The 57271-nt window shown below is 68.8% G+C and carries 57 protein-coding genes and 1 pseudogene (1 of these 58 only partly in view); 40 read left to right on the forward strand and 18 right to left on the reverse strand.

Annotated elements, in window-relative coordinates:
* The first annotated feature begins 69 nt into the window (after positions 1 to 69).
* On the forward strand, positions 70 to 720 hold the full coding sequence (locus QSK35_RS34240) for a DUF899 domain-containing protein (RefSeq protein ID WP_285751821.1): 651 nt from the start codon (positions 70 to 72) through the stop codon (positions 718 to 720).
* Here QSK35_RS34240 and QSK35_RS34245 read toward each other — a convergent pair.
* Positions 704 to 1123, reverse strand: a complete 420-nt coding sequence (locus QSK35_RS34245; RefSeq protein WP_285751823.1) for a winged helix-turn-helix transcriptional regulator — start codon at positions 1121 to 1123, stop codon at positions 704 to 706. The genes QSK35_RS34240 and QSK35_RS34245 overlap by 17 nt on opposite strands.
* Positions 1124 to 1204: 81 nt before the next feature.
* Between QSK35_RS34245 and QSK35_RS34250 the strand changes: the two genes are divergently transcribed.
* On the forward strand, positions 1205 to 1927 hold the full coding sequence (locus tag QSK35_RS34250; RefSeq protein WP_285751824.1) for an acyl-CoA thioesterase: 723 nt from the start codon (positions 1205 to 1207) through the stop codon (positions 1925 to 1927).
* Positions 1927 to 2568 carry an SDR family oxidoreductase gene (locus QSK35_RS34255; RefSeq protein ID WP_285751825.1) on the forward strand — a complete coding sequence of 214 codons (642 nt, stop codon included), beginning with the start codon at positions 1927 to 1929 and terminating at the stop codon, positions 2566 to 2568. Before QSK35_RS34250 ends, QSK35_RS34255 begins: the two co-directional genes overlap by 1 nt.
* A 325-nt stretch (positions 2569 to 2893) precedes the next feature.
* Here the strand turns inward: QSK35_RS34255 and QSK35_RS34260 are convergent, their stop codons facing one another.
* The 5 genes from QSK35_RS34260 to QSK35_RS34280 form a co-directional block, all read right to left on the reverse strand.
* The gene (locus tag QSK35_RS34260; RefSeq protein WP_285751826.1) at positions 2894 to 3682 is read right to left on the reverse strand and encodes an alpha/beta fold hydrolase; all 789 of its coding nucleotides are present in this window, start codon (positions 3680 to 3682) and stop codon (positions 2894 to 2896) included.
* Positions 3683 to 3686: 4 nt separating this feature from the next.
* Positions 3687 to 4256, reverse strand: a complete 570-nt coding sequence (locus QSK35_RS34265; protein ID WP_285751827.1) for a dihydrofolate reductase family protein — start codon at positions 4254 to 4256, stop codon at positions 3687 to 3689.
* A gap of 66 nt (positions 4257 to 4322) precedes the next feature.
* Positions 4323 to 5357: a hemolysin family protein gene (locus tag QSK35_RS34270; RefSeq protein WP_285751828.1), complete on the reverse strand. Its 1035-nt coding sequence runs from the start codon at positions 5355 to 5357 to the stop codon at positions 4323 to 4325.
* Positions 5354 to 6679 (reverse strand): hemolysin family protein, encoded by a 1326-nt coding sequence (locus QSK35_RS34275; protein ID WP_285751829.1) that lies wholly within the window; start codon positions 6677 to 6679, stop codon positions 5354 to 5356. The genes QSK35_RS34270 and QSK35_RS34275 overlap by 4 nt, the downstream gene beginning before the upstream one ends.
* 109 nt (positions 6680 to 6788) lie before the next feature.
* Positions 6789 to 7805: a LacI family DNA-binding transcriptional regulator gene (locus QSK35_RS34280; RefSeq protein WP_285751830.1), complete on the reverse strand. Its 1017-nt coding sequence runs from the start codon at positions 7803 to 7805 to the stop codon at positions 6789 to 6791.
* A 113-nt stretch (positions 7806 to 7918) separates the two neighbouring features.
* Between QSK35_RS34280 and QSK35_RS34285 the strand changes: the two genes are divergently transcribed.
* The 6 genes from QSK35_RS34285 (at position 7919) to QSK35_RS34310 (ending at position 13855) form a co-directional block, all read left to right on the forward strand.
* Positions 7919 to 9061: a Gfo/Idh/MocA family protein gene (locus tag QSK35_RS34285; RefSeq protein ID WP_285751831.1), complete on the forward strand. Its 1143-nt coding sequence runs from the start codon at positions 7919 to 7921 to the stop codon at positions 9059 to 9061.
* Complete coding sequence (locus QSK35_RS34290) at positions 9054 to 10070, forward strand: dihydrodipicolinate synthase family protein (protein ID WP_285751832.1); 1017 nt, start codon at positions 9054 to 9056, stop codon at positions 10068 to 10070. Before QSK35_RS34285 ends, QSK35_RS34290 begins: the two co-directional genes overlap by 8 nt.
* Entirely contained in the window at positions 10049 to 10852 is an 804-nt protein-coding gene (locus tag QSK35_RS34295; RefSeq protein WP_285751834.1) for a sugar phosphate isomerase/epimerase family protein, read from the forward strand. The genes QSK35_RS34290 and QSK35_RS34295 overlap by 22 nt, the downstream gene beginning before the upstream one ends.
* Before the next feature lie 231 nt (positions 10853 to 11083).
* Positions 11084 to 11941, forward strand: a complete 858-nt coding sequence (locus tag QSK35_RS34300; RefSeq protein WP_285751835.1) for a tripartite tricarboxylate transporter substrate binding protein — start codon at positions 11084 to 11086, stop codon at positions 11939 to 11941.
* Positions 11938 to 12360: a tripartite tricarboxylate transporter TctB family protein gene (locus QSK35_RS34305; RefSeq protein ID WP_285751836.1), complete on the forward strand. Its 423-nt coding sequence runs from the start codon at positions 11938 to 11940 to the stop codon at positions 12358 to 12360. The genes QSK35_RS34300 and QSK35_RS34305 overlap by 4 nt, the downstream gene beginning before the upstream one ends.
* A 1-nt stretch (position 12361) precedes the next feature.
* Positions 12362 to 13855 (forward strand): tripartite tricarboxylate transporter permease, encoded by a 1494-nt coding sequence (locus QSK35_RS34310; RefSeq protein ID WP_285751837.1) that lies wholly within the window; start codon positions 12362 to 12364, stop codon positions 13853 to 13855.
* Here QSK35_RS34310 and QSK35_RS34315 read toward each other — a convergent pair.
* A complete protein-coding gene (locus QSK35_RS34315; RefSeq protein WP_285751838.1) occupies positions 13842 to 14873 on the reverse strand; it encodes a serine hydrolase in 1032 nt (343 codons plus the stop codon). The two genes, QSK35_RS34310 and QSK35_RS34315, sit on opposite strands and share 14 nt — an antisense overlap.
* Positions 14874 to 14952: 79 nt before the next feature.
* Here QSK35_RS34315 and QSK35_RS34320 point away from each other — a divergent pair, with 79 nt between their 5' ends.
* A complete protein-coding gene (locus tag QSK35_RS34320) occupies positions 14953 to 15630 on the forward strand; it encodes an SDR family oxidoreductase (RefSeq protein ID WP_285751839.1) in 678 nt (225 codons plus the stop codon).
* Here QSK35_RS34320 and QSK35_RS34325 read toward each other — a convergent pair.
* Positions 15611 to 16048, reverse strand: coding sequence for a MarR family winged helix-turn-helix transcriptional regulator (locus tag QSK35_RS34325; RefSeq protein WP_285751840.1), 438 nt, complete (start codon positions 16046 to 16048; stop codon positions 15611 to 15613). The two genes, QSK35_RS34320 and QSK35_RS34325, sit on opposite strands and share 20 nt — an antisense overlap.
* A gap of 174 nt (positions 16049 to 16222) precedes the next feature.
* Here QSK35_RS34325 and QSK35_RS34330 point away from each other — a divergent pair, with 174 nt between their 5' ends.
* Entirely contained in the window at positions 16223 to 17134 is a 912-nt protein-coding gene (locus QSK35_RS34330) for an SMP-30/gluconolactonase/LRE family protein (protein ID WP_285751841.1), read from the forward strand.
* A 52-nt stretch (positions 17135 to 17186) separates the two neighbouring features.
* Positions 17187 to 17957, forward strand: coding sequence for an ABC transporter substrate-binding protein (locus tag QSK35_RS34335; RefSeq protein ID WP_285751842.1), 771 nt, complete (start codon positions 17187 to 17189; stop codon positions 17955 to 17957).
* Here the strand turns inward: QSK35_RS34335 and QSK35_RS34340 are convergent.
* Genes QSK35_RS34340 through QSK35_RS34350 form a run of 3 tightly spaced genes read right to left on the reverse strand, consistent with a single transcriptional unit; the run spans position 17954 to position 20708 of the window.
* Entirely contained in the window at positions 17954 to 18760 is an 807-nt protein-coding gene (locus QSK35_RS34340; protein ID WP_285751843.1) for an alpha/beta fold hydrolase, read from the reverse strand. The genes QSK35_RS34335 and QSK35_RS34340 overlap by 4 nt on opposite strands.
* Positions 18761 to 18774: 14 nt before the next feature.
* Entirely contained in the window at positions 18775 to 19206 is a 432-nt protein-coding gene (locus tag QSK35_RS34345) for a cupin domain-containing protein (RefSeq protein ID WP_285751844.1), read from the reverse strand.
* Positions 19203 to 20708 (reverse strand): GGDEF domain-containing protein, encoded by a 1506-nt coding sequence (locus QSK35_RS34350; RefSeq protein ID WP_285751845.1) that lies wholly within the window; start codon positions 20706 to 20708, stop codon positions 19203 to 19205. Before QSK35_RS34350 ends, QSK35_RS34345 begins: the two co-directional genes overlap by 4 nt.
* 205 nt (positions 20709 to 20913) lie before the next feature.
* Here QSK35_RS34350 and ruvC point away from each other — a divergent pair, with 205 nt between their 5' ends.
* From ruvC to QSK35_RS34385, 7 genes are all read left to right on the forward strand, one after another.
* Positions 20914 to 21486 carry a crossover junction endodeoxyribonuclease RuvC gene (gene ruvC / locus QSK35_RS34355; protein ID WP_285751846.1) on the forward strand — a complete coding sequence of 191 codons (573 nt, stop codon included), beginning with the start codon at positions 20914 to 20916 and terminating at the stop codon, positions 21484 to 21486.
* A 145-nt stretch (positions 21487 to 21631) separates the two neighbouring features.
* Entirely contained in the window at positions 21632 to 22216 is a 585-nt protein-coding gene (ruvA, locus tag QSK35_RS34360; protein ID WP_285751884.1) for a Holliday junction branch migration protein RuvA, read from the forward strand.
* Positions 22213 to 23226, forward strand: a complete 1014-nt coding sequence (gene ruvB / locus QSK35_RS34365; protein WP_285751847.1) for a Holliday junction branch migration DNA helicase RuvB — start codon at positions 22213 to 22215, stop codon at positions 23224 to 23226. The genes ruvA and ruvB overlap by 4 nt, the downstream gene beginning before the upstream one ends.
* A 73-nt stretch (positions 23227 to 23299) precedes the next feature.
* On the forward strand, positions 23300 to 23659 hold the full coding sequence (yajC, locus tag QSK35_RS34370) for a preprotein translocase subunit YajC (protein WP_502881760.1): 360 nt from the start codon (positions 23300 to 23302) through the stop codon (positions 23657 to 23659).
* 131 nt (positions 23660 to 23790) lie between these two features.
* Entirely contained in the window at positions 23791 to 25569 is a 1779-nt protein-coding gene (gene secD / locus QSK35_RS34375; RefSeq protein WP_285751848.1) for a protein translocase subunit SecD, read from the forward strand.
* Position 25570: 1 nt separating this feature from the next.
* Complete coding sequence (gene secF / locus QSK35_RS34380; RefSeq protein ID WP_285751849.1) at positions 25571 to 26719, forward strand: protein translocase subunit SecF; 1149 nt, start codon at positions 25571 to 25573, stop codon at positions 26717 to 26719.
* On the forward strand, positions 26716 to 27234 hold the full coding sequence (locus QSK35_RS34385; RefSeq protein ID WP_285751850.1) for an adenine phosphoribosyltransferase: 519 nt from the start codon (positions 26716 to 26718) through the stop codon (positions 27232 to 27234). Before secF ends, QSK35_RS34385 begins: the two co-directional genes overlap by 4 nt.
* Here QSK35_RS34385 and QSK35_RS34390 read toward each other — a convergent pair whose 3' ends face one another.
* The gene (locus tag QSK35_RS34390; protein ID WP_285751851.1) at positions 27235 to 27684 is read right to left on the reverse strand and encodes a hypothetical protein; all 450 of its coding nucleotides are present in this window, start codon (positions 27682 to 27684) and stop codon (positions 27235 to 27237) included.
* A gap of 217 nt (positions 27685 to 27901) precedes the next feature.
* Between QSK35_RS34390 and QSK35_RS34395 the strand changes: the two genes are divergently transcribed.
* Positions 27902 to 30202 carry a RelA/SpoT family protein gene (locus QSK35_RS34395; RefSeq protein ID WP_285751852.1) on the forward strand — a complete coding sequence of 767 codons (2301 nt, stop codon included), beginning with the start codon at positions 27902 to 27904 and terminating at the stop codon, positions 30200 to 30202.
* 100 nt (positions 30203 to 30302) lie between these two features.
* On the opposite strand, the gene QSK35_RS34400 is transcribed toward QSK35_RS34395, so the two are convergent.
* Entirely contained in the window at positions 30303 to 31163 is an 861-nt protein-coding gene (locus tag QSK35_RS34400; protein WP_285751853.1) for a peptidylprolyl isomerase, read from the reverse strand.
* A gap of 116 nt (positions 31164 to 31279) precedes the next feature.
* Between QSK35_RS34400 and QSK35_RS34405 the strand changes: the two genes are divergently transcribed.
* From QSK35_RS34405 to QSK35_RS34415, 3 genes are read left to right on the forward strand one after another with little or no spacing between them, the layout of a single operon-like run.
* Positions 31280 to 31972, forward strand: coding sequence for an MBL fold metallo-hydrolase (locus QSK35_RS34405; RefSeq protein WP_285751854.1), 693 nt, complete (start codon positions 31280 to 31282; stop codon positions 31970 to 31972).
* 5 nt (positions 31973 to 31977) lie between these two features.
* A complete protein-coding gene (hisS, locus tag QSK35_RS34410; RefSeq protein ID WP_285751855.1) occupies positions 31978 to 33228 on the forward strand; it encodes a histidine--tRNA ligase in 1251 nt (416 codons plus the stop codon).
* The gene (locus QSK35_RS34415) at positions 33225 to 33863 is read left to right on the forward strand and encodes a hypothetical protein (protein ID WP_285751856.1); all 639 of its coding nucleotides are present in this window, start codon (positions 33225 to 33227) and stop codon (positions 33861 to 33863) included. The genes hisS and QSK35_RS34415 overlap by 4 nt, the downstream gene beginning before the upstream one ends.
* A gap of 1136 nt (positions 33864 to 34999) precedes the next feature.
* Here the strand turns inward: QSK35_RS34415 and QSK35_RS34420 are convergent.
* Complete coding sequence (locus QSK35_RS34420) at positions 35000 to 35836, reverse strand: spermidine synthase (protein ID WP_285751857.1); 837 nt, start codon at positions 35834 to 35836, stop codon at positions 35000 to 35002.
* 17 nt (positions 35837 to 35853) lie between these two features.
* Here QSK35_RS34420 and QSK35_RS34425 point away from each other — a divergent pair, with 17 nt between their 5' ends.
* Complete coding sequence (locus QSK35_RS34425; RefSeq protein WP_285751858.1) at positions 35854 to 36207, forward strand: DUF1304 domain-containing protein; 354 nt, start codon at positions 35854 to 35856, stop codon at positions 36205 to 36207.
* On the opposite strand, the gene QSK35_RS34430 is transcribed toward QSK35_RS34425, so the two are convergent.
* Together QSK35_RS34430 and QSK35_RS34435 are read right to left on the reverse strand one after the other, a co-directional pair.
* The gene (locus QSK35_RS34430; protein ID WP_285751859.1) at positions 36128 to 37504 is read right to left on the reverse strand and encodes a YibE/F family protein; all 1377 of its coding nucleotides are present in this window, start codon (positions 37502 to 37504) and stop codon (positions 36128 to 36130) included. The two genes, QSK35_RS34425 and QSK35_RS34430, sit on opposite strands and share 80 nt — an antisense overlap.
* Positions 37505 to 37519: 15 nt before the next feature.
* A complete protein-coding gene (locus tag QSK35_RS34435) occupies positions 37520 to 37795 on the reverse strand; it encodes a hypothetical protein (RefSeq protein ID WP_285751860.1) in 276 nt (91 codons plus the stop codon).
* Between the two features lie 53 nt (positions 37796 to 37848).
* On the opposite strand from QSK35_RS34435, the gene QSK35_RS34440 reads away from it, so the two are divergent.
* A complete protein-coding gene (locus tag QSK35_RS34440; protein WP_285751861.1) occupies positions 37849 to 39816 on the forward strand; it encodes an intein-containing Rv2578c family radical SAM protein in 1968 nt (655 codons plus the stop codon).
* 8 nt (positions 39817 to 39824) lie between these two features.
* A complete protein-coding gene (locus tag QSK35_RS34445; RefSeq protein WP_285751862.1) occupies positions 39825 to 40562 on the forward strand; it encodes an ATP-grasp domain-containing protein in 738 nt (245 codons plus the stop codon).
* Here the strand turns inward: QSK35_RS34445 and QSK35_RS34450 are convergent.
* Positions 40559 to 40894: a nuclear transport factor 2 family protein gene (locus tag QSK35_RS34450; RefSeq protein ID WP_285751863.1), complete on the reverse strand. Its 336-nt coding sequence runs from the start codon at positions 40892 to 40894 to the stop codon at positions 40559 to 40561. The genes QSK35_RS34445 and QSK35_RS34450 overlap by 4 nt on opposite strands.
* 84 nt (positions 40895 to 40978) lie before the next feature.
* Between QSK35_RS34450 and QSK35_RS34455 the strand changes: the two genes are divergently transcribed.
* The 13 genes and pseudogenes from QSK35_RS34455 (at position 40979) to QSK35_RS34515 (ending at position 55083) form a co-directional block, all read left to right on the forward strand.
* The gene (locus QSK35_RS34455; RefSeq protein ID WP_285751864.1) at positions 40979 to 41383 is read left to right on the forward strand and encodes a WXG100 family type VII secretion target; all 405 of its coding nucleotides are present in this window, start codon (positions 40979 to 40981) and stop codon (positions 41381 to 41383) included.
* Positions 41383 to 42771 carry a putative T7SS-secreted protein gene (locus tag QSK35_RS34460; protein WP_285751865.1) on the forward strand — a complete coding sequence of 463 codons (1389 nt, stop codon included), beginning with the start codon at positions 41383 to 41385 and terminating at the stop codon, positions 42769 to 42771. The genes QSK35_RS34455 and QSK35_RS34460 overlap by 1 nt, the downstream gene beginning before the upstream one ends.
* A gap of 9 nt (positions 42772 to 42780) precedes the next feature.
* The gene (locus QSK35_RS34465; protein WP_285751866.1) at positions 42781 to 43278 is read left to right on the forward strand and encodes a hypothetical protein; all 498 of its coding nucleotides are present in this window, start codon (positions 42781 to 42783) and stop codon (positions 43276 to 43278) included.
* Complete coding sequence (locus QSK35_RS34470; RefSeq protein WP_285751867.1) at positions 43275 to 43757, forward strand: YbaB/EbfC family nucleoid-associated protein; 483 nt, start codon at positions 43275 to 43277, stop codon at positions 43755 to 43757. Before QSK35_RS34465 ends, QSK35_RS34470 begins: the two co-directional genes overlap by 4 nt.
* Positions 43754 to 44485 (forward strand): hypothetical protein, encoded by a 732-nt coding sequence (locus QSK35_RS34475; protein WP_285751868.1) that lies wholly within the window; start codon positions 43754 to 43756, stop codon positions 44483 to 44485. The genes QSK35_RS34470 and QSK35_RS34475 overlap by 4 nt, the downstream gene beginning before the upstream one ends.
* Positions 44486 to 45452: 967 nt before the next feature.
* A complete protein-coding gene (locus tag QSK35_RS34480; protein ID WP_285751886.1) occupies positions 45453 to 45980 on the forward strand; it encodes a TetR/AcrR family transcriptional regulator in 528 nt (175 codons plus the stop codon).
* Positions 45977 to 46711 (forward strand): TIGR03084 family metal-binding protein, encoded by a 735-nt coding sequence (locus QSK35_RS34485; protein ID WP_285751869.1) that lies wholly within the window; start codon positions 45977 to 45979, stop codon positions 46709 to 46711. Before QSK35_RS34480 ends, QSK35_RS34485 begins: the two co-directional genes overlap by 4 nt.
* Positions 46708 to 48224 (forward strand): annotated as a pseudogene (locus tag QSK35_RS34490) (acyclic terpene utilization AtuA family protein). Before QSK35_RS34485 ends, QSK35_RS34490 begins: the two are co-directional and overlap by 4 nt.
* Complete coding sequence (locus QSK35_RS34495; RefSeq protein WP_285751870.1) at positions 48221 to 49351, forward strand: acyl-CoA dehydrogenase family protein; 1131 nt, start codon at positions 48221 to 48223, stop codon at positions 49349 to 49351. Before QSK35_RS34490 ends, QSK35_RS34495 begins: the two are co-directional and overlap by 4 nt.
* Positions 49348 to 50895 carry an acyl-CoA carboxylase subunit beta gene (locus QSK35_RS34500; protein WP_285751871.1) on the forward strand — a complete coding sequence of 516 codons (1548 nt, stop codon included), beginning with the start codon at positions 49348 to 49350 and terminating at the stop codon, positions 50893 to 50895. The genes QSK35_RS34495 and QSK35_RS34500 overlap by 4 nt, the downstream gene beginning before the upstream one ends.
* A 4-nt stretch (positions 50896 to 50899) precedes the next feature.
* A complete protein-coding gene (locus QSK35_RS34505) occupies positions 50900 to 52726 on the forward strand; it encodes an acetyl/propionyl/methylcrotonyl-CoA carboxylase subunit alpha (RefSeq protein WP_285751872.1) in 1827 nt (608 codons plus the stop codon).
* Positions 52723 to 53865 (forward strand): acyl-CoA dehydrogenase family protein, encoded by a 1143-nt coding sequence (locus tag QSK35_RS34510; protein ID WP_285751873.1) that lies wholly within the window; start codon positions 52723 to 52725, stop codon positions 53863 to 53865. Before QSK35_RS34505 ends, QSK35_RS34510 begins: the two co-directional genes overlap by 4 nt.
* Positions 53866 to 53907: 42 nt before the next feature.
* A complete protein-coding gene (locus tag QSK35_RS34515; RefSeq protein WP_285751874.1) occupies positions 53908 to 55083 on the forward strand; it encodes an NAD(P)-binding domain-containing protein in 1176 nt (391 codons plus the stop codon).
* A 47-nt stretch (positions 55084 to 55130) separates the two neighbouring features.
* Here QSK35_RS34515 and QSK35_RS34520 read toward each other — a convergent pair whose 3' ends face one another.
* The gene (locus QSK35_RS34520; protein WP_285751875.1) at positions 55131 to 55997 is read right to left on the reverse strand and encodes a helix-turn-helix domain-containing protein; all 867 of its coding nucleotides are present in this window, start codon (positions 55995 to 55997) and stop codon (positions 55131 to 55133) included.
* A 178-nt stretch (positions 55998 to 56175) separates the two neighbouring features.
* Here QSK35_RS34520 and QSK35_RS34525 point away from each other — a divergent pair, with 178 nt between their 5' ends.
* Positions 56176 to 57271, forward strand: partial view of a S8 family peptidase gene (locus QSK35_RS34525; protein ID WP_285751876.1) — the 5' portion only. The gene runs 77 nt beyond the window's last position; only the first 1096 of its 1173 coding nucleotides appear in the window; its start codon is at positions 56176 to 56178; its stop codon lies off the right edge, out of view.

The following is a 57271-nucleotide window of genomic DNA, read 5'->3' on the forward strand; positions in this document are numbered from 1 at the left end:
ACTCAGCCTAGAGGGTTCCCTCAGGGAACGGAAGTGAGTACCTTGAGGGAACTTACCGATGGAGGGGTCATGAACCGACCGAGGATCGTCAGCGCGCAGGAGTGGCAGATCGAGCGGGACGCCTTGCTAGTCAAGGAAAAGGAGCTGACGCGGGCGACCGACGCGCTCGCGGCGGCACGGCGCCGGCTGCCGATGGTGCGGCTCGGAAGCTACGAGTTCACCGCGCCCGACGGAACGACGCGGCAGCTGAAGGAACTGTTCGACGGTCAGAAGCAGCTGGTCATCTACCACCACATGCTCGAACCGGGGCAGGACCACGTGTGCGGCGGCTGCGCGGGCTTCACCGACAACCTCGGCGACCCGGTGCACCTCAACGCCCGCGACACGCGGCTGATCCTGATGTCGCGGGCGCCCCAGGACGAGATCGCGAAGGTGCGCGACCGGTTCGGGTGGACGATTCCCTGGTACTCGTCGTACGGCAACGCGTTCAACGACGACATGGGGCTCGGCGGCGGCTTCGGGTTGAGCGTTTTGTTGCGCGACGGAGACGAGGTGTTCCGGACCTACTTCACGAACGGCCGTGGCGTGGACCGATTGCGAATGGACTTCAACCTGCTCGATCTCACGCCATACGGCCGGCAGGAGGTCTGGGAGGACTCGCCCGAAGGTTGGCCGCAGGAGCCGACGTGGTCGCGCGTCCGGCTCAAGGACGAGTACTAGGCCGCAGGTTCTCCGGGCGCACGGGTTCGCCGCAACTTGTGCACACCACGTCCGCGTGCAGCCGCGAGCCGCATGAGTGCTCCCACACGAGCGGCGGCGGGCCCTGTGTGACGTGGCGGTCGCCCCAGTCCAACAGCATCAGCAGCACCTTGTGCAGCTCGCGGCCCGCGTCGGTCAGCACGTACTCGTAGCGCGGCGGGTGCGCCTCGTACTGCTGCTTCTCCAGCACGCCTGCGTCGACGAGCTTGCGCAGACGGACGGCCAGGATGTCGCGGCTCGCGCCGGTGTTCGCGGCGATCTGGTCGAACCGGCGCACGCCGAAGAGCACCTCCCGCAGCGCGAGCAGACTCCAGCGCTCGCCGATCACCTCCAGTGCGTTCGCGATCGAGCAGGTGCGTGCCATGTGACCACGATAGCAGCGGGTTGACTTATCCAACTTAGCTGGTCGATAGTGGGTTGGATTTTCCAACCCACAGGAGCGGCAATGCTGGTCATCGATCGGACGTGGTGGGGCTTCGGGGGCGCGCACGGCGGGCTGCTGGCGGCGTCGGCACTCGCCGCCACGCGGCCACCGGGCAGGCGCGCGCGGGTGCTGACCGTGCACTACCTCGAAGCGGTCGACGATCGGCCGTTGGAGTTCGAGACACGCGTCGAGCGCGAGGGGAGGGGCGCGACCGTCGCGTCGTTCACCGGCGTGCAGGGCGGACGGGCCGCGTTGGTCGGCAGCGCGGTGTTCGGGCCGGAACAGCCGGGGCCGGAGTACGTGGGCACGCCGATGCCGCGCGTACCGCCGCCGCACGAGTGCGACCGGTTCGTGCCGCCGCAGGAGCTCGCCGCGTTCGCGCAACACCTGGAGATCCGTCCTGCGACAAGGGACCTGCCGCTAGCGGGTGGACCGAAGGCCGAACTCGTGGCGTGGATGCGGTTTCTCGACCGCCGGCCGGTGGACGCCGAGGCCGTCGTGGTGCTTGTGGACGCGTTGCCGCCTGCGCTGTACGCGATCTGGACGGCTCCCTTGCCTGTGCCGTCGGCGGAACTGACCGTCCACTTCGGATCCGATGAGCCGGTCGACGGGTGGGTGCTGGTGCGCATCCGCACCGATCACGCGGCCGCGGGCTGGGCCGTCGAGGACGCCGCGGTGTGGGCGGAGAAGGGACGACTACTGGGACTCGCCCGCCAATCCCGGCGCGTGCTGAGAGGAGCATGATGAAGATCGATGGAGCCACGGTCCTGGTCACGGGCGCGAACCGCGGCCTGGGACGCGAGTTCGCCCGGCAATTCGCGCGGCACGGCGCTTCCGTCTGCGCCGGCGCGCGTGATCCGTTGTCCATCACCGATCCGCTGGTGAAGCCGATCCAGCTCGACGTGACCTCTCAGGAGTCCGTGGAAATCGCCGTCCGGGAGGCGGGCGACGTCTCAATTCTGATCAACAACGCGGGTGTGCTCGGGCCGGATCCACGCACGGAAATGGACGTCAACTACTTCGGTCCACTTCGGATGATCGACGCTTTCGCGCCCGTGCTGGCGCGCAACGGCGGGGGAGCGATCGTCAACGTGCTGTCCGTGCTGTCGTTCGTGGGCTGGCCGCGTGCTTCGGGCTACGCGGCCTCCAAAGCCGCGGCGTGGTCGCTTACCAAGTCCACGCGGCAGGCGCTGGCGTCGCAGGGCACGCTGGTCGTGGCCGTTCATGCCGGGTTCATCGACACCGACATGGCGGCCGACGTCGACGCCCCGAAGATCACGCCGGAATCCGTTGTCGCCCAAGTGATCGAGGCACTTGTGCTGGGTCGCGACGAGGTGCTGGCGGACGAGACCAGCCGCGCCGCCAAGGCGGGTCTCGTCGCCTGACTCAACAGCGCTGGTCGGTCCAGCCGCCGACCGCCCCGCGAGCACTTGTCGATGGTGTTCGCGGGCACGCCCCACACTTCCTGCTCGTAGCGCATGTCCTGCCCGTCGCCGTGCGGGATCCCCTCGTGCCCCTTGATCTCCGCGATCAAGTCCGACACGCGGTCCCCTCCCGCCCAGGGGGCCACACCGGCCACTCAGCCACGACGTCTCGACGTTACCGCGGCGGGCGGGTTGTCAAGTGGCTGCGTGAGCCGGCTGTGGACAACTCGCGGCCTGTGGACAGCTCCGGTGCCGAGGCAGTCCGACGGGCGAGTGAGCGCGCAGATCAGCTGTTCAGAAACTCCTCGACGGCCTGTAGCCAGAGCTCCGGCTGGTCGATGTGCGCCATGTGGCCCGCGTCGTCGAGCACCACGCCGTCCGGCGGCGGCGGGAAGATCATGTCGTACCTGCCGTGCAGGAGCAGGATCGGGATGCCGAGCGTCCCCAGCCGGGATGAGGCGTTCTCCGGCCGGGCGGGCGGCAGCCGGCCCTCGAGCCACGGCGCCACCCACTCCGCGGAGAACCGCACTCCGGCCAGAATCCGCAAGTATTCCGGCAGGTTGCGCCACACGTTGGCCGGCGCGCCCGCGAAGGCGGCCGCTCGCGTGAGGGACGGGCCGGTCAGGTACGACGCCCACACCTCGGCCTCGGCCTTGCGCAGCTCGTCGCGCTCGTGCCAGCCCGCGAACGCGTCCGCCGGCACGGGCACGACGCTGCTCGACGCGATGATCAGCTTCCGGACGCGGTGCGGTTCGCGCAGCGTCAGGCGTTGCGCGAGCATGCCACCGTAGGAGAACCCGAGGATGTCGGTCTGCTCGATGCCCAACACGTCCAGCAGCCCGAGCAGGTCGGTGACGGCCAGGTCCGGGGTGTACTCCGCCGCCTTGCCGGACCTGCCGCAGCCGCGGAGATCGGGCATGACGACATGTGCCGGCACCTTGTCCACCGGGGACCGCAGGTAGGTGTGGTCCCAGTCCGGGCCGCCGTGGATCACCAGGAGCGGCCGGTCGCCCACGGACTGTGCGACGAACAGCGACATGTCCGCGGACACCGGGACCGTCGATTCCGTGTACACGGGCTCAGTTGTACTTGACCCGGTACCGCAGGTGGGTGACGTTCTTGCCCTCCACGACGGCCAGCGGGCCTTCGAGCGACACCGGAGACTTCCGCAGCTCCGAGAAGAACGGCGTTCCGCTGCCGAGCAGTACGGGCACCAGGTCGACGTAGATCTCGTCGAGCAGCCCGGCGTCCAGGCACTGCCGGGCGATCGTGCCGCCGTTGACGCCGACGATGCGGTCGCCCGCGTGCGCCTTGGCCTGCGCGACGGCGGACTCGATGCCGTCGGTGACGAACGTGAAGTGCTCGGCGTTCTCCCAGCCGGAGGGCACCGAGTGCGTCACGACGAAGGTGTGCACGCCGAGCGTGTGCTGCCCGCCCCAGCCGGAGGTGAAGTCGAACAGGTGGCGGCCGCAGATCAGCGCGCCGGTCTGGCCGATGTAACCGCTGATCCAGGCGGCCGACTGCGGGGTCACCTTGAACGTCATCTCGGGGTTCGCGGTCGGGACTTCGACCTCGCCGTTCTCGTACCAGTTGAACAGCAGGTCGAAGCCCGACTCGCCGGGACCGGCGATGAACCCGTCCAGGGACATGGAAGCGCTCGTGAAAACTCGTGTCATACCCGTACGTCGATCGGGGACACGAGTTTTCGACAAGCCCTAGTCGAACCTGCGCACGTGCGTGCCGTCGCGGACGGTGCCCACGTACTCCTCGAGCAGGTCCTCCAGGGCGACGACGCCGCGCAGCTCACCGTCGGCGCTCACCGAGCGCGCCAGGTGTGACTGGGCGCGCCGCAGTGCTGCCAGGGCCTCGTCGAGGCGGGCGTCGACCGGAACCTCGGGCAGGCCGCGGATTCGGGTCCGCGGCACCGGGGTTTCCGGAGCCGAGCCGGCCAGGTCCAGCACGTCCTTCACGTGCAGGTAGCCGAGCAGGCTGCCGTTGGAGCGCACCGGGAAACGCGAGAACCCCGTGGACGCAACGACCTGCTCGATCTCGCCCACCGTGGGCGTCGCCGAGACGCAGGTCAGGCGGTCCAGCGGCACCAGCACGTCCGCCACCGTCCGCTCGGCCGACGACAGGGTCTGGGCCAGGCGGCGGTGTTCGGAGTCCTCGAGCAGACCCTCCGAACGGGACTGTCCTATCAGGAGTGCCAGTTCGTCCGGCGTGTACGCGGATTCCAGCTCCTCCACGGGTTCCACGCCGAACCGGCGCAGCACCCACGTGCCCGCATGCGTGAACAGCGACAGGATCGGCGAGATCACGCGGCTGAACGCGTAGTGCACGGGCACCAGCCAGATCGCGGCCCGTTCGGGGCCGGCGATGGCCAGGTTCTTCGGCACCATCTCGCCGAGGATCGTGTGCATCGCGACGACCAGCACCAGGGCCACGGAGAACGCGATGCCGTGGATCAGCGCGGTCGGCAGGCTCAGCGCCTCCAGCGGCGCCTCGATCAGGCCCGCGACGGCGGGTTCGGCGATCGCGCCGAGGCCCAGCGAGCACAGCGTGATGCCCAGCTGGGCGCCCGCGATGAGCAGCGGCAGCTGTTGCGACGCCTTGATCGCCGTGCGGGCGCGGCTGCTGCCTCGCAGGGCCAGAGCTTCCAGGCGGTCGCGGCGCGCGGTGATCACGGCGAACTCGGCGCCGACGAAGAAGGCGTTGCCCGCGAGCAACAACAGGATCGCTAGCAGGCTCATGACGCCACCGCCGTCTCGATGCGAGCGACGCGGAGCTCGGCGACGCGGTGTTTGTCCATCCGCATCACGGTGACGCGCCAGCCGTCCACGCGGATCTCGTCGCCCACGTCCGGGATGCGGCCCAGGCGCGCCAGCACGAGGCCGGCCAGCGTCTCGTAGTCACCGGGCGGCATGGGGAACCCGGTCGCCTCCAGCACCTCATCGTCGCGCAGCAGGCCGGACACCATCCAGCTGTCCTTGCCCAGCGGACGCACGGGTGGCGGCTCGCCGCGGTCGTGCTCGTCGCGCACGTCGCCGACGATCTCCTCGACCACGTCCTCCAGCGTGACCATGCCCGCGGTACCGCCGTACTCGTCGACGACGAGCGCGGTCTGCAGCCCGGACGCGCGCAGCCGGTCGAGCAGCGCGTCGCCCTCCAGCGTCTCCGGCACGGTCTGCACCGGTCGCGTCAGCGCGGACAACGGCGTGGACGCGCGCAACGCGGCGGGCACGCCGAACGCCTGCTTCACGTGCACCATGCCGCGCACCTCGTCGAGGTCGCCGTTGTGCACGGGGAACCGCGAGAAGCCCGTCTGCCGGGCCTTGTCGACCAGGTCGAGCACGGTCGCGTCGGCCCGCAGCGCCTCGACCCGCACGCGCGGCGTCATCAGCTCACCGGCCGTGCGGTCGCCGAACCGCAGTGAGCGGTCCAGCAGCGTCGCCGTGCCGGGGTCGAGGGTGCCGTGCTCGGCGCTGGTGCGGACGAGCGCGCCCAGCTCCTCGGGGGAGCGGGCGGACGCGAGCTCCTCGACCGGTTCGACGCCGAAGCGGCGGACCAGCCAGTTCGCCGAGCCGTTCATCGCGGTGATCAGCCAACGGAAGATCGACGAGAACGCCGCCTGGAACCCGGCGACGGCGCGCGCGGTCTCCAGCGGCTTCGCGATCGCCAGGTTCTTCGGCACCAGCTCGCCGAAGATCATCGACAACGCCGTGGCGATGGCCAGCGCCAACGCCAGGGACAGGCCGCGGGCGAACGACTCGGGCACGCCGATCGCGGTCAGGCCCGGCCGCAGCAGCTCCGCGATCGCGGGCTCGGCGATGTAACCGGTGATCAGGGTGGTCAGCGTGATGGCGAGCTGCGCGCCGGACAGCTGGAACGACAGCGAGCGGTGCGCGCGTTCGATGGTCTTCGCCTTGTTGTCGCCGACCTCGGCGACGTGCTTCTCGACCGTGCTGCGCTCGAGCGCGGTCAGCGAGAACTCGGCGGCGACGGCGACGAAGGTGCCCGCGGTGAGGGCCACCACCGCCAACAGGCCGAGCACGCTCAACAGGACTCCGGTCACCGGCCTGCTCCATCAGCAAGGGGGACCGGATTGGTATGCCAGCCGGGGCCAGTACCCACGGGGACGGCTCAACTCCTCAAGAACTTCAGCTACACGGTCGCCGTGAATTCTAGTTGCTCTGCGTGCTCGCTCTCAGCACTACTTCACCAGCCACTCGTACGGTGCGGGGAACGTCACTCCCGCCGTCCAGCACGAGCCGCGCCGCCTGCTCGCCCATCTCCTCGAGAGGCAGCCGCACGGTGCTCAGCGCGGGCACCGTGTCACGCAGCGTGGGGATGTCGTCGAACCCCGCGATGGAGATGTCCTCGGGTACCCGTACGCCGCGCTCGCGCAACGCGGCCATCGCACCCATCGCCATCACGTCGTTCACGGCGAACACGCAGGTCGCCTTGGTCTTCTTGGCGAGCAGCTCGAGCGCCGCGTCGTAGCCGCCGTCCCTGGTGAACGCGCCGTCGATCACGGTCGGTGCGGCCAGGCCGGCGTCCGCGAGCCCGGCCTTGAACCCGGCCAGCCGGTCGCGCGTCACGACGAGGTCGGCCGGTCCGGCGAGCACCGCGAACCTCTTGTGACCGAGCGCGGCCAGCTCCCTGGCCAGCGCGCGGGCACCCGCCCGGTTGCCCGGAACGACCGTGTCGGTCCCCAGCTTGGCCTGAGACACGCACGCGATGCGGCCGCCGAGCGAGGTGAACGCCTCGATCTCGGAGGCGAGCCGCGCCTGCGCCTTGCGGTCCGTCGTGCGGCTGCCCGCCAGCACGACCGCGCGGGCCCGGTGCGCGCGCAACGTCGACAGCAGCTCGGCCTCGCGGCCCGGCGTGCGGCCGGTCGTGCCGAGCACGACGACGAGGCCCGCGGCCTCGGCCACCTTGGTGACTCCGGCGGCGATCGACGAGAAGTACGGGTCGGTGATGTCGTGCACGACGAGTCCGACCAGTGAGCTCGAGTTACGGGCCAGTGCCTGCGCCGACGCGTTGGCGACGTAGCCGAGCACCTCCGCGGTCATGAGCACGCGGTCACGCAGCTCGTCGCTCACCTGCCGGGTGCTGCCGTTGAGCACGCGGGAGGCCGTCGCCAGCGACACACCCGCCTGCCTGGCCACCTCGGCGAGGGTCACCTGTCGCGCGGACACGACCACCTCCATCTCAGTTGGTGCACGGAGGGTAACTCGCGCAGTGGTTGACGTCCGTGAAGAACCACCCGTAGCGTGGCGGAAAGCGCTTTCCAGCCCAGCGGGAGGATCGCATGGCAGTGCGGACCGTCGGTGTCGCCGTCAACGGGGTCACCGGCCGGATGGGGTACCGCCAGCACCTGGTGCGGTCCCTGCTTCCGTTGCGCGAGCACGGACTCCGGCTCCCGGACGACACCGTGCTGAAGGTCGAGCCGCTGCTCGTCGGCCGCAACGCCGGAAAGCTCAAGGAGATCGCCCAACGGCACGACCTGCCGCGCTGGACCACGGACCTGGACGCCGCCCTGGCCGATCCCGACATCGATGTCTACTTCGACTCGCAAGTCACGTCACGGCACGTGGAAGCGATCTCCGCCGCCATCGCCGCGGGCAAGCACGTCTACACCGAGAAGCCGGTTTCGGAGACCGTCGAGGAGGCTCTGCGGTTGGCTTCGCTGGCGGACGCGGCCGGTGTGCGGCACGGCGTCGTCGCCGACAAGCTGTACCTGCCGGGCATCCGCAAGCTGCGCCGGTTGATCGACGGCGGATTCTTCGGCCGAATCCTGTCGGTGCGCGGCGAGTTCGGCTACTGGGTCTTCGAGGGTGACTGGCAGGCGGCGCAGCGGCCGTCGTGGAACTACCGGGCGGAGGACGGCGGCGGGATCGTCGCCGACATGTTCTGCCACTGGAGTTACTTGCTCGAAGAGCTGTTCGGTTCGGTGGAAGCCGTGACCGCGCGGGCCGTCACGCACATTCCACAGCGGTGGGACGAGAACGGTGTCGCTTACGACGCGACCGCGGACGACGCCGCGTACGCGATCTTCGAACTCGCCGGCGGGGTGATCGCCCAGGTCAACTCCTCGTGGTGCGTGCGGGTGCACCGCGACGAACTGGTCGAGTTCCAGGTGGACGGTACCGAGGGGAGTGCGGTCGCGGGGCTGCGCGAATGCGTCGTGCAGCCCCGCGCCGTCACGCCGCGGCCGGTCTGGAATCCCGATGTTCCCGCCGATGCGGACTTCCGCTCGCAGTGGCAGACCGTGCCGGACAACGACGAGTTCGGGAACGGGTTCAAGGTGCAGTGGGAGGAATTCCTGCGGCACGTTTATGCCGGGGCGCCGTTCCCGCACGACTTCCGCGCGGGTGCCCGAGGGGTGCAGCTGGCGGCGTGCGGGTTGCGGTCTTCGGCGGAGGGGCGGCGGGTCGAGGTGCCTCGTGTCTAGGGAGGTCTTCGCCGCCGCGCACGTCGTCGCCGCCGACGAGAAGACGGTCGACTGGGACGCGACCCTGAGGTTCCGCCACCACCTGTGGGACCTCGGCCTCGGCGTCGCGGAAGCGATGGACACTGCGCAGCGCGGCATGGGCCTCGACTGGCCCACCGCCGCCGAGCTGATCAAGCGCAGCGCCGCCGAGGCGACCGGCCGGATCTGCGCCGGCGTCGGTACCGACCACCTGCGCGGCGAGGTCACGCTCACCGACGTCATCACGGCCTACGAACAGCAGCTCGACGTGGTCCAGGGCGCGGGCGCGCAGCCGGTGCTGATGTGCAGCAGACAACTTGCCGCCACCGCGAAGAGCCCCGAGGACTACGCCAACGTCTACGGCAGGCTGCTCCGAACAACTGACCAGCCCGTGATCTTGCACTGGCTCGGCCCGGCGTTCGACCCGGCGCTCAAGGGCTATTGGGGCGACGAGAACACCGAAGCGGCCACGGACAACTTCCTCGAGATCATCAAGGCCAACTCCGCCAAGATCGACGGCGTCAAGGTCTCGCTGCTCGACGCCGGCCACGAGATCGGGTTGCGCCGAAAGCTCCCGCCAGGAGTCCGCTGCTACACCGGCGACGACTTCAACTACCCGGAACTGATCGAGGGCGACGAGCACGGGTACAGCGACGCGCTGCTCGGCATCTTCGACCCGATCGCGCCGGTCGCGGCCCAGGCGATCAAGGAACTGGACGACAACCCAGCGGAGTTCCGGCGGATCATCGACCCCACGGTTCCGTTGTCGCGGCATCTGTTCAGCGCGCCGACGTACTACTACAAGACGGGCGTCGTCTTCCTCGCCTGGCTGGCCGGGCACCAGGACCACTTCGTCCTGCTCGACGGGCTGCAGACCGCGCGCACCGTCGGCCACCTCGCCGAGGCCAAGCGGCTGGCCGAACTGGCGGGTGTCATCGACCCCGACGAAGCCGACCGGCGGTGGAGCCAGTGGCTGGCCGACTCTCACTGAACCAGGCGACGATCAAGCGCGCGACCGTCAAACAGGCTGTTGATGGGTGCGCGAAGCACGGCGTGCCGTCGATCGGGCTGTGGCGCGAACCGGTCGCCGACGCCGGAATCGAACAGACCAGGAAGCTCGTCCGGCAAGCCGGGCTGCGCGTGTCCTCGTTGTGCCGCGGCGGGTTCCTCACCGACCCGGACAACAAGAACGCGATCGACGACAACAAGAGGGCCATCGACGAGGCGCACACGCTGGGTACCGACACGCTGGTGATGGTGGTCGGCGGCGTGCCCGACCGGGACCTGATCGGCGCACGGCAACGGGTCCAGGACGGCATCGAGGTGCTGACGCCGTACGCCCAGGAAGCCGGCGTCATCCTGGCGCTCGAACCGATGCACCCGATCTTCTGCGCCGACCGCGGCGTGCTCTCGACGTTGAAGCAGGCGCTGGACTGGGCGGAGCGCTTCGACGCGGGCGTGGTCGTCGACGCGGTGCACGTCTGGTGGGACCCGGAGCTCGACGCGCAGATCGAACGGGCGGGCCGGCGGATCGCGAGCTACCAGGTGTGCGACTGGCTGAACCCGTTGCCGCCCGACGTGTTGCTCGGCCGCGCGCTGCCCGGTGACGGGAACATCGACCTCGACCGGCTGACCAGGCACGTCGCGAAAACCGGCTACAGCAAGGACGTGGAGGTCGAGATCTTCAACGCCGACCTGTGGGCGGCGGATCCGGACGAGGTGATCGCAGAGGTGGTCCGCCGGTACCACGCCTTTGTGGAACCGGCTTTGTAGAACCAGCAGCGCCGAAGCCGATCGTCGACGGCGGCGACGATCGACCCCGGCGTTGGTATGTATTAGACGAGATGGAGGGCAGATCGGTTGCAGTCTTCAGCCCACCTTCAGGTACCGGTTCACCCGAACGGCCGAATCCTGTCTGTTCTGATACTTCTTCTGGTCGCGGCCTGTGGTGGTGTAAAAGGCGGTAGCAACGCCGACTATCCGAACCGCGCTGTCCAGTTCACCGTGCCGTTCCCACCGGGCGGCAGCACGGACCTCGTCGGGCGGGCCATCGCGAAGGCGGTGGAGCAGCCGCTGAAGCAGTCCGTGCCGGTCGCCAACAAGCCCGGCGCGAACGGCGCGGTCGGCGGCAAGGAGGTTCTCGCGTCCGCGCCGGACGGCTACAACATCGGGTTGCTCGTGCAGTCGCTGTTCGCGATCACCCCGTTGGCCGTCAAGGACGAGACGGCGATCCAGCTCGACCGGCTGACCATCGTCGCGACGCTGACCACCGAGGACTACGTGCTCGTCGTCAACGCCAACTCGCCGCACAAGACGCTCGAGGACCTGCTGAAGGCGCCCAAGGTCAGCTACGGCACGACCGGCGTCGGTACCGGGGCACAGCTGTCGCAGGCGTTGCTGTTCAAGAGCGCCGGAGCCAACGCGGTCGACGTGCCGTTCGACGGCGGCGCCCCGGCGGTGACCGCAGTGCTCGGCGAGCAGGTCGACGCGATCTCCGCCGCGCCCTCGGAGATCATGCAGCACGTCAAGGCGGGCAAGCTGCGGCCGCTCGCGACGTTCTCCACCAAGCGCAGCGCGTACCTGCCGGACGTGCCGACGGCCCAGGAGAAGGGCCACGACGTCGTGGTCGACCAGCGGCGGTTCGTCGTCGCGCCGCAGGGGCTGCCGGACAACGTGCGGAAGAAGCTCGCCGACGCGTTCGCCGAAGCGCGCAAGGACGCCGGTTACGACAAGTTCCTCAAGGATGCCTACGCCGAACGGTGGGAGGTCTCCGGTGACGAGGCCCGGCAGCACATGAAGGACGCCGGTGCCCGTTATGCGGCGAAGGTCCAGGAGCTCGGCATCAGTCTCGGCAAAAAATGACGCGGCTCGCCGGGGTTCTGCCCGCGCTGCTCGGGCTGCTCGCCGCGTGGGGCGCGATCGCGCTCGGGCTGGGGTCGGTCACCGACCCCGGTCCGGGGCTGTGGCCGTTTGTGACGGCGGTTCTGCTGCTGGGCACCGGCATTGCCATCGCGGTCCGGCCGCCGGACGACACGGAGCCGTTCTGCCGCGGCACGGCCGGCGTGCTGCTCGCGGTGGCCGGTCTCGGGGGATACGCGGCGGTGATCGAGCACGTCGGGTTCGAGATCCCGACCGTGGTGCTGCTGGCGGTGTGGCTGCGGTTCCTCGGTGCCGAGTCGTGGGTCGTGACGGTGGTCGTCGCGCTGCTGGCAACTACCGCGGCGCACCTGTTGTTCATCGCCGGGCTCGGTGTCCCGCTGCCACACCTGTTCGGGGCCTGACGTGTGGTCCGGCTTCGCGGTCGTCTTCGAGCCGCAGAACCTGCTGTACTGCCTGCTCGGCGTCACGCTGGGCATGCTCGTCGGCGTGCTGCCCGGCCTCGGGCCCGCGGCGACGATCGCGATCCTGCTGCCGATCACCTACGACCTGGAACCGGCGCCGGCGATCATCCTGCTGGCCGGGATCTTTTACGGCGCCCAGTACGGCGGCACGATCACGTCCGTCCTGCTGCGGCTGCCCGGCGAGGCCTCGACCGTGGTCACCGTGCTCGACGGGCACGAGCTGGCCAGACAGGGCAGAGCCGGGTCCGCGCTGGGTATCGCCGCGGTCGGGTCGTTCATCGGCGGGACGGCGTCGATCGTGGTGCTGTCGCTCGTGGCGCCGTTCGTCGCGGACTTCGCCCTGAAATTCGGGCCGCCCGAGTACGCGGTGCTCGGCGTGATCGGGATCTTCCTGGTGGCGACGCTCGGAAACGGGTCGCTGGTCAAGGGCATCGCGGCCGCGGCGGCGGGTCTGCTGCTGGCGACGGTCGGGTCCGACCCGATGGTCGGCGCGCCGCGGTTCGTGTTCGGCAGCGACCAGCTCGCGGACGGCATCGACTTCGTGATCGTCGCGATGGGCGTGTTCGGTGTGGGGGAAATCCTCTACAACCTCGAGCACCGGCACCGGGAATCGGCTCGGGTGCCGTCGTTCGGGCGCGCGTGGCCGACCTGGGTGGAGTGGCTGCAGTCGAAGTGGGCGGTGCTGCGCGGGGCGGTCGTCGGGTTCCTGCTCGGCGTGCTGCCCGGTGGTGGCGCGACCATGTCGTCGCTGGTCGCCTACGCCGTGGAGAAGCGGTCGGCTGCCGATCCGTCGCGGTTCGGGCGCGGCGCGATCGAGGGCGTCGCGGGACCGGAGACGGCGAACAACGCGGCTGCAACGTCGTCGTTCATCCCGTTGCTGGTACTGGGTTTGCCGGCCAACGCGACGATGGCCGTGCTGTTCGGGGCGCTGACGCTGCAGGGTGTGCCGCCGGGGCCTTCGCTGATAGACGATCACCCGGACGTGTTCTGGGGCGTGATCGACTCGATGTACATCGGCAACGTGTTCCTGCTGCTGTTCAGCGTGCCGCTGATCGGGATCTTCGTGCGGCTGCTGCGGGTGCGGCCGGGGATCCTGGCGCCACTGACGATGCTGGTCACGATGATCGGCGTCTACAGCATCCGCAACAACGTGTTCGACCTGTTCCTGGTGCTGGGCCTGGGCGTGATCGGCTACGGGATGAAGAAGCTCGGCTTCGAGCCCGGCCCGTTCGTGCTCGCGTTCGTGCTCGGCGACATCCTGGAGTCCGCGTTCCGCCGGTCGATGCGCATGTTCGGCGGCGACCTGACCGGGTTCCTGCACCGCCCGATCGCGGCGAGCCTGCTGGTGTTCCTGGTCGGGTCGGTGGTGGTCGTGAGTGTTTTCCGTCGCTATCGCAACGGAAAACACTCACGACCCTTGCTCAGCCGCCGTTGACCATGCGGTAGACGGTCGGCTTGTGCTTCGGCTTCACGGTCGTGATCTTCAGGACCGCGTCGTACATGGTGCGGCCCAGCTCGGCGCGCGCGGCGACGGCCGGGTGCGAGAACGCGAAGTTCGCGTCGTTGGTCGCCTTGTCGCCGTCGAACTCGCCGGACGCGAAGAGCGAGTAGATCAGGATCGGGCGGCCGTCCGCGCTGAACATCACGCCGGCCTCGTTGCGGCCGTCGTCGAACCAGCCGGCCTTCGTCGCGACGCGGAGCCGCTCGTCGGACGACAGGTTCAGCCGCACGCCGTCGGTGAAGGCGGTCAGCGAGCGCAGCACGTTCAGCAGGTGCTGGGTCGACGCGGGGGACAGCAGCGTGCCGTCCGTCAGCTTCGTCAGCAGCATGTGCATCTCACGCGGCGTCGTGGTGCCGAGGAAGAACCGGTTCGGGTTCGCCACCGGCACGACCTGCGTGTGCACGAAACCCTTGGACTTCAGGATCTCGTTGAGCTCCTTGGCCGGGACGACCAGGCCGCACAGGCGGACCGCGGTGTTGTCCGAGACGGTCAGCAGCGCCGCGAGCGCGTGGCCCACGGTCACCGAGCTCGGGTACGCGCCGTCCAGCGCGAAGATCCCGTCGGTGTCCTGGATGACGATCGACTCGGTGACCTCGACCCGGTCGGTGAGCTTGATCAGGCCACGGTCGACCTTGTCCAGCACCGCGACGGCGACGGCGATCTTGTTGACCGAGTACGCCTCGACGACGCGGTCGGCATCCTCCTCGACGGCGGGCTTCGCGGCGCCGTTCGGGTCGGCGACGGTGATGTACGACGACCAGGTCCCCTTGGCCTTGCGGACCTGTCGCTTGTAGACCTGCGCCACCCGCTTGCGCGAACGCTCTGCGGTGGTGGGGCAACGTTCGATCTCGGGCTCATCCTCGGTCTGGGCCGAGGCGCTACCGGAGCCCAGCACGGCGGTCGCGGCGGCGACGGTTCCCAGGCCGAGCGCGAACCTGCGGTTGATGTTCATGGCGTACATCCAATCAGGTGACGCTGACATCCCTCTGACTAGTTCTGAGATCTTTCGATACGGCCCTAGGCTGGTGATCATGAACGAACGGGTCTTCGTCGTGACCGGGGCTTCGCGCGGAATCGGCGCCGCGACTGCCGCATTGGCTCTGGAGCAGGGCTTTCGCGTGGTACGCGCGTCGCGGTCGGGCGCTGAGGCCCGCGCCGAACGGACCTGGAACGCGCAGTGTGACGTTTCGTCGTGGGAATCGATCTCCGCGCTGGTGTCCCGTGTGGAATCACATTGGGGACGAATCGACGTCATGTTCGCCAATGCGGGCGTCTCGGTGGACACGTCGTTCGTCTCGGACGCCGGCGCGCCGCCTCCGGAGTGGACGGACATGGTCGTCACCAATGTGTGCGGGCCGGCGTTCACCGCGCGCGCCGTGATGCCGGCGTTGCGGCGCAGCGGCGGGCACCTGGTGCTGACCGGCAGCGCGGCCGGGCGCGGCGTGCGGCCGGGGAACCTCTACTCGGCGACGAAGTGGGCGATCACCGGGCTCGCGGAGTCCATTCGGACCGAATGCGTCGGAACCGGTGTGCGCGTCACGTTGCTGCAGCCCGGTCTCGTCGACACCGGCGGCATCCCGGCGTCGCGGGTCAACGATCCGAAGCTCGACGCGTCCGATGTGGCCCGAGCGGTGCTGTACGCGGTGTCGCAGCCGTCCACTGTGGACGTCAACGAGATCCTGATCCGGCCTACGGGTGCTGCTCGGTGAGGACTTTCGAGCACCGGCCCAGCAGTGAGCGCAGCAGCTTGCGCTCCTCGTCGGTGAACTCGGCGGCGAGCCGTCGTTCCACGGCCGCCGCCCGCTCGTCCGCCTGGTCGAAGGCGGCCTGACCCTTCTCCGTCAGCTGCGTCTCCAGCACGTTGCGGTGCCACGGGTGCGGCGTGCGCTCGATCAGGCCCAGCGCGACCAGGTTCTGCAGGATCGTGGTCATCGTCTGCGGCGTGACCAGGCACAGCCGCGCGAGCGCCGCGGCCGAGATGCCGGGGTTCTCACCCAGCATGAGCAGCGCCGCGTACTGCGGCACCGTCAGGCCGGACGGCTTCACCGCGGCGGTCTTGGCCGTCATGAGCTCCTGCTCGACGCGCTTGATGTCGCTGCCGAGCCGTTCGCTCGCGGGCATTCGCATGCGTCTCATCGTACGAACGGCATGAATGCTCGCTCCGACCAAGTGCAATGAGGGGAGCTTTGCAAGCGCTGACCGCCATGAAGGGTCCCCTCATCGCACGCAGAATAAGTGTGTTGATAGTTATCAGAGTTCTGACTACTGTCTGAGTTCGTACCTACCACCTGAGGGGATCACATGCGCAGAAGGACTGTGCTGGTGGCGTTCGCCGCCGCCATCGCGCTGGGGGCCGGCACGGCGTCGGCCATGCCGCGCACGATCGAGGGTTCGGCACCCCAGCTGCACCCGGAGGGCGTGGCGTGGGACGCGACCCGCAACGCGTTCCTCGTCAGCTCCGTCGCCCACGGCACCGTGTCGATCGTCAAGCCGAACGGGCAGGTCAGTCCGCTGGCCAGGATTCCGGTGCAGGCCTCGACCGTCGGGTTGAAGGTCGACCTGCGCCGCAACCGCGTGCTGGTCGCGTACTCGAACAACTTCGACGCGACGGTCCGCTCCGGCCTGGCGATCTTCGACCTGACCACCGGCAGGCAGCTGCACGTGGTGGATCTGGCCGACGACGCGGGGCCGCACCGGGCGAACGACGTCACGGTTGACCCATGGGGCAACGCCTACGTCAGCGACACGGTGTCCGACCGGATCTACCGCGTCGACGTCGCCGGCCACGCCTCAGTGTTCGCGCGCGACCCACGGCTGGGCGGCGAGCTCGGCAACAACGGGCTCGCGTGGCACCCCGGCGGCTACCTGGTCGTCGGGCACTACACCACCGGGAAGCTCTTCAAGGTCACCCGTGACTCGGTGTCCGAAGTGGCGGTTCAGCCGCTGGTCGGCGCGGACGGCATCGCGTTCCGGCCCGACGGCACGCTGCTCGTCGTGACGAACACCCTGGAGTCCAAGGGGCGCAACTCGGTGTTCTCGGTGCGGTCGCGCGACGGCTGGGCGTCGGCTCGGGTAGTCGCCGAGAAGGCGTGGCCGACGACCTCGCCCACGACGATCACCGTGTCGCCGTTCAGTTCGTACGTGGTGACCGGCTACATCGACAAGCTCCTGGCCGGCACTCCGGTCGACGAGTTCCGTCTCGACCGGCTCTGAGATCGGACCGGTGGTCTGGACCACGGTCCAGGCCACCGGTTAGCCTCGGACCGTGTCCCTGCGGTTGCTCTTCGTGATGGCCCTGCTGGTGAGCGCGTGCACTTCGGCGCCACCGCCGGAACCGCCTCCCGTCAGTGAGACGTCGGTGGCGCCGGCCGTCTTCCCGGTGACGGTGAAGCACGAGTTCGGCGAGGTGACCGTGCCGAAGAAACCCGAACGCGTGGTCGCGCTCGGGTGGAACGACGTCGCGCTCGCCAACGTGCTCGACGCGGTCGTCGTCGGAGCGGTGCGCTCGCCCGATCCCGCCTCGCCCAACCTGCCGTACGTCAAGGCGCTGCTCAGCGACGAGGTGCTGACGCTCGATCCGGCGAACCCCGACTTCGGGAAGGTCGCCGCACTGCAGCCCGACCTGATCCTGGCCACCTCCGCCGCCCTCGACGCCGGGAAGTACGCCGAACTGAGCAAGATCGCGCCGACGGTCGCCCGGCCGTCCCCCTCGTCCACAATGGACGAAGACGCCAAGCTCGCCGGTGAGGTTCTCGGGAACCCGGTCGGCGCGCGCAGGCTGGTGGACTCGGCGGACCAGGCCGTGGCGAAGCTCAAGGAGGAGATGCCGCGGGTGGTCGGCAAGACCTACCACTTCGGCGTCGGCGACCCGTCGCCGTTCCTGGAGACACTCGGCCTGCAGCCGGGGGAACCGGGGAGCGCGGCCGTGTGGCTCGACGTGCCGGTCAACGTGGTGCAGTTCCTCAAGGCGCCCAACGTGGTCGGCGTGCAGTGGGCGATCGACGAGGTGAAACCGGCCCTGTCGAAGGTCGCCTAACGGACCTCGTCCAGGAACTCGAGGATCACGCGGTTGACCTCCTCGGGCCGTTCGAGGAACCCGAAGTGCCCGGCGTCGGGGATTTCCGCGTAGCGCGCGCCGGGGATGGCGTCCGCGACCTCGCGCGCCAGATGCGGTGGCAGCACCCGGTCGTCCGCGTATCCGACCACCAGGCACGGAGCGGTGATCTTGCGGTAGTTCGCGAGGTCGCTGGGGATGTCGCCCAGGTCCAGCTGCGCCCGGACGCCGGCGCCGATCTTCGAGCCGCTCAGCTCGAACAGCTCCAGCCAGTCCCGGGACGTGACGGGGTCGGCGAGCGTGCGCGGGGACAGGTTCCGCAGTGCGGTGACCGCCGCGTAGAAGGCGTCCGGCAGCACGACGCCCTGGTCGTACAGCGCGCGCTCGCCGCGGTTCCACATGTCCTGCACCGGATCCCGGCGCGAGTGGGCGGCCAGCATGACCGCGCTGCGCACCAGGTCCGGCCGCGAGTGCGCGAGCTCCTGCGTGATGCGCGAACCGAGGGACGTGCCGATCACGTGGGCCGGTCCGCCGAGGTGCTCGATCAGCGCGGCCGCGTCGGCGACCACGTCGTGGATGGTGAAGCCGTCGGCGCACTCGTCCGTGGGCGGGATGCCGCGGTTGTCGATGGTGGCGACCCGGAAACCGGCCTTGCGCAGGGCGGGCACCTGGTGCATCCGCCAGACCCGGCCGGGACTGCCGGTGCCCATGATCAGCAGGACGAGATCCCCTTCGCCCTCCACCTGGTAGCTCAGCCTGATCCCGTTCAGCTCCACGATTGGCACGCGAGCGAGCGTACCTAGAAGCGGCAGAGCTCCTTGATCCGTTCGGAGTGCTCCGGATACCGCGAACAGAGGTCCCCGGCGTGCCCGAACTCGACGATGTCGTCGGTGTACGGCGGCACGACGACGGTGCCGACGAACGACCACTCACCGCTCGGGCTGCTGCCCTGCCACACGCCCGCGGGGACAATGACCTGCGGGTTCTCCGGGCTCAACACCGGCGTCTCGACGGTGCCGTCCGGGTACAGGAGGATCATCCGCAACGGCGAGCCGGCGTGGAAGTGGTAGATCTCCAGATGCTTCAGGACGTGCATCCCGGAGAAGTCCGGCGTTCGCAACAAGTAGTAAATCGCCGAGACATTTCCGTCTCGATAGGACTGTCCGAAGTACCCGCCCTCGACCGGCAGCTCGGCCAGCCCGAGACTCTCGATGATCCGTTCCGGCGTCACGTCGCCTCCTGCAGACCGTGCACGACCACCATTCCCTTGCCCAGCCTCTTCGCGGTGTACATGGCGGCGTCCGCGCAGCCGAGCATCGAGTCCGCGCTGACCGACGGGTCGTAGCGGTCCTGTTGCGCCGCACCGATGCTGGCGTGCACAACGTGCGTGCGGCCGTAGACCTGGTGCGGCGTCCTGAGTGCGTTCAGCACGCGTTCGCCGAGCTCCTCGGGGTCCGCGCCGTCGACGATGACGCCGAACTCGTCGCCGCCCAGGCGCGCCACGGTGTCCTCGGGGCGCAGGCAGTGCGTCAGCCGCTTGGCGACGTTGCGCAGCACCGCGTCGCCCTCCGCGTGCCCGTAGGAGTCGTTGACCGCCTTGAACCCGTCCACGTCGATGAACAGCAGCACCAACGGCCGGTCTCGGTCGCGTTCCAGCAGCGCGTTGCTCAGGCGTTCGCGGAACAACACCCGGTTCGCGACCCCCGTCAACGGGTCGTGCAGCGCCTCGTGCCGCAGCTGCTCGCGGCTGATCCGCAGCTCGTCGAGCAACCGGACGTTGTCCATCAACGTCAGCAGCTGCCGCACGATCACCAGGAGCACCACGCCCAGGCCGACGTAGATCTCGATCGGGTTCAGCCGCACGCCCGTCGCCGTGCCGACGAGGATGAACAGTCCCGTGACCAGCAACGGCACATACGGCACCAGCAGGTAGAGCATGTCGCCGGTGCGCAGCCGGCCGTCTGCTTTCCGGTGGCCGCGGGCGGTCGGCGCGATCGCGCTGAGGAAGAACATCGGCGGGCACACCATGAACCCGATGTCCGCGACCGGTGGGATCGCGCCCGCGCCCTGGCTGATCAGGAAGGCGAACACCCAGCCGCTGGCCGACTGGCCGATGCCCGCCAGCGCGATGAACAACATCGGCAGGTGCCGGATGCTGCGGTGGGTCCAGCTCGACACCACCAACGACGTGATCGTCACCAGGTAGAGCGCGGGATGCGCGACGACCGTGGCGAAGCCCGGTCCGGACGTGGCCCAGGCGCGGACCATCGACTCCAGCGCGGACACCCAGGTCAGCACGAACAGCGACCCGACCACCACGAGCCCGTCGAGCACGACCACGAACCGGCTGCGCCGGTCGTGCGGCCGGTCGTTGCGGCCGCCGGAGTGCGCCAGCGTGACCACCGCGCACAGGGTGAGGACCGGGACGAGCAGGAAGCCCAGTGGCGCCAGGGTGGACGACGGGAGTTTGACGCCGAGGATCTGCTGGCCCCAGATCCACGCGCTCAGCCCGACCGTGAGGCTGACCATCGCGGCGGTCATCCAGCGGCGCCAGCGGGTTCTTGCCGTCCGGGCGTAGGCGATGAGGGCGGCGACGGCGAAGGCCAGCTGCTCGATCTTGTCGAGCGCGACGCTCGCGTCGTGGGGCAGGACACCGGACGTGACCAGGACGACCGTGGCCACGAGCGCGGCACACACGGCCGCGGCCACTGCGGTGAACCGCCCCAAGGTCACCGCGCCACCTTAGTGACGTCGTCTCGCTACGGCGAACGGTGGTACCCGTTAGTAGCAACCGCCCGGCGGAGTGCCATGAAGGGAGCTTTGCCAGCGCTGACCGCCATGAAGGGTCCCCTCATCGCGTATGTGCGGAGTGTCGGAGGCAGGAGCCGGTGGCCCGCCCAGTAGGGTTCGAACGAGTGTTCGTGAGGAGTGGTTGCGGGTGCGTGTCTTCGGGGTCGACCCCGGTCTGACCCGGTGCGGGTTCGGCGTCGTGGACGGAGGGCCCGGCCGGGCGGTGCGGTGCGTCGCGGTCGACGTGGTGCGCACGCCGGTGGACGCGGACCTCGCCGTGCGGCTGCTGGCGTTGTCGGTGGAGGTCGACCTCTGGCTCGACCGGCACCAGCCCGACGTCGTCGCGATCGAGCGGGTGTTCAGCCAGCACAACGTCCGCACGGCGATGGGCACCGCGCAGGCCAGCGGGGTGGTCGCCCTGGCCGCCGCCAAACGGCGGCTGCCGGTCGTGTTCCACACGCCGAGCGAGGTCAAGGCCGCGGTGACCGGGTCCGGTCGTGCCGACAAGAAGCAGATCACCGCGATGATCACGAAGATCCTCAAGCTGGACGCAGCGCCCAAGCCGGCGGACGCGGCGGACGCGCTGGCCCTGGCGATCTGTCACCACTGGCGGGCGCCCATGCGCACCCGCATGGAAGAGGCCGAACGCAGGGCGCGGGAGATGGCCGAGACGCATCGGGCGAGAATCGCCGCGGCGGCGAAACGAGGAGGTGGCCGGTGATCTCGTCACTGCGCGGGGCCGTACACGCTCAGGTGAGCGGCGACCTGGATGAGCTGTGGAGGTGGCCGGTGATCGGGGTCGTGCGGGCGACGTCGAGCACGTCCGGGCGTCGAGCGGCGGCCTCGGTGGACTGTGGAGGTGGCCGGTGATCTCGTCACTGCGCGGGGCCGTGCAGCACGTCGGGCTGGACCACGTGGTGGTCGAGGTGGGTGGCGTCGGGTTCGCCGTGCAGGCGACGCCGAGCACGCTGGCCACGCTCAGGCGCGGCGAAGAGGCGCATCTGGCGACCGCACTCGTGGTGCGCGAGGACTCGCTGACGCTGTTCGGGTTCGCCGACGTCGAGGCGCGGGAGCTGTTCGGGCTGCTGCAGACGGTCAGCGGCATCGGACCCCGGCTCGCGCTGGCGACGCTGGCGGTGCTCGAACCGGACAAGCTGCGGCAGGCGCTGGCCGAAGGCAACATCACCGTGCTCACGCAGGTGCCCGGCATCGGCAAGAAGGGCGCCGAGCGGCTGATCATCGAGCTGCGCGACAAGGTCGGCGCGCTGCCCACGCCGCACACGCCCGCGGTGAACGGCCAAACGCGGGAGCACGTCGTAGAGGCCTTGCTGGGCCTCGGGTTCCCGGCGAAGTCGGCGGAGTCGACCGTTGACGCGGTGCTCGCGGACAACCCGGACCAGTCGACCAGCGCCGTGCTGCGACGCGCGCTCGCCACGCTGGGGCGCAAGTGAGCGAAGAGGAGCTGTCGCCGTACGCCGTGCCCGCCGAGCGGGACGTCGAGTCGACGCTGCGGCCGCAGGACCTGCACGAGTTCGTCGGGCAGCGCCGGGTGCGCGAGCAGCTGGAGCTCGTGCTGCAGGGCGCGATGCGCCGGGGGACGCCGCCGGACCACGTGTTGCTGAGCGGGCCGCCCGGACTGGGTAAGACCAGCCTCGCGATGATCATTGCCAAGGAGCTCGGCAGCGCCATCAGGATCACCAGTGGCCCGGCGCTGGAACGCGCCGGTGACCTCGCGGCGATGCTGTCGAACCTGGTCGAGGGCGACGTGCTGTTCATCGACGAGATCCACCGGATGGCCCGGCCCGCCGAGGAGATGCTGTACCTCGCGATGGAGGACTTCCGGGTCGACGTCGTCGTCGGCAAGGGGCCGGGTGCGACGAGCATTCCGCTGGACATCGCGCCGTTCACGCTGGTCGGCGCCACGACCAGGTCGGGTGCGCTGACCGGGCCGTTGCGCGACCGGTTCGGGTTCACCGGGCACATGGAGTTCTACGAGGCCGCGGACCTCGACCTGATCGTCAAGCGCAGCGCCAAGATCCTGGGCGTGGACCTGCACGACGACGGCGCGATGGAGATCGCCGGACGGTCGCGCGGCACGCCCCGCATCGCGAACCGGCTGCTGCGGCGCGTGCGGGACTTCGCCGAGGTCAGGGCGGACGGCAGCGTCACGCTGGAGGTCGCCCGGCAGGCGCTCCAGGTGTACGACGTCGACGACCTGGGGCTCGACCGGCTCGACCGCGCGGTGCTCACCGCGCTGGTCAAGTCGTTCGGCGGCGGGCCGGTCGGGGTATCCACTCTCGCGGTCGCGGTGGGGGAGGAACCCACCACGGTCGAGGAGGTGTGTGAGCCCTACCTCGTGCGGGCTGGCATGCTGGCGCGCACGCCGCGTGGGCGCGTGGCGACCCCGGCAGCCTGGATCCATCTGGGCCTGGAGCCGCCCGCCGGTGATCAGCTCTGGTGAGCTGGCAGAATCGGCGCTAGCACCCAGACATATCGGACGTGGAAATCCCTCGCGTCCGCCTGAACGGAGAATGATGAACCTTTCGTCCCTGATGTTCCCGTTGCTGCTGGTGCTGCTCGCCGTGCCGCTGTTCCTCAGCGCTCGCAAGCAGAAGCGCGCGATGGCCGAGCAGCAGCAGCTGCAGAACTCGCTCGCGGCCGGTGACCGCGTCATGACCACGTCGGGCCTCTACGGCACGGTCGCGGACGCCAGCGACGACACCACCATCGACATCGAGATCGCCGACGGTGTCGTCACCACCTGGCTGCGTGCCGCGGTTCGCGAGAAGGTCGCCGACGAGGTCGAAGAGGTCGAGGAGACCGAGACCGAGGACGCGACCCCGGAGAGCGCGGCGCAGATCGCCGAGCCGCTCGAGCACGACGCCAAGAAGTAGGCTCGCGGGACGCGTCTCACCTGGAGTTGGCAACTGTGAACACCGCCAACTCCAGGTAGTGACGCGCAGCTCACGTGGCGCGGGATAGTCTTCGCGCTCGACAACCATCAGCTCTAGGAGACGGACGGATCGTGGCACCTCCGGCCGGGCAAATTCGCCCCGGGAAGTATCTGGCGAGTTTTGTCCTCATCGTGGTCGCGCTTTATGCCCTGGTGTTCTTCACCGGCAACGGTTCGGCCAAGCCCAAGCTCGGAATCGACCTGCAGGGCGGCACGCTCGTCACATTGACGGCACGCCTTCCCGACGGTGGCAAGCCGAGTGACGAATCGCTGAACCGGGCTCGCGGGCTCATCGAGACCCGCGTGAACGGACTCGGTGTTTCGGGCGCCGAGGTCGTGCGCGACGGAACCAACCTCGTCATCACCGTGCCGGGCGCGGACAGCGAAGGCGCGAAGAGCCTCGGCCAGACCGCGTTCCTCGCGTTCCGCAAGGTGCTGGGCCAGCCGATCCCGGCCTCCGCCGGCCAGCAGCAGCAGCCCCAGCCGTCGACGCAGCCGTCGACCCAGCCGTCGGGCTCCGCGAACCCGTCCGCGAGCCAGACCGCCGCTCCGCCGTCGTCCGGCGCTCCGCAGGGCCGCCCGGCGCCCGCGTTGCAGGGCCAGCCGACCACCACGCCGCCGCCGTCCAGCGCGCCGCCCTCGTCGGCCCCGCCGTCCTCGACCCCTCCGGTCGCGCCGGGCACCGACCCGAAGCTCGCGCAGGAGATCCAGGCCGCGAAGATGCTGCGTCAGAGCACGGACCAGCAGGTCCTGCAGCAGGCCGCGTTGATGCTCGACTGCTCGAAGCCCGACCCGCTGATCGGCAACGACGACATCAAGCTGCCGCTCGTCGCGTGTGACCAGAAGGGCGAGTACAAGTACATCCTCGCGCCGGTCGACACCGACGACCCGAGCGTGAAGAAGGACGACTTCTCCACGTTCACCCGCCTGACCGGCCAGGACATCGACAACGCGGTCGCGACGAACAACCGCCAGGGCGCGGGCTACGTCGTGAACCTGTCGTTCAAGTCCGACGGCGGCTCCAAGTGGGGCAAGTTCACTTCGGCCAACGTCAACCAGCCGGTCGCCGTCGTGCTGGACAGCAAGGTCGTCTCGGCGCCGAACATCCAGACCGCGATCCTCGGCGGCAGCACGGAGATCAGCGGCAAGTTCACGCTGAAGGAAGCCGAGAACCTGGCGAACGTGCTGAAGTACGGCTCGCTGCCGCTGTCGTTCTCGACGTCCGAGGCGCTGACCGTCACCCCGACGCTCGGCCTCACCTACATGAAGGCCGGCCTGATCGCCGGTGCCATCGGCCTCGCGCTGGTGTTCGTGTACTGCTTCTTCTACTACCGCCTGCTGGGCATCCTGACGATCGCGTCGCTGGTCTTCTCGGCCTCGATCGTCTACGCGGTGCTCGTGCTGCTGGGCCGCTGGATCGGGTTCACGCTCGACCTGGCCGGTATCGCCGGTTTCATCGTCGCGATCGGTATCACCGCGGACTCGTTCATCGTCTTCTTCGAACGCATCAAGGACGAAGTGCGTGAAGGCCGGACGTTCCGCTCGGCCGTCCCGCGCGCGTGGGTCCGCGCCCGCCGCACGATCCTGTCCGCGGACGCGGTCAGCTTCATCGCCGCCGCGGTGCTGTACCTCATCGCCGTCGGCCAGGTGAAGGGCTTCGCGTTCACCCTGGGCATGTCGACGGTCCTCGACCTCGTGGTCGTGTTCCTCGTGACGCACCCGCTGGTCGCGATGGCCTCGAAGTCCAAGTTCCTGTCCAAGCCGAGCCTGTCCGGTCTCGGTGGCGCGGCCCGTGAAGGTGCCTCCCACCGCGCCAAGCTGCAGGCCAAGCCCGCCGTGAAGGAGGCCTGACGTGAGCGTGTTCTCCCGTCTCTACGTCGGCAACGGCGCGTTCGACATCGTCGGCAAGCGCAAGCGCTGGTACGTGATCTCGGCGCTGGTGCTGCTGACCTGCGTGCTGTCGATCGGCTTCAAGCAGTTCAACCTCGGTATCGACTTCAAGGGCGGCACCAAGGTCCAGATGGCGTCGGTCAGCACGAGCGGCGCGAAGATCGAGGAGCACGCCGTCGCGGACGTGTTCAAGAACGCGCTCGGCCAGGAGCCGGCCGCCGTGCAGACGGTCGGCATCGGTGACTCGGCGAGTATCCAGATCCGGTCGACGACGCTCGACGCCGCCCAGGTGCTGAAGCTCAAGACCGAGCTGGCGAGCAAGCTGAACCCCAAGGGCGGCCAGGGGGCGATCAGCGACAGCGCGGTCAGCGCGTCGTGGGGTGGCGAGATCACCAGCAAGGCGCTCTGGGCGCTCGGGCTGTTCTTCGTCGCGATCGTGATCTTCCTGGCGCTGTACTTCGAGCTGCACATGGCGATCGCGGCGCTCGTCGCGGTGCTGCACGACGTGATCATCACGGCCGGTGTGTACTCGCTGGTCGGCTTCGAGGTCACGCCGGCGACCGTCATCGGTCTGCTGACGATCCTCGGTTTCTCGCTGTACGACACGGTCGTCGTGTTCGACAAGGTCCGGGAGAACACCCGCGGCCTGCTCGGCCTGACGCGCCGCACGTACGCCGAGGCCGCGAACCTGGCGCTGAACCAGACCCTGATGCGGTCGATCAACACCTCGTTGATCGCGCTGCTGCCGGTCATGGGCCTGCTGATCGTCGGTGTCGTGATCCTCGGCGTCGGCACGCTGCAGGACCTCGCGCTGGTGCAGCTCACAGGTATGTTCGTCGGCGCCCTGTCGTCGCTGTTCATCGCCACCCCGATCCTGGTGGACCTGAAGAACCGCGACCCGAAGTACAAGGCGCAGGCCAAGCGCGTCGAGGCGCGTCGCGCCAAGAGCACGGCCGCCGCTTCCACCGAGGTCGAGTCGACCGACGACGAGGCCCTCGACGAGGAGCTGCGCCGCGAGAAGGCACTGGCGGCCGCCGCCTCCGTGCCGTCGCGCACCGCCAAGTCCACCGACAACCGCCGCGGACGCCCCTCCGGGAAGAAGCAGCGTTGAAGCTGGACAAAGCACTGGGACTGATGCGTGAGGTCCCGGACTTCCCCCAGCCGGGGGTGGTCTTCCGGGACCTCACGCCGGTTCTCGCGGACCCGGACGCACTGCGCACCGTGGTCGACGCGCTGCAGGACAAGCTCGCCGAGTCCACCCAGGTCATCGCGGCCATCGAGTCGCGCGGGTTCCTGCTCGGCGCCGCACTCGGCTACGGCTGGCGCTACGGCGTGGTGCCGCTGCGCAAGCCGGGCAAGCTCCCCGTGGTCGCCGACTCCGTCTCGTACGACCTGGAGTACGGCACGGCTACGCTCGAGCTGCCCGCGGACGCCATCCACCCAGGTCAGCACGTCGTCGTCGTGGACGACGTGCTCGCTACCGGTGGCACCGCTGCCGCCGCGTGTGAGCTGGTGGAGCGGGCCGGTGGGATCGTGACCGGGGTGTCCGTCGTGTTGGAGATCGCCGCGCTGAACGGCCGCTCGCGGCTGGCGGGCCGTGAGGTCAGCGCCCTGATGGCGGTCTGATCAGGCGACTCCCCGGCCGGCGTTCACCAGCACCAGCACGACGAAGTAGAACGGCAGTGCCACCACGGCCAGCACCGCGAAGTTCGTGCTCCGCTTCTTGAAGATCAGCCACGTGAACAGCGAAGCCAGCAGGCATGGCACGAGCTGGGAGCCGAGCACCCTGCCGAACGCGTACGCGGACGCGGGCGGACCGGCCAGCACGAACAACACCACGAACATCACGAACGACCAGACGGCGGCGGCCAGGAAGCACAGGCCGTAGGACGTCCTGGCCTGCTGCCGCGGCATCGCGTACTGCGGGACCGGCGGCGCGTACGGGTACTGCGGCCCCGGATATTGCTGCTGCTGATACTGCGGCGCCTGCGGGTACGGCTGGGTGTAGCCGACCTGCTGCGCGGGTGGGTACGGCGAGGGCGGTGGCGTCTGCTCGCCGCTGGGTTCGGTGCTCATGGAAGTTCCCCCAGGATCGATCGAAGCCTGATCGTAAGGGGCCGCATGCCCCGTGTGCACGCCCCGTGAGTGCGGCATTCGTGACCCCCTGCGCTGATCGGCCCAGCGGAACACGGCCAGGCGTTCGCCGTGTGAGCCACGCCGCTCATCGCCCCGGAGGAAGTTTCGCGGGTACAAGCGGGTTATCCTCGGTATCCGTAGACCCGAGGAGCGTGGGTTGAGTCAGGACACAGAACCCGCTACGACGGTTGACCCGAGCAGGGCAGCGCAACCGTCCGCTACCCGGCGTGTGCGCGCCAGGCTCGCGCGCCGGATCACCGCACAGCGTGCGGCGCCCGTGAAGCAGGTTCTCGAGCCGCTCGCCGCCGTACACCGCGACCTCCACCCGAAAGCCGACCTAGCCCTTCTGCAGCACGCGTACGACGTCGCTGAGGAGAAGCACCGGCCGCAACGACGCAAGTCCGGTGACCCGTACATCACGCACCCGCTGGCCGTGGCGACCATCCTGGCCGAGCTGGGCATGGACACCACGACGCTGGTGGCCGCACTGCTGCACGACACGGTCGAGGACACCGACTACTCGCTCAACCAGCTGCGCGAGGACTTCGGCGACGAGGTCGCGCGGCTCGTCGACGGCGTCACCAAGCTGGACAAGGTGAAGCTCGGCGCGGCGGCCGAGGCGGAGACCATCCGCAAGATGGTCATCGCCATGGCGAAGGACCCGCGCGTGCTGGTCATCAAGCTCGCCGACCGGTTGCACAACATGCGCACCATGCGCTTCCTGCCGCCGGAGAAGCAGGCCCGCAAGGCCCGCGAGACGCTCGAGGTCCTGGCGCCCCTCGCCCACCGCCTGGGCATGGCGACGGTCAAGTGGGAGCTGGAGGACCTCGCGTTCGCGATCCTGCAGCCGAAGAAGTACGACGAGATCGTCCGGCTCGTGGCGAACCGCGCGCCCAGCCGCGACACCTACCTGGGGACCGTGATCACCGAGCTGTCGACGCAGCTCGAGGCCGCGCGGATCGGCGGCGATGTCCAGGGCCGGCCGAAGCACTACTACTCGATCAACCAGAAGATGATCGTCCGGGGCCGCGACTTCGACGACATCCACGACCTGGTGGGCGTGCGCATTCTGGTCGACGAGGTCCGCGACTGCTACGCCGCCATGGGCGTCGTGCACGCGTTGTGGCAGCCGATGCCCGGCCGCTTCAAGGACTACATCGCGCAGCCCCGGTTCGGCGTGTACCAGTCGTTGCACACCACCGTGATCGGCCCGGACGGCAAGCCGCTCGAGGTGCAGATCCGCACGCACGAGATGCACCAGCGCGCCGAGTACGGCATCGCCGCGCACTGGCGGTACAAGGAGACGAAGGGCACGCACAACGGCAAGTCCGTCGAGATCGACGAGATGGCCTGGATGCGGCAGCTCCTCGACTGGCAGCGCGAGGCCGCCGACCCCGGCGAGTTCCTCGAGTCGCTGCGCTGGGACCTCGCCGCGCGCGAGATCTTCGTGTTCACGCCGAAGGGCGACGTGCAGACGCTGCCCACGGGCTCAACGCCGGTCGACTTCGCCTACGCCGTGCACACCGAGGTCGGGCACCGTTGCATCGGCGCGCGGGTCAACGGCCGCCTCGTGGCGTTGGAACGCAAGCTGGAGAACGGCGAGGTCGTCGAGATCTTCACCTCGAAGGCCGAGGGCGCGGGCCCGTCCCGCGACTGGCTGTCGTTCGTGGCCTCGCCGCGGGCCAAGGCGAAGATCAAGCAGTGGTTCGCCAAGGAACGCAAGGAAGAGGCGATCGAGCAGGGCAAGGAGGCGATCACGAAGGAGGTAAGGCGAGTTGGCCTGCCCCTCCAACGCCTCGTCTCCGCCGACTCGATGGCCGCACTGGCCAAGGAACTTCACTACCCGGACATGAGCGCGCTGTACGCGGCGGTCGGCGAGGGACACACCTCCGCCCGGCACGTCGTGCAGCGGCTCGTCGCGCAGCTCGGCGGCGTCGAGCACGCCGAGGAGGAGCTGGCCGACCGGGCCACGCCGTCCACGGTCACGCGCCGGCGGGCCACGGGCGACGCGGGTGTGATCGTCAAGGACGCGGGCGACGTGTGGGTCAAGCTGGCCCGCTGCTGCACGCCCGTGCCCGGTGACGACATCCTCGGCTTCGTCACGCGTGGTGGCGGCGTCAGCGTGCACCGCACGGACTGCACGAACGCCGATGACCTGATGGCCTCGCCCGAGCGGCTGCTGGACGTCGAATGGGCGCCGTCGGCCTCGTCGGTGTTCCTCGTCGCGATCCAGGTCGAGGCGCTCGATCGGCACCGGCTGCTCAGCGATGTCACGAAGGTGCTGGCGGACGAGCGGGTCAACATTCTGTCCGCGTCCGTGACGACTTCCCGGGACCGGGTGGCGGTGTCGCGGTTCTCGTTCGAAATGGGCGACCCGAAGCATCTCGGGCACGTGCTGAAGGCCGTGCGCAGCGTCGAAGGTGTTTACGACGTCTATCGGGTTACATCGGCTTCCTGATCGGCGACAGCGAAACGTCAGTACCCCGTGGCAAGCTTCTTGTCACGGGGAAGACAAAAGGGCCCGGCGCTTTCCGAAGCGCCGGGCCCTTTTGCATGCCTTACTGAACGATCGAAGCCTTCTCGATCTTGACTTCCTTGTTCGGCTTGCCGCCACCGGGCGACGGGTCGAACGAGCCGTCGTCGCCGGCCCGCGCGATGTCGTCGATGACCTTCAGGCCGGGCTCGCCGACGCTGCCGAACACGGTGTAGTCGGGGGAGAGGCCCGCCTCGCCGTAGACGATGAAGAACTGGCTGCCGTTCGTGCCCTTCTTCGGGTCCGCCTTGTCCGGGCCCGCGTTCGCCATCGCGAGGTAGCCGCGGCCGTAGGTCAGCTCCGGCCACACCTCGTTGTCGAACTTGTAGCCGGGGCCGCCCTGGCCGGTGCCCGTCGGGTCACCGCACTGCAGCATCTGCAGGCCCTTGGTGGACAGGCGGTGGCACGGCGAGCCGTCGAAGTAGCCCTGCTTGATGAGCGACTCGAAGCTGTTCACGGCACACGGTGCGAGCGCGCGGTCCAGCGTGATCGGCACCTCGCCCTGGCCCAGCTTCAGCGTGGCGTTGACGGTGCCGGTGGCGGGCACGTCCGCGGTGCCGGGCAGGTTGACCTGCTTCGCCGGGTTCTCTTCCTTGCGGTACTCGCAGCTCACCTTCTCCGCGAGCGGGGTCGGCCGCTTGGCCAGCGGCTTGATCTCCGTCGGGATGGTGATGGGCGCCGGGGGCGTCGTCTCGGAGGCCGCCGCGTCGCCGCTGCTGAAGTCGTGCGTGGCGAGGAAGTACACGCCGCCGGCGATGAGCACCACGGCCAGACCGGTGGCGATGATCGCGACGGTACGCCGCTTCTTCGCCCGCTCCTGTCGGCGGACGAGTTGGCGCTCCAGCTTGCGCTTGGCGGCCGCGCGGCGCTGCTCGTTGTTCGGCACGTGCTCCCTCCCCAGGGATGATGCGTACACACGGGTGGTCGGCTGCGAAGTCTAGGGCCTGCGCATATGAGCTTTGTGTGGTGGCTAGGCTTGGGGCGAACAGGGAGGTGTTTCTGGTGCTCGTGATCGGGTTCCCGGCCGGAGCTCTGCAGGCGAACTGCTACCTGCTGGCCGCCGGTGAGGGCGAGCCCTGCGTCATCGTCGACCCCGGTCAGGACGCCGAGGAGCCGATTCGCGAGGCCATCCGCAAGCACCGGCTGTCCCCGGTCGCCGTGCTGCTCACGCACGGTCACTTCGATCACACCTTCTCGGTCACGCCCGTCTGTGACGGCAACGACATCCCCGCGTGGATCCACCCGGACGACCGCGCCATGCTCAACGACCCGCTGCTGGGCCTGAGCAACGAGTCGCGGGCGTTCTTCGGCGGCATCGAGATGCGCGAACCGCGCGAGGTGCGGTCGCTGGACGACGGTGTGGATCTCGACATCGCGGGCCTTGGCATCACCGTCGACCACGCGCCGGGCCATACCGGCGGGTCGGTGATGTTCCGCTCCGGCACCGAGGAGGGCGGCCGCCTGTGCATCACGGGCGACGTGCTGTTCGCCGGATCCATCGGACGTACCGACCTGCCCGGTGGTGACCACCGCAAGATGCTCACGTCGTTGCGCGACAAAGTGCTGCCGCTGCCCGACGACACGGTGGTCCTGCCCGGCCACGGACCGACGACGACCATTGGCCGTGAGCGCGCCACGAACCCGTTCCTGGTTCAGCTCGGTGACGCTCCGGCCGCCCCTCACCGAGGACTGTAGAAACCGTGTTTTCCGCGCCCAAGGGCATTCCCGAGTACTTCCCGCCGACCTCCGCGTCCTTCCTCGCCGTCCGTGACACGCTGGCCGAGTCCGCGAAGCGCGCCGGGTACGGCTACATCGAGCTGCCGATCTTCGAAGACACCTCGCTGTTCAAGCGGGGCGTCGGTGAGTCGACCGACGTGGTCACGAAGGAGATGTACACCTTCGAAGACCGTGGCGAGCGGTCCGTCACGCTGCGCCCCGAGGGCACCGCGGGCGTCATGCGGTCGGTGATCGAACACGGCCTCGACCGCGGCCAGCTGCCCGTGAAGCTCTTCTACGCGGGTCCGTTCTTCCGCTACGAGCGCCCGCAGGCCGGCCGCTACCGGCAGCTGCAGCAGCTGGGTGTCGAGGCGATCGGCGTGGACGACCCGGCGCTGGACGCCGAGGTGATCGCGATCGCGGACGCCGGGTTCCGCGCTCTGGGACTCGCCGGGTTCCGGCTGGAGCTGACGTCGCTCGGTGACTCCCAGTGCCGTCCGGCCTATCGGTCGCTTCTGCAGGAGTTCCTGTTCAAGCTGCCGCTCGACGAGGACACCCGCCGCCGCGCCGAGGTGAACCCGTTGCGCGTGCTCGACGACAAGCGCGCCGAGGTACGCGAGCTGGTCGCCGAGGCGCCGCTGATGGTGGATCACCTGTGCGACGAGTGCCGTGCGCACTACGAGGCCGTGAAGGGCTATCTGACCGAGCTCGGTGTGAAGTTCACCGAGAACCCGCGCATGGTCCGCGGCCTGGACTACTACACGAAGACGACCTTCGAGTTCGTGCACGACGGTCTCGGCTCGCAGTCCGGCATCGGCGGCGGAGGCCGCTACGACGGTCTGATGGAGGAGCTGGGCGGCCAGTCGCTGTCCGGCGTCGGCTTCGGGCTCGGCGTGGACCGCACGCTGCTCGCCTGCCAGGCGGAGGGCCTGACGCCCGGTGATGTCGCGCGCTGCGACGTGTTCTGCGTGCCGCTCGGTGACGCGGCGAAGGCCCGGCTGGTCTCGATCGCGGGGGCGCTGCGCGCGGCGGGCGTGCGGGTGGACCTCGCGTACGGCGGCCGCGGCCTGAAGGGCGCCATGAAGGCGGCCGACAAGTCTGGTGCGCGGTTCGCGCTGGTGCTCGGTGAGCGTGACCTCGCGGAGGGCACGATCGGGCTCAAGGAGCTCGCCACGGGCGAGCAGCGTTCCGTGCCGCTGGCCGACGTCGTGACGGCCGTCCAGGACGCGCTGTGAGCTCTGAGCCGTCCGCAGAGAAGCTGCCTCTGGACCTGCTCGACCCCTCCACGGTGCGCAAACGCGCCCGCATGGTCGCGATCGGCGCCGCCATGGTCGCCGCGGCGTTCGGCGCCGTGGTCGGCCTGGTCGGCGGCCGCGTCGCGGGCCTGATCGCGGCCGGCGTCGTGGCGTTGCCCTTACTGCTGCTCGCGACGTCCGAGGCCCGGCGCCACGTCTGGCTGCAGGGCACGACCGTGTACGTGCGGGCGTTCGGCACGCGCCTGGTGGACCTGCGCACGGCCACGCAGCTCGACCTGCTGGTGACCGACATGCGCGGCAGCCGGACCGTCGGCCTGTTCGTGCGCGGTGGCGGCAAGGCGATCAACGTCGCTCTCGCCATCTACGCCGGCACCGGTGGCCGTGAGCAGGGCATCTATCCGCTGCGCAAGCTCGCGGACGCGCTCGCTTCGCGTGGTGACACGCCGGGGCTGGTGTTCTCCGAGCTGCTGGTGGCCCAGCTGCGGGCCGAGGCCCGTGGGCTGGCGGCGGCGGAACGGCCGTTGTACCGGCTGGGGTCGCTGGCGCCCACGGGACGGATGGCGCAGAAGCTGACGCCGGACGCGGTGTCGAAGTTCGTCAGCTCGTTGGACTAGGTGCCGTTAAGGCCACCTTCACTGCGTTCAGCGCAGCCAATGTGGCCTTAACGGCACGTCACGCCTGGTGGACGTGGGCGGGCAGCGGCTGCGACGTATGCGGCTCGCAGCTCATCCATGACCTTGTCGGGCTCCGTTCGCAGTCTTGCGGGCAAGGTCTGTAGTAACACGATTCCTGCGGCGACGTATCTCGTGTTGCGGGCAACGGTCCTGGCGTAGTCGTCTGAGCGGTAGTGGAACGCCTTCGAATCAATCTCCCAAGCCAGTGCGACATCGTCCCACCAGGCGTCTGGCCTGCCCAGATATTGGTCGTTCGGGTCGTAGATAGGCTTGTTCCACATTGCCATGGGCAGCTTCGAACGCTTCGCCAGCTCAGCGGCATCCTTCTCGGCGACGGACCTGAGCTCCGTGATTTCCGACAGGATTCTCCTCGGCATGGCGGTCCCTCGAGGACTACCCGCTTCTATCTCATGGCTCAGTTGTTCGGGACTACATCCCCCTATCTGGATCGCGTCGATCAACAGCTGGGTGATTTGGTCTGCGATCCTCATCCGTCGGCATGCGTCGACAACTGCACGTGCCTTGGGAGCGAGCGGGACTGTGCCCTGTGGCCAGGGCTGCGGGAGCCTTTGAGTGCGTTCTACAGTGAGGAAACCACGGCTCTGGATCTTGTGCCCATGTGGCACAAGAACATGTACGACATCGCTATGTGGAACGCGAAGGTTGTACCGGCGACATGCCTCGGTCCCGGTGATCATCGCCAAGGGGCCGGCGTATACGAGGGCTGCCTGAACCATCTGATCTCGTGTCGGTGGACCGTTCTGCATCATGATTACGCCAGGCAGCATCCAGCGCCATGGGCCGCCTGCGAGGCAACGCCGATAGGTGGTTGAACTGGGAACACCCGACTCTTCAAGTGCGGCGACGCGCACGATTCCGAGTTGGCTGCGTTCTCGTAGAACTTCGGTCTGGCCAAGCCATCGTCCTCGTTTCACGAGCCCAGCGTGCCCTTGCGATGCCCCGCAGAAAACGACGCGCGTTGGTCAACGGCCCGTTCACAGCACGAATCGCCAGTGGTGTGCCGTTATGGCCACCTTTACTGCGCTCAACGCAGTGAAGGTGGCCATAACGGCACACTAGACGCCCCAGGTGCCCGTCGGCGGGGCGGGGGAGTGGGTCGCCGTCTCGTCCGTCGTGGGCAGCGCACCGCCGATGAACCGGATGAGCTCGGTGCCGTGCTCGACGCGGCCCTGGAACGGGTCACCGGCGGTCGCCCGGACCAGCTGCTGCAGTGGCAAAGCCGTGTGCGAGCCGAGGATCACGAAGTTGCCGAACCGGCGGCCCCGGAACACGGCGGGCTCAGCCATCGCGCACACGTGCGGGAACACGGCCGCGACGGTCGCGCACTGGGCGCGGGCGAACGTCAGCGGGCCGCCGTCGCCGATGTTGGCCGCATAGATCCCGTCGGACCGCAGGGCGCGATCGGCCAGCCCCACGTACTCCATCGACGTCAGGTGCGCGGGCGTGCGGGCGCCGGCGAAGACGTCGGACACGACGAGGTCGAACGAGTCCGGCCGCGCGCGGGCGAGCACCGCCCGCGCGTCGCCCGTGCTGATCCGCACGCCCTTTGGTACCGGCAGCGACCGGCGCAGGAAGGCGATCAGCCCGGCGTCGATCTCGGCGACCTGCTGGGTCGTGCGGGGCAGCGTGGCGGCGATGTAGCGGGCGAGGGTGAGAGCGCCACCACCGAGATGCAACACCGAAGTCGGCGCGGTCAGGTCGATCACGTGGCCGAGGCGCCGCACGTACTCGAACTCGAGGTACGTCGGATCGTCCAGGTCCACATGGGACTGTGGGGTTCCGTTGACCCGCAACGTCCACGAGTTTCGGCCACCGAGATCCGGCACCAGCTCGGCGACGCCGGAATCGATCGGTTCGCTCACGGTCTCCGACTCGCGCCGCTGCCTGCCCACGACGCTATTGTCTCACCGTGCAGATCGCGGCTTCCGTGCTCGTCGCCCTCGTGGCGCTTATCCACGTCTACATCCTCGTGCTGGAGATGTTCCTCTGGGACACCCCGCGCGGGCAGAAGGCGTTCGGCCTCACGCCCGAGTTCGCCAAGGAGTCCAAGGCGCTCGCGGCGAACCAGGGCCTCTACAACGGTTTCCTGGCCGCCGGACTGGTGTACGGGCTGGTCCGCCAGGACTTCGGCGCCACCGTGCTCTTCCTCGTGTTCGTGATCATCGCCGGGATCTACGGCACGCTCACCGCGAGCCGGAAGATCCTGTTCGTCCAGGTTCTGCCCGGCGCCGTCGCCCTGGCTGCGGTGCTGCTGGCCGGGTAGGGCGGCGCCACGGTCCCTTGTCCGGGTCGTAGCCGGTGAACAGGTCGCCCTCGATCCGGTTGGGTTTCTTGGGCACCTCGGGCTCTGAGGGTTCTGAGGGTTCTGCGGGCTCTGCGGGTTCTGCGGGTTCCGGCACGTCCTGCTGAGCGGCCACGATCGCGGCGAGGGCCGTCGTGATCGGGATGGCCGCGACCAGGCCGATGCTGCCCACCAGCGTGCGGACGATCTCCTGGGCGACCTGCTGGGCAGTGAGGATCTCGGTCAGCGACCGTCCGGAGATCGAGAACGCCAGCAGCACCGGCAGCGCGGCACCCGCGTAGGCCATGACGAGCGTGTTCACGACCGACGACATGTGGTCGCGCCCGATCCGGAATCCGGCGGCGAACAGCTCGCGCGCCGACAGCTTCGCGTTCGCCCGCCGCAGCTCCCAGACGGCGCTGGTCTGCGTGACCGTCACGTCGTCCAGCACGCCCAGCGCACCGATGATCGCGCCCGCGAGCAGCAACCCGCGGGTGTCCAGCGGCGTGCCGAGCACGGTGACGAGGTTGACCGTGTCCTCGTCGAGGCCGGTCAGCTTCGACGCCCACGAGAACAGCGCCCCGAGCACCCCGATCAGCGCGAGGCTGACGAGTGTTCCCAGCACCGCGGTCGACGTGCGCGCCGAGATGCCGTGCGTCAGGTAGAGGACCGCGAACATGATCAGCCCCGCGCCGACGATCGCCACGGTCAGCGGGCTTTCGCCGGCGAGGATCGCGGGCAGGATGAAGATCGTCAGCACGAGGAAGCTGAGCACCAGCGCGCCCAGCGCCTTCAGGCCGTGCCATCGGCCCAGCGCGATCACCGCGAACGCGAACAGCACCCCGAGGACGAGCAGCGGCCAGCCACGTTGGAAGTCGACCAGCTGGTAGGACTCGGCCAGCTGCGGCTGGCTGCCGGAGTACGACAGCACGACCTCGTCGCCCACCGAGAACTTCGGTGCCGCCGGACTCTTCGGGAACGGTACGGGCACGCTCTGCCCGGCCGCGTCCCCGTCGGTCATCTTGACCGTGATCCCGATGCAGTTCTCACCGCACGCGCCGTCCACGATCGCGGTGACCACGCCACGCACCGGGATCTGGTGCAGGCCGACGTCCGCGCCCTTCTTCTGGTCGTGCCCCCACGGGTACAGCAGGATCGCGCCGACGACCGTCGCCGCCACGATCGGCAGCAGGAGGATCGTCAGCAGGCGACGCACCCGCGCCGAAGCGGGTTCGGCGGCCGCGTGACTGTGCCCGTGTCCGTGTCCCACGGGCGCCATCCTCCCCCATCCGGGTCAGCGGGCGCCGACGGCGGTGAACTTGAGCCCCTCCGGTTCCAGCATGATCGACGTCACCGGGCGCAGCGGGGGACCCTCCAGTCGCAGCCGTACCCGGACCAAGCCCAGGCGACCAGCCGCGGCGCCGCCGTCGGGCGGGTCCGTCACGACGTAGGAGTACGGCACGAACCGCACGACCGGGCCGAACCGCATGATGGACAGCCCGGCCGAAGGCGGGATCAGAGGCAGCGCGAACGCGGAACGGCCGAAAACGTTCCGCTCAGAGGACCCCAACGGGTGACCTGTGCACCTTGACCCATGTTCGAACATGTGTTCGAATCGAACATGTGCGATGGGACGGGCAGAAGGTCGAGGCAGAACCGCAGCTGGCCCTCCCGGGGTTACCGGGACTGGTGCGCAGCGTACGAACCCCTGAGTTCGCGGACGTGGTGTTCCACGAGGTCCGCGCCAAGTCCGTGTTGAACAAGGTCCCTGGGGAGGGACTGCCGTTCAACTGGTCGGTGAACCCGTACCGCGGCTGTTCACACGCCTGCACGTACTGCCTGGCGGGGGACACGCCGGTGCTGATGGCGGACGGCCGGACGAAACCGATCTCCGAGCTGCGGGAGGGCGACGAGATCTACGGCACCGAGCTGACCGGCAACTACCGCCGGTACGTGCGAACGACCGTCGAGGCGCATTGGGAGACGCGGAAACGCGCGTTCCGTGTGACGCTGGAGGACGGGACGCAGCTGGTCAGCAGCGGTGACCACCGGTTCCTCACCGACCGCGGCTGGAAGCACGTCGTCGGCGGCACGTGCGGCTCCGGTCGCCGCCCGCACCTCACGACGGGCAACAAGCTCATGGGCACCGGCTGGTTCGCGCCGCAGCCCGAGATCACCGACGACTACCGCCGCGGCTACCTGCGCGGCATGGTCGGCGACGCGCGCGAGTTCCGCATCCCGCTGGCCGACGTCGAAGCGATGGACCGAGTGCAGGAGTACCTCGATGACCTCGGGGTGCAAGAGGGGGTGGGATTTCTGGACCACGTGCGAGAGCTCGCACGGTGGCAGATAGCCCCGAACGACGACTGGCTCAAGGGTTTCCTCGCGGGCGCGTTCGACTTCAACGGCACGTGCTCCCGCAGCATCCTGCGCATGTCCAGCCGCAGCGCGACGATCATCGAGGCGATCAGCATCGCGTTGAAGCACTTCGACTTCGACTTCGCCATCGAGGATCTGAAGCGCCGCAAGGGAATGCGCGTCATCCGGCTGCGCGGTGGCCTGCGCGCGAACATGCGGTTCTTCCACTTCACCGACCCGGCGATCACGCGTAAGCGCGACATCGACGGCGTGGCGATCAAGTCGGCGGAACCGCTGGGCGTCCGGTCCATTGAGGACCTGGGCGAGGAGGTGACGTTGTACGACATCACCACCGGCACCGGCGACTTCATCGCGAACGGTGTGGTGTCGCACAACTGCTTCGCCCGCAACACCCACACGTACCTCGACATGGACGCCGGTCACGACTTCGACTCCCAGGTCATCGTCAAGATCAACGCACCGGAGGTGCTCGCCAAGCAGCTGCGATCCAGTAAGTGGTCGCGCGAACACGTCGCGATGGGCACGAACACGGACCCGTACCAGCGGGCCGAGGGCCGCTACGCCCTGATGCCAGGGATCATCAGGGCGTTGGCGGACTCGGGGACGCCGTTCTCCATCCTCACCAAGGGCACGCTGCTGTCGCGCGACCTGCCGTTGCTGACCGAGGCGGCCAAGTCCGTCCCGGTGGGCATCGGGGTGTCGCTGGCCCTGTTGGAACGCGACCTGCACAAGACCCTCGAACCCGGCACGCCCACCCCGGCCGCCCGCCTGGATCTGGTGCGCAAGGTTCGCGAGGCTGGATTGCCGTGCGGTGTGTTCGTCGCGCCGGTGCTGCCGGGGCTCACGGATTCCGTGGAGCAGCTGGACTTCCTGTTCGGCGAGATCGCCAGGGCCGGCGCCACTGGTGTCACGCCGTTGCCGCTGCACCTGCGGCCCGGCGCGCGCGAGTGGTTCATGAAGTGGCTCGCCGGGTGGTATCCCGACCTGGTCGACGGCTACAAGTCGTTGTACGGCAAGGGAAGTTATGTCGACAAGCGGTATCGCGAGTGGTTCTCCGCGCGCGTGAAACCGTTGCTGGCCAAGCATGATCTGCTACCCAAGGCGCCGACGCGCGTGGTGCCAGGGGATCCGGACGGCGTGTGGCCCGACGGCGCGCTGCCGTCCGGAATCCCCTCACCGCGCGTGGCGCAGGAACAGCTGATGCTGCTTTAGTTGCGTCCGTGACGCTCGTTCTGCCACCCCGGCTCACCGCTTCCGCTGAAGCCATCCGCGACGCGGCGCGCCGTCGTGGGCTCACCACGGTCCAGCTGCCGACGTTCGATGTGCCCGGCGACCTGCGGGCGACGAACCTGCACGCGGGCCCGTCGTTCGCCGACGTGGTGGCGCCCAAGCTCGGCATCGTGCTGCTCGAAGCACCGGCGGGCTGGCTGACCGAGCTTCCTGGAGAGCTCACCCGCCGCGACGTCCGGTTGACGCCGATCGGGGAGGCGTACGCGATCAGGCATCCGGTGTTCGTGAAGTCCCCCAACGACAAGAGCATCAAGGCGATGATCTATGCCGACGGCAGCAGGCTGCCGGGGCCCGATGCCGTGGAGCGGGACACGCCGGTGCTCGTGAGCGAGGTCGTCCGGTTCGACGCCGAGTACCGGCTCCATGTGCTGGACGGATCCGTCGTCGCGGCCAGCAGATACGCCGAGGACGGCCGGCTCAGCCTGGGTACGGACACCGTGGACGCCGAGAAGTTCGGCGCGGACGTCCTCGCGGCGACGACGTTGCCGAGCGCGATCGTGGTGGACGTGGGCCGCATCGGCGGCGACTGGGCGGTCATCGAGGCGAACGCCGCGTGGGCGAGCGGCTGTTACGTGTCCGACCCGGACCGGGTGCTGGACGTCGTGCTGCGAGCGGCGGGCCCGGCGGCCGCGGTCGGTGACCACGACCGCCGGTTCCTGAGGAACTAGCTCCAGCCGCCCTGGACCATCGTCTGGAACTTCCAGTCGCCGCCGACCCGGACGAGCAGGTCCCCGTACTTCACCGGCACCCCGTTGATCGTGCCCTCGGTGATCACGAACACCAGGTTGTCGTTGATGAAGTGCGGCGTGCGCACCGACTCCATCTTCACCTCGCCGCCGACCTGAGCCCCCATGTCCCGCACGAACTGCTCCCGGTCCCACGACACGGCACCGCCGTCGGACACCGCGTTGATCGGGAACAACGCCATGTCGGCCATCGCCTCGACGTCACCGGCCACGGCCAGCGCGTCCCACCGCTCGAACCACTCTTCAACGCTCATGCCGTACACCATACGGTACAAAATACGGTGCTAGACCGAACAGTCGAGTGGCGCGTACTCCAAATGTTCGAGAAGGTGTCGCTCATGACCGGATTCGGGGCGGTTCCGGATGAGCTGCAGGCGGCGGCCAAGCGCATTGGCGACACGGTGGGGCAGGCCACCGACTGCGGGTGGAACGGGCCGAGCGGGGACTACGGGCACCCCGGCGTGATGTCGGGCTGGGAGCAGTTCATCCGCGACATGGAGAAGCACATCAAGGACCTGGTGGGCAAGGCCGAGGAGTTCGGTGGCGGGCTCGTCGACGCCGCACGCGAGTACCTGGACACCGACGACCAGGCGGGCATCGACTTCGGCCAGGTCGGCGAGGGACTCGGGATCGGTGCGTCGGGGATCATGAACCCCGACGTCGCGAGGCGGCTCAACCCCGACTGGACCCCACCGCCACTGGACAAAAGGTTCCCCAGCGGAGATGAAGGGCCGATCTTCTGATGGCGGGCGAACTGGGGTCGACGACCAACCCGAAGGACCTGATCCCCGGCGAACCCGAGGTGATCTCGAACGACCTGCGCGGGCTCGTCACGAACATCCAGAAGCTCGGGCCGATCAGCCAGGGGCTCGGCAACATCGATCCGTTCGGCTGGACCGGCAAGGCGAGCGACGCGTTCCGCGACATCTTCCGCCAGGAGCCGCCCAAGTGGGAGGCGGCGATCGAGACCGCGGGCAAGAGCGGCCAGGCGCTCGCGGACTACGCCGACACCCTGACGTGGGGCCAGAAGGAAGCCCAGCGCGCGATCGAGATGTACCTGCAGGCCGAGGCCGCGAGCCGGTCCGCGCAGGCGAACTACGACTCGATGGTCGCCGCCGGCGCGACGCCGATCATGCCGTTCCAGGACCCCGGCGCCGGCGCGGCGAACGAGGCGCAGGCCGTGCTCGACAACGCCCGCAAGATCGTCCAGGCGGCCGGTGGCGAGGTGGCGATCGCGCTCGGCTTCGAACCCGACGGTGAGGGCGGGTTCAAGAAGAAGGGCGGCGAACGCGAGTGGGGCGCGGGCACCGACCGTCCCGAGGGCAAAGAGGGCTGGCACAAGGGCAAGGGCGGCAAGAGCTACGAGAAGGGCTGGGGCGGCGAGCAGTCCGGCGGCCTGATGACCGACCTGATCGGCGACACCCTCAAGAGCCTCGGCATCGAACTGCCTGAGGCGTCGTGGGAGGGCAAGGCCGAGGTCGAGTGGCTCAAGGGCGAGCTCGGCGGCGAGTTCGACGGCGGCTGGGTGACCGGCAGCGGCAAGCTGGAGGGTTCGCTGCTCGGCGCGGGTGCCGAGGCCAGCGCCTCGATCGGGCCGCTGGGTATGACGGCCGCCGCGAGTGCCGAGGCGTATCTCGCGAAGGGCCACGCGGAGGGCGAGCTGAAGTTCGGCGACCACGCGGGCGTGTCCGGCAGCGCGGACGCCATGATCGGCGCCGAGGCCAAGGCCGACGCCACCGTCGGCTGGCTGGGCGCGCAGGGCAGCGCGGAGGCGTTCGCCGGTGCGCGGGTCGAAGGTGAGGCGAGCGCCGAGGTCGCCGGTATCGGCGCCGGTGTGCACGGCGAGGCGTGGGCGGGTGTCGGCGCCGAGGCCAGCGGGCAGTTCGGTATGGGCGACGACGGCAAGTTCCACGTCGGTGCTTCGGTTGGCGTGGCACTGGGTGTCGGTGGCAAGGTCGGTTTCGACTTCACCGTCGACCCCGGTGCGGTCGCCGACACCATCTCGGACGTGGCGGACGACGTCGGCGAGGTCGCAGCGGATGTCGGGCGAGGTGTCGCCAACGCGGCCGAAAGCGTGGGCAAGGGCATCGGCAACGCGGCGTCCGCTGTCGGCGACTTCCTGGGTTTCTAAAGGAGAAGCATGGTTACCACGATTCCGGTGCCGATCCAGTTCTCGCTGCCGGACGGCTGGCGTTCAGCACCACCGGACGAGGTCGGTGTGCCCGAGGCGGCGTTCGTCGCGCTGCACCCGGCGACGAGCCAGGGGTTCACCGCGAACATCACCATCACAGGCGAGGAACGCTCGGCCGACGTGCCGCTAGAGGACATCGCCGCGGACGCCGCCGCGAAACTCGAAGCGGCCACCGGCATGGTCCAGATCGGCAGGCAGAGCACCATGGGCTCGCCGGAGAACCCGGCGTTGACACAGGCCGTGCGCACGCGCATCAAGGTGAACGGCGAGCCGCGCGACGTGGTGCAGCTGCAAGTGTTCCTCGGCATGCAGAACGCGGACGACGCGTCGCGCCGCGCCGTGCTGCACATCGCCCTGACCGCGACGCCCGAACAGTTCGAGAAGGTCATCGGCGACTTCCAGAAGTTCCTCAAGACGATCAAGCCGGAGCAGGGGGTGGCCCAGTGAGCGAGACCGCCGACGCCCTGATGCGTCGCATCGAGTCCATCGACACGATGGCCGCGGACAACCGCGCCCGCGCCGAGTCGTTCCAGCGCATGTCCGAGGAGCTCAAGGAAACGACGGGCCGTGCCGTCTCCGACGACGGCATCGTGACGGTCGTGGCGTCCTCGGACGGCGCGGTCAAGTCCGTGGTCTTCGCCGACGGTTTTGCGGGGTTGTCTGCTTCCGTTCTGTCGGCCTCCACGTTGCACACCATCGCCCGAGCCCGAGCCGACGCGGCCCGCGCGCAGGCCGAGGTCGTCCGCCGAGGTTTGGGTGACACCGAACTGCTTGATCGAGTACTGAACTCCTCTGCCACCATGTTCGGCGACGAGCGTGCGCAGGATCCCGGCCCGTCGTCGGTTCCGGCGCCTACGCCTCGGCGTGCTGCGCACGATGATGAGGGAGAGTTCAGCGTGTTCAAGAACAACAGGTCCGCCTGGTGAGTCTTGCTCTTGGCCTGACTATCGCCATCGGTGGTTGCCTGCTGGTTGGTGCTGGTCTCGTGTGGATGGTTGTGTGGCTGCGACGCGACTACTCGCAGTCCGAGGCCGAGTTCATGGCGCTGCTGCAGGAGGAGTGCGCTCGGCGCAGCTGGCAGTTCGAGGAACGTAACGACGCCTACGCGGATTGGTTCTCATCGTTGCCGCGCGTGCCGTACGTTGGGATTCCGGATCCGTTGTGGATCAACCCTCGGGCTGCTGGGGCGCGGAACATCGTTACCGGGGTGTATCGCGGGCGGCGGTTCATCGCGGCTCAGTTCCAGGTCTACCAGGTGAATCCGGCTATCGACGGGAACTGGTGGACCTATGTTCGGGTGCACATGCCTGCGCCCCGGCCTGGGCTCGTGGTGAAGAAGGTCGTCGGTCCTACCAATGCGGTGAACCGCGCGTTGGGGTGGGACCACGCCTCGTACGGCGATCCGGAGTTTGATCGGCGGTTTGAGGTGTCTGCCGATGATCAGCGGTTCGCTGCCGATGTGTTGCATACGCGGATGCAGCGGTTTCTGGTGGATGAGCAGCGGCCGTTCCGCGGTTTGGTGATGGTTGGTGACGTGATCGATGTGGTGGGGGATCAGCAGAACGAGCACCGTGATCCGCGGCAGTTGATTCCGGCGCTGGATTTGCGGTGCGACATTCTTGATCTGGTGCCGGATACCGTGTGGGCTCACTGAGCGTTCGGGATTGTCGGACCCCTGTGGTTGGGTATGTGCAAGGGGTGCTTCTTGCGGGGGACCCCTGCGGGCTTGCGTTTGTGTTGACGCGGCGGTTTCCGTAGTGGGTCGCTAGTGCGACGCGCTGACTTTTCTTGGCTGCCGGTTCCGTGCGCGGTTGCGCCTTGGCTGCCGGTTGCGTGCGTGGTCGCCTTTTACTGCTCGGGGCTCCGCCCCGGACCCCGGCTCAGCTCAAAGAGGGGCCCAGCCGTGGTGTCGTTTCGTAGTGGGTCGCCTTGGGGTGGTGTGCCCCTCCCGTCGCATCGCACCAGAGGCAGCCACATCCGAGACCCCAGGTCAAGCGAAAAGCGTGCTTGACCTGGGGTCTCGGATGCGGCAGGGCTTCGCCTGCGATGCGACGGGAGGGGCCCACCACCTGGTGGTTATGCGCGCTGGCGCGCGCGGGTGGGGCGCTCGCTTCGCATCGCTCGTCGTCGGGATCTGCGACTGCATCGAAGGTGACCACGCACCCAGAGTGGGGCGCGTCTGGTGACCCACTACGAAAGCGATTGGGGCTTGACTTGGGGTGCGGTGTGGTAGCCCTTGTTGGGCCGGCAGATCTTGCATCTGCCGGCGGAGCCGGCCCACCACGCCGCGAGGGGCCCCAAGTCAAGCCCCAATCGCGGCGCCGAAGGCGCCCCCGGAAGACGCAGCGCCCCACGACACGCAAGCACCGTGGCACGCAAAAACGCCAGCGCCCCACGACACCGCCAGACCCGTGGCACGCAACAAAAGCCGGCGCCCCCACGACACCGCCAGACCCGTGGCACGCAACAAACGCCAGCGCCCCACGACACCGCAAGACCCGTGGCCACCCAATCGCCAGTTACAAGCAGGCTTGACTGTTTGTTTCTCGGAGAGAAGACTCCGGAGCGTGGAGACGCGGCAGAGACAGGCCGACCGCACGCGCGAGACCAAGCGGAAGCTGATGGAGGCGACCGTCGAGTGCCTGGTGGAGCGTGGCTGGTCGGGCACCACGACCACGCTCGTCGCCGAACGCGCCGGCGTGTCCAGAGGTGCGCAGCTGCACCACTTCCGGACTCGCGGCGAGCTGGTGGCCGCAGCGGTCGAGTACGTGGGCGCGGAGAGCGTTGAGCAGCTGAAACGCCGGGCCGGGCAGGCCAACGGCAGCACCGAGGCCGTGGTCGCGATGATCGCGGACTTCTACGCCAGCGACCTGTTCACCGCCGCGCTCGAACTCTGGGTGGCCGCCCGCACCGACCCGGAGCTCAAACCGACCGTCAGAGACCTGCAGACCCGGCTGGGGCGCGAGACCCACAAGCTCGCATTGGATCTGCTCAAGGCCGACGAGTCGAAGCCGGGCGTCAGGGAGTCGGTGCAGGCCACGCTCGACCTCGTTCGCGGGCTCGCGCTCGCCAACCAGCTCACCGACGACAGGAAGCGCCGCGCGCACATCGTGCGGCAGTGGGCACGGATGCTGGAGGCCCAACTGTGATCACGCAAGTTCTCGCCGACCTGCGCGCCGAGAGTCAGGAGCTCGACGATCTCGTTGCCGCGCAACAGGACTGGACGATCCCGACCCCGGCTACCGGGTGGACCATCGCCCACCAGATCGCGCATCTGATGTGGACGGACCGGGCGGCCATCCTTGCCATCACCGACCCCGAGGGGTTCCAGGCGCAGCCGCTCACCCCCGACCTGGTCGACAAAACGGCCGAAGAGGGTACGAAAGACCCGAAGCTGCTCACGAGTTGGCGCGAGGCACGTGAAGAGCTCGCGAGCAAACTGGAGACCACGCAGGGCAAGATCGTCTGGTTCGGGCCGCCGATGAGCCCCACCTCGATGGCTACCGCGCGGCTCATGGAGACCTGGGCGCACGGCCAGGACGTCGCGGACGCACTGAAAATCGAGCGCAAGCCGACTGACCGGCTCAAGCATGTGGCGCACCTTGGGGTGCGCACGATCGGGTTCGCCTTTCTGCTCAACGGGAAGACGCCGCCCACCGAGGAAGTCCGCGTCGAGCTGATCGGGCCGAACGGCGACCTGTGGACGTGGGGGCCCGAGGACGCTGCCAACCGGATCACCGGGCCTGCGCTGGACTTCTGCTTCCTCGTTACCCAGCGCCGCAACCGCAAGGAGCTGAACCTCCAAGCTCAAGGACCGGTCGCCGAAGAGTGGATGCCGATCGCGCAAGCGTTCGCGGGGCCTCCCGGAGGCGGCCGGTGATCCGGGTCGGCAACGCGTCCGGCTTCTACGGCGACCGGATCGGCGCGGTCCGGGAGATGCTGGAGGGCGGCGAGCTCGACGTCCTCACCGGTGACTACCTCGCCGAGTTGACCATGCTGATCCTGGGGCGCGACAAGCTCAAGGATCCGAACACGGGGTACGCGAAGACGTTCCTCAAGCAGATGGAGGACTGCCTCGGGCTCGCGATCGACAAAGGGGTCAAGATCGTCACCAACGCCGGCGGGCTCAACCCCGAAGGGCTGGCGCGAGCCCTGCAAGGCCAAGCCAAGGTCGCCTACGTGACCGGTGACGATGTGAAGGACCGGTTCCCGGAGGCGTTGACGGCCAACGCGTACCTGGGTGCGTTCGACATTGCCGAATGCCTTTCGGCAGGGGCGGACGTTGTCGTCACTGGGCGCGTTACGGACGCTAGCCTCGTGGTGGGGCCCGCGATTGCGCACTACGGCTGGGAGAAAACGGACTACGACCGGCTCGCCGGAGCGACGGTTGCGGGGCACGTCCTGGAGTGCGGCACGCAGGCGACCGGTGGCAACTACTCGTTCTTCACCGAGATCGACGCGACCAACTCCGGCTTCCCGATCGCGGAGATCGATGAGGATGGCAGCTGCCTGATCACCAAGCATGAGGGCACCGGCGGTGCGGTCACCGTCGACACCGTCACCGCCCAGCTGCTCTACGAGATCGGCGCACCCGCATACCTGGGGCCGGACGTCACCACGCACTTCGACACGATCCGGCTCGACCAGGAGACCAGGGGCGTTCGGATCAGCGGCACCAAGGGCAGCCCGCCGCCGGACACGATCAAGGTCTGCCTCAACACGCTCGGCGGCTTCAGGAACAGTGTCACGTTCGTCCTCTGTGGACTCGATATCGACGCGAAGGCCGCCCTCCTCAAGAACCAGATGAACCAAGAGGACATCACCTGGACGCTCGCCCGCACCGACAAGGACGACGCGGACACCGAAGAGACCGCAAGCGCTTTCCTGCACGCCACGATCAAGACCCCGGATCCCAAGCAGGCCAAGGCGTTCGCGCGGAAGGCGATCGAGCTGGCGCTGGCCAGCTACCCCGGCTTCCACGTCACCGCGATTCCCGGCGACGGCACGCCGTTCGGCGTCTACAAGGCCGCGTACGTGCCGAAACACACCGTGAACCCGAAGGCGGTGCTGCTGTGAGGAAACCACTGGGCACGATCGCGGGTGCGCGGAGTGGTGACAAAGGCGGCGACGCAAACGTTGGCGTGTGGGTACGAACCGACGCCGCCTACGCGTGGCTGCGCGAGTACCTGACCGTCGAGAAACTCAAGGAACTGCTGCCCGAGGCCACCACCGTAGACCGGTACGAGCTGCCGAACCTGAAGGCCCTCAACTTCGTGCTGCACGGGCTGCTCGGTGAAGGCGTCGCGAGCTCGACGCGGTTCGACCCGCAGGCCAAGGCGCTCGGCGAGTGGCTGCGTGCCCGGCACGTCGACATCCCCGAGGAGCTGTTGTGATCGCGCGGGACCTCTTCGAGGAACGAACAGAACTGCGGCAGCTCGTCCGCGACTTCACGCGGAAGGAGATCGTCCCGCACCTCGACCAGTGGGAACGTGACGGCGAGCTGCCGCGTGAGCTGCACAAGAAGGCGGCCGCACTCGGGCTCCTGGGGATCGGGCACGAGGACGGCGACCTGATCGACTCGCTGACCGTTACCGAGGAGATCATCCAGGCGGGCGGCTCGTCGGGTGTGATCGCCGGGCTGTTCACGCACGGCATCGCGATTCCGCACATCCTCGACGCCGGCAGCCCGGATCTGGTCGAGCGGTTCGCGAAGCCCGCGATGGCCGGCAACCTCATTGGTAGCCTCGCGGTCACCGAGCCGGACGGCGGCAGCGACGTCGCGGCCATCCAGACGAGAGCCGTCAGGGATGGCGACCACTACGTCGTCAACGGCACCAAGACCTACATCACGTCCGGCTGCCGCGCGGACTTCGTCACGACGGCCGTGCGCACCGGCGAACCCGGATACAAGGGTGTCAGTCTGCTGGTGATCGAGAAGGGCACGCCCGGCTTCACCGTGCAGCGCAAGCTGGAGAAGATGGGCTGGCACTGCTCGGACACCGCCGAGCTGTCCTTTGTGGATGTAAAAGTGCCCGCGCGGAACCTGGTCGGCGAAGAGAACGCCGGGTTCGCGCTGATCATGCGGCAGTTCCAGGTCGAGCGGGTCACGATGGCCGTCGAGGCGTACGCGACCGCGCAGCGCTGCCTGGATCTGACCGTGGGCTGGACGCGGATGCGCCAGACGTTCGGCAGGCCGTTGATCACGCGGCAGGTGGTCAGCCACAAGCTCGCCGAGATGGCACAACGGATCGACCTTGCCCGGACCTACACCCGCGAGGTCGCGGTCCGTGTGATGCGCGGCGAGGAGTGCACCGCGGAGGTCTGCTTCGCGAAGAACGCCGCGGTGGACGCGTGCTCGTTCGTGGTCGACGCGGCGGTGCAGCTGCACGGCGGGTTCGGCTACATGCGCGACGCCGAGGTGGAACGGCACTACCGCGACGCACGAATTCTGGGCATCGGTGGCGGAGCGAACGAGGTCATGACCGAGCTGGCGGCACGGCGATTGGGGTACACGGAATGAGCCGGGCAGAGATGCTCGAGAAGCTGGACGCTCTCGACAAAGACCACGCCAAGGCGTTGGCCGGTGGTGGGCCGAAGTACGTTGAGCGGCACCACAAGCGCGGCAAGCTGCTGGCTCGCGAACGCATCGAGCTGCTGGTCGACCAGGACAGTCCGTTCCTGGAGCTGTCGCCGCTCGCGGCGTGGGGCACCGACTACCCGGTGGGCGGCAGCGTCGTCACCGGCCTCGGCGTCGTCGAGGGCGTCGAGTGCCTGATCGTCGCCAGCGACCCGACCGTGCGCGGTGGTGCCTCGAACCCGTACAGCCTGCGCAAGACGTTGCGCGCCAACGACATCGCGCTGCAGAACCGGTTGCCGGTGATCAGCCTGATCGAGTCGGGCGGTGCGGACCTGCCGTCGCAGAGCGAGATCTTCATCCCCGGCGGGCGGGTGTTCCGCGACCTGACCAGGTTGTCCGCCGCGGGCATCCCGACGATCACCACGGTGTTCGGCAACGCGACCGCGGGCGGCGCGTACGTGCCGGGCATGTCCGACTACGTGATCATGATCAAGGAACGCTCGAAGGTGTTCCTCGCCGGCCCGCCGCTGGTCAAGATGGCGACCGGTGAGGAGGCCGACGACGAATCCCTTGGTGGCGCGACGATGCACGGCACGGTCAGCGGCCTCGCGGACTTCGTCGCCGAGGACGAGGTCGACGCGATCCGGCTGGCCCGGCGGTGCGTCGCGCGGCTGAACTGGCGCAAGCAGGGACCGGCCCCGGCCGAGGTCGAGGAGCCGTTGTTCGACGCCGAGGACCTGCTCGACATCGTGCCGACCGACCTGCGCGTGCCGTTCGACCCGCGTGAGGTGATCAAGCGGATCGTGGACGGCTCGAAGTTCGACGAGTTCAAGCCCGCGTACGGGTCGAGCCTCGTCACCGGCTGGGCGCGGCTGCACGGCTACCCGATCGGCATCCTGGCGAACGCGCGTGGCGTGCTGTTCAGCGAGGAGTCGCAGAAGGCGACGCAGTTCATCCAGCTCGCCAACGCGAGTGACACGCCCTTGCTGTTCCTGCAGAACACGACCGGCTACATGGTCGGCGCGCAGTACGAGCAGGGCGGCATCGTCAAGCACGGCTCGATGATGATCAACGCGGTGTCGAACAGCCGCGTGCCGCACCTGACCGTCACGATGGGCGCCTCCTACGGCGCGGGCAACTACGGCATGTGCGGCCGGGCGTACGACCCGCGGTTCCTGTTCACCTGGCCCAACGCGAAGTCCGCGGTCATGGGACCGGCGCAGCTCGCCGGCGTGCTGTCGATCGTCGGACGGCAGGCCGCCGCGGCGAAGGGGCAGCCGTACAACGAGGAGCACGACGCGGCGATGCGCCAGATGGTCGAGGCGCAGATCGAGGAACAGTCGCTCGCGCAGTTCCTGTCCGGGAAGCTCTACGACGACGGGGTGATCGACCCGCGCGACACCCGGACCGTGCTCGGTATCTGCCTTTCGGCCGTCCACAGTGGACCTGTCAAGGGCGCCGAGGGCTTCGGCGTCTTCCGGATGTGATCACGTGATTCAGACGTTGTTGATCGCCAACCGCGGCGAGATCGCATGCCGGATCATCCGGACGTGCCGCGACCTGGGCATCCGCACGGTCGCCGTGTTCTCGGACCCGGACGCCGACATGCCGCACGTGAAGCTGGCCGACGCGTCCGTGCGGCTGCCGGGTGCTTCGCCCGCCGAGACATACCTGCGTGCCGACCTGATCGTCGAGGCGGCTCGGCAGGCGGGCGCGGATGCCGTGCACCCCGGATACGGCTTCCTGTCGGAGAACGCGGACTTCCCGCGTGCCGTGGCCGCCGCCGGGCTCACCTGGGTGGGGCCGACCTGTGAGGCCATCGAGGCGATGGGTTCCAAGGTGGCGGCCAAGAAGCGCATGGCCGCGGCCGGAGTGCCGGTGCTGCCGGAGCTCGATCCCGAGACCGTGACGTCGTTCCCGGTGCTCATCAAGGCCTCCGCCGGCGGTGGTGGACGCGGTATGCGGATCGTGCGGTCGGCCGCCGAGTTGCCCGACGCGCTGGCGTCCGCCCGGCGTGAGGCCGAGTCGGCGTTCGGTGACGCGACGGTGTTCTGCGAGCCGTTGCTGGAACGGGCGCGGCACGTCGAGGTGCAGGTGCTCGCCGACAAGCACGGCACGGTGTGGACGCTGGGGGAGCGCGAGTGCTCGATCCAGCGCCGGCACCAGAAGATCATCGAGGAGACGCCGTCGCCGGCGGTTTCTCCCGAGGTGCGCAAGCGGTTGTTCGAGGCGGCTGTCGCGGCGGCCGAATCGATCGGCTACGTCAGCGCCGGGACCGTCGAGTTCATGCTCCAGGGCGACGAGTTCTACTTCCTGGAGGTCAACACGCGCCTGCAGGTCGAACACCCGGTGACCGAGCTCGTGTACGGCATCGACCTCGTCGAGTGGCAGCTGCGGATCGCCGAGGGCGAGCCACTGCCGGAGCTGCCGGCACCGAACGGGCACGCGATCGAGGCCCGTGTCTACGCCGAGGATCCCGCGCACGACTGGCGGCCCGCTTCCGGTGTGCTGCACCGGTTCGAGGTGCCCGGCGATGTCCGCGTCGACAGCGGTGTCGAGGACGGCTCCGTGGTGTCCGTGCACTACGACCCGATGCTCGCGAAGGTCATCGCGTGGGCGCCCAACCGGGCTGCCGCGGCACGCAAGCTCGCCGGGGCGTTGGCCGGTTCGAAGATCCACGGGCTCGTGACGAACCGGACTCTGCTGGTGGACATCCTGCGGCATCCCGCTTTCGTCTCGGGCCAGACGCACACCGGGTTCCTCACCGAGCACTCGTTCGACACCGCCATCGCCCCCAAGCCGTTCGCGCTGGCCGCGGCCCTGGCGCAGGCGGCCTCTCGCAGGGTGGGCGCGCTGCCGCTCGGCTGGCGCAACCTGCGGTCGCAGCAGCCGAAGGCTCGCTATCTGTTCGGCGACGAGGTGATCGAGGTCGAGTACGACCCGGCGCAGGCGTCTTCGGACGTGGTGCTGGACCTGGGCGGTGTGCGGACGCGCTTTTCCGTTGCGGTGTACGGGGATGTGGTCGAGGTCGACTCGCCGCTCGGCTCGGTGACGCTGCGCGTGGTGCCACGATTCCCGTCGCCGGAGTCGGTGCTCGCGCCCGGCGCCCTGGTCGCGCCGATGCCCGGAAACGTCGTGCGCGTATCGGTTTCCGCCGGGCAGTCGGTGGCCGCGGGGGACGAGCTGATCGTGCTCGAAGCGATGAAGATGGAACACCGTGTGCTCGCGCCCGCGGCCGGCGTGGTGTCGGAACTCCTTGTCGCGCAGGGAAAGCAAGTCAACGCCGGTGATGTGCTCGTGGTCGTGGAGGAATCATGACGAACTTCGTCGAGAGTGAAGAGCGCATCGCGTTGCGCAAGGCGGTCGCCGACCTGGGTGCGCGCTACGGCCACGACTACTTCGTGGCGAAGGCGCGGGCGGGGGAGAAGACGACCGAGCTGTGGGCGGACGCCGGAAAGCACGGCTACCTCGGCGTCGCGGTGCCGGAGGAGTACGGCGGTGGCGGTGGTGGCATCGGTGACCTGGCGGCGGTGTGCGAGGAGCTGGCCGCGGCCGGTTGCCCGCTGCTGCTGATGGTCGTGTCGCCGGCGATCTGCGCGACCGTGATCGCGCGGTTCGGCACCGAGGACCAGAAGCAGCGGTGGCTGCCCGGTTTCGCGGACGGGTCGGTCAAGATGGCCTTCGCGATCACCGAGCCCGACGCCGGGTCCAACGCGCACAAGCTGAAGACACGCGTGCGGCGCGACGGTGATGAGTGGGTCCTGAACGGCGGCAAGTACTACATCTCCGGGGTCGACGAGGTCGACGCCGTGATGGTGGTGGCCGTCCAGTCGACGGGACCGGTCCTGGTGATCGTGCCGGTTTCCGCCGAGGGGTTCACCTATCAGGAGATCCCGATGGATCTCGTGTCGCCGGAGAAGCAGTTCACCCTGTTCTTCGACGACGTGCGCCTGCCGTCGGACGCCGTCGTGGGCTCGCCGGACCACGGGCTGCAGCAGATCTTCGCGGGGCTCAACCCGGAGCGGATCATGGCCGCGTCGTTCGCCACGGGTGTCGCGCGGCGAGCCCTGGACAAGGCTTCCGCCTACGCCCGTGAGCGGAACGTGTGGGACGCGCCGATCGGCGCGCATCAGGGGCTGGCGCATCCGCTGGCGCAGCGGGCGATCGAGACCGAGCTGGCACGGGTGATGACGCAGAAGGCCGCCGCCTTGTATGACGCGGGGCTCGACCGGGAGGCCGGTGAGGCGGCCAACATGGCCAAGTACGCCGCGGGTGAGGCCGTCGCCGGTGCGGTGGACCAGGCGATCCAGGTGCATGGCGGTAACGGCCTGTCGGCGGAGTTCGGGCTGGCGTCGTTGCTGGCGGCCTCACGGGTGTCGCGGATCGCTCCCGTCAGCCGGGAGATGATCCTCAACTTCGTGGCTCAGCACACGCTCAAGCTGCCGCGCTCGTACTGACCTCCGGTGGCCGCCGGGCGAGCGGGGCCGCACAATCGCGGGATGGCGAGTGCGGAGCGGCACGACGTCGTCGTCATCGGAGGCGGTCAGGCCGGCCTCGCGATGAGCGCCGTGCTGCGGGAGCGCGGCCGGGAGCACGTCGTGCTGGAACGGCGGCGCGTCGCCGAGCGCTGGCAGACCGAGCGGTGGGACTCGCTGCGGTTCCAGTTCCCGAACTGGGCGCTGGAACTGCCCGGCCAGACCTACAAAGGGGATGCCCCGGACGACTTCGCCCACTACCGGGAGATCGTCGCCTTCCTGCAGGAGTATGCGGCCGGGGCGCCCGTCCGTGAGCACACCGAGGTCGTCGGGCTGGCCGAGGACGGTGACGGCTTCGTCGTGTCACTCAAGGAAGGGGCGTTGCGCGCCAGGCAGGTCGTCGTCGCCACCGGACCGTTCCACCGCCCGGCGTTCCCGCGGTTCGACATCCCGCCGTCCGTGCTGCAGACCGATCCGACGCGCTATCGGAACCCCGCCGACCTCCCAGAGGGCGCGGTGCTCGTCGTGGGCAGCGGGGCGTCCGGCTTCCAGATCGCCGACGAGCTGCGGATGGCCGGGCGGCGGGTGTTCCTGTCGGTCAGCAGGCACAAGCGCGTCCCGAGGCGGTTCCGGGGCAAGGACATGTACTGGTGGCTGGGGGAGCTGGGCCGCTGGACGCAGACCATCGACAGCTTCCCGGACCGCGTGTACCCGCCGTCGACCGTCGTCACCGGGGTGAACGGCGGCTACGACGTCGACGTCCGGCGGCTCGCCGCCGACGGCGTCACGGTGGTCGGCAGAGTCCTCGGCGCGTCCGGCGACACCTTGGCGATCCGGCCCAACGCCAACCAGATCCTCGACGAGGCCGACCAGTCGTTCGACGCGTTCATGAAAGCGGCGTGCGAGTTGCTGGGCGAGCAACCGGAAGAGGTCGCACACCTGCCCGGTGTCGAGGAGGTCGAGTCGCTGGACCTCAGCGGAATCGGCACGATCATCTGGGCGACCGGCTACGCCTACGACTACGGGTGGCTGAAGATGTCCGTGTTCGACGGGCGCGGGCGGCCCGTGCAGCAGCGTGGCGTCACACCGCGGCCGGGGCTCTACTTCCTCGGGTTGCACTGGATGCACACGTTCAAGTCGGGACTGCTCGCCGGCGTCGGTGCGGACGCCGAGTACGTCGCCGATCAGATGTCCCGATAAACACGATACGAAAGTTGTTGTGGATTCACTTGCGTGCGGTGATCGATTCACCATTCCCAGCGCATGCCGAACACACCCGGACCGAAGTCCAGTGCTACCGCGTGCACATATCCCCACGTGTCGACGAACGCCGGTCGTGCACCGCCGAGCACGCCTTCACCGACGCCGGTGGCGAACTGTTCGCACCGCGCCGGCGGGTGTTCGCGCGGGAATTTGATCTCCAGCACGTAGTCCTGGACGCGGTTCGGGAAGCGGCGGAAGTGGGTGTGCTCCGAGGCACCCAGCGGGTACGTCAGCTCGTACTCGATGGCGACGGTGGAGCCCTCGTCGAGCGGGCTGTCGAACAGCAGCTCGGCGATCAGCACGCCGTTGGTGCGTTCGCGGGCGACCCGGCCGACGCGGCACGCGCGCAGCGCCGTCACCTCCGGCAACGCGGAACCCGTGTCGTGGCACAGGATCCAGCGGTCGACCCCGGCCGTGTCGGCGTGCATCACCAGGCGGGAACGCACGGTGCGCACGGCACCCGAGGAGTCGGTCTCGACGCGGTCGTGCTGGCCGGTCAGCGTCAACCCCGAGCCGTCCCACGCGGCGCGCGGGAGCGGTGGCTGCGGCCGGGCCCGGCCGCGGGGGCGTGGTGGGCCGAGCAGCCTGCTCAGCGAGCCGGGCGGCACGTCGAGCACGTCCTCCAGCTGGGCCAGCGCGGCGAGTGACTCCGGACGTTCCGGTCTGCGGCGGCCGGACTGCCAGTAGCTGAGGGCGGTGATGCTGATCGGGGCGCCGCGCAGTCTCAGCTTGTGCTGCAGGCGCTCCAGGCTGAGTCCTCTGACCTGGATCGCGGCGCGCAACGCCTCCGCGAACGGACCGGTCACGAGCAGGTCTGCCAACTCCTCGCGAGGCGGGTAAATGGTGAGCATCACCCCTCCGTTTCGCCAGGGCCAAGACGGGAACGTACCGGCTGAAAAGACCGTGCGGTACAGCCGATCGGCGGTTTTCCCATCAATGAAAAGTCGGAAATCTTGTTGTCTGTCGAACTATTCAGCCGCCAATGGTCTCGATTGGATCCCTGCAACCTGCGAGGCAAGGACGAGGCGAATGCGCAAGACAGCATCCCTGCTCTGCTCCGCCGTCATCGGCACGGCACTCACCATGGTCGCGATGCCCGCACAAGCGGCCGAGGGCACGATCCTCTCCACCGCCGGCGCGGAAGTCGTGCCCGGTAGTTACATCGTCAAGATGCGTGAAGGCGTTCTCACGGCGAGCGCGACCGGTCTGGCCGCCAAGTTCGGCGGAGAGGTCGGGTTCACGTATCCGAACGTTTTCAAGGGTTTCTCGGTCAAGATGTCCGAGCGCCAGGCGAAGCGGCTCGCCGCGGACCCGGCCGTCGAGTACGTCGAGACGGACCAGGTGGTCCAGGTCGAGGCCACCCAGCCGAACCCGCCGTCGTGGGGAATCGACCGCATCGACCAGAAGAACCTGCCGCTGGACCAGAAGTACACCTACAACTCGACCGGCAAGGGCGTGAACGCCTACGTCATCGACACGGGTGTGCGCATCTCGCACAAGACGTTCGGCGGCCGCGCGGTCAACGGCCGTGACTGCGTCGAGAACGACAACGTGGCGCAGGACGGCCACGGTCACGGCACGCACGTCGCGGGCACCATCGCGGGCACCGAGTACGGCGTCGCGAAACAGGCCACGATCGTTGCCGTGCGCGTGCTGAACAACCAGGGCAGCGGCACCACCGCCGGTGTCATCTGCGGCATCGAGTGGGTCGGCACGAACCACAAGAAGCCGGCCGTGGCGAACATGTCGCTCGGCGGCGGCGCGCAGACCTCGCTCGACCAGGCCGTGCGCAGCGCCATCCTCAAGGGCGTCACGTTCGGCATCGCGGCGGGCAACAGCAACGCCAACGCCAACGGCTTCTCCCCGGCTCGCGTGTCCGAGGCGATCACGGTCGGCGCCACCGAGCGCACCGACGCCCGTGCGTCGTACTCGAACTTCGGCGCCGTGCTCGACGTGTTCGCGCCGGGTTCGGGCATCACGTCGTCGTGGAACACCAGTGACACGGCCACGAACACCATCTCCGGCACCTCCATGGCGACGCCGCACGTCGTCGGTGTCGTGGCCAGGTACCTGCAGGGCAACTTCAACAACACGCCCGCGCAGGTGCAGGCGGCGATCGTCGCCG

The organism is Lentzea sp. NBRC 105346, assembly GCF_030269605.1.
Classification (GTDB): domain Bacteria; phylum Actinomycetota; class Actinomycetes; order Mycobacteriales; family Pseudonocardiaceae; genus Lentzea.

Bases quoted from the DNA above. Each gene is read 5' to 3' on its own strand.
- QSK35_RS34240 (WP_285751821.1), top strand. From the start codon at position 70: ATGAACCGACCGAGGATCGTCAGCGCGCAGGAGTGGCAGATCGAGCGG.
- QSK35_RS34245 (WP_285751823.1), bottom strand. From the start codon at position 1,123: ATGGCACGCACCTGCTCGATCGCGAACGCACTGGAGGTGATCGGCGAG.
- QSK35_RS34250 (WP_285751824.1), top strand. From the start codon at position 1,205: ATGCTGGTCATCGATCGGACGTGGTGGGGCTTCGGGGGCGCGCACGGC.
- QSK35_RS34255 (WP_285751825.1), top strand. From the start codon at position 1,927: ATGAAGATCGATGGAGCCACGGTCCTGGTCACGGGCGCGAACCGCGGC.
- QSK35_RS34265 (WP_285751827.1), bottom strand. From the start codon at position 4,256: ATGTCCCTGGACGGGTTCATCGCCGGTCCCGGCGAGTCGGGCTTCGAC.
- QSK35_RS34270 (WP_285751828.1), bottom strand. From the start codon at position 5,357: ATGAGCCTGCTAGCGATCCTGTTGTTGCTCGCGGGCAACGCCTTCTTC.
- QSK35_RS34285 (WP_285751831.1), top strand. From the start codon at position 7,919: ATGGCAGTGCGGACCGTCGGTGTCGCCGTCAACGGGGTCACCGGCCGG.
- QSK35_RS34305 (WP_285751836.1), top strand. From the start codon at position 11,938: ATGACGCGGCTCGCCGGGGTTCTGCCCGCGCTGCTCGGGCTGCTCGCC.
- QSK35_RS34315 (WP_285751838.1), bottom strand. From the start codon at position 14,873: ATGAACATCAACCGCAGGTTCGCGCTCGGCCTGGGAACCGTCGCCGCC.
- QSK35_RS34320 (WP_285751839.1), top strand. From the start codon at position 14,953: ATGAACGAACGGGTCTTCGTCGTGACCGGGGCTTCGCGCGGAATCGGC.
- QSK35_RS34325 (WP_285751840.1), bottom strand. From the start codon at position 16,048: ATGCGAATGCCCGCGAGCGAACGGCTCGGCAGCGACATCAAGCGCGTC.
- QSK35_RS34330 (WP_285751841.1), top strand. From the start codon at position 16,223: ATGCGCAGAAGGACTGTGCTGGTGGCGTTCGCCGCCGCCATCGCGCTG.
- yajC (WP_502881760.1), top strand. From the start codon at position 23,300: ATGAACCTTTCGTCCCTGATGTTCCCGTTGCTGCTGGTGCTGCTCGCC.
- QSK35_RS34390 (WP_285751851.1), bottom strand. From the start codon at position 27,684: ATGAGCACCGAACCCAGCGGCGAGCAGACGCCACCGCCCTCGCCGTAC.
- QSK35_RS34430 (WP_285751859.1), bottom strand. From the start codon at position 37,504: ATGGCGCCCGTGGGACACGGACACGGGCACAGTCACGCGGCCGCCGAA.
- QSK35_RS34450 (WP_285751863.1), bottom strand. From the start codon at position 40,894: ATGAGCGTTGAAGAGTGGTTCGAGCGGTGGGACGCGCTGGCCGTGGCC.
- QSK35_RS34455 (WP_285751864.1), top strand. From the start codon at position 40,979: ATGACCGGATTCGGGGCGGTTCCGGATGAGCTGCAGGCGGCGGCCAAG.
- QSK35_RS34460 (WP_285751865.1), top strand. From the start codon at position 41,383: ATGGCGGGCGAACTGGGGTCGACGACCAACCCGAAGGACCTGATCCCC.
- QSK35_RS34465 (WP_285751866.1), top strand. From the start codon at position 42,781: ATGGTTACCACGATTCCGGTGCCGATCCAGTTCTCGCTGCCGGACGGC.
- QSK35_RS34480 (WP_285751886.1), top strand. From the start codon at position 45,453: ATGGAGGCGACCGTCGAGTGCCTGGTGGAGCGTGGCTGGTCGGGCACC.
- QSK35_RS34500 (WP_285751871.1), top strand. From the start codon at position 49,348: ATGAGCCGGGCAGAGATGCTCGAGAAGCTGGACGCTCTCGACAAAGAC.
- QSK35_RS34510 (WP_285751873.1), top strand. From the start codon at position 52,723: ATGACGAACTTCGTCGAGAGTGAAGAGCGCATCGCGTTGCGCAAGGCG.
- QSK35_RS34515 (WP_285751874.1), top strand. From the start codon at position 53,908: ATGGCGAGTGCGGAGCGGCACGACGTCGTCGTCATCGGAGGCGGTCAG.
- QSK35_RS34520 (WP_285751875.1), bottom strand. From the start codon at position 55,997: ATGCTCACCATTTACCCGCCTCGCGAGGAGTTGGCAGACCTGCTCGTG.